The following is a 57,671-nucleotide window of genomic DNA, read 5'->3' on the forward strand; positions in this document are numbered from 1 at the left end:
TTTCAGCTTGCTTACAACGTGTTATATAAAAACAAATATAGTAGTTTATATATTATAATTTCGGGATAACAAAACTTCTGTATTGTTTTTTTGCGATTTTGTTATCGACTTAACTACAGTGTCTAACGGACTACTAATTTGCATTAAATCTCTATGAGCAACATGTGTATAGATCATCGTCGTTTCTGGTTTAGCATGTCCTAGTAACATTTGAATATGACGTAAATCTACACCATTTTCCATTAAATGTGTAGCATAACTATGACGCAATACATGAGGTGTAACTTGTTTTTTTATACCCGCATAACCACAACTTTTCTTTAAAAATTGACGTATGCTCGTCGCTGAATACGGCCCTCCATTACGTCCTTCAATAACAAAAACCTGAGGCTTGTAAGTGTTTAAATAATTAAAAATTAATGGCTTTAAAACTTCACTCATTACAACACTTCTGTCTTTTCGGCCTTTACCTTGATTTACACGCAACAAATTCCTGTCAAAATCTAAAGCATTGATTTTTAAATTTAAAAGTTCCCCAATTCTTAGTCCACATGAATATAACAGGCCAATAATCGCTCTGTGTTTTAGGTTTTTGGTGACTTGAATAAGATCTATAATCTCTTCTTTAGATAAAACAACAGGTAGCTTCTTGCTTTTTTTCGGACGATTTAAATCTTCAGCGTCTAATTCCGGTAAATCACAAAAAGAAATAAAATATTTTAAGGCACTAACACATTGCCTGTGACTACTAATACTAAAATTTTCACCAGCCAAAACTATTTCAAAAAAATGATCAATGTCCTTTTTCTGTATAGACTCTATTTCTTTTGGCTTGTAGTAATCCATAAATCGCAATACAAAATAACCGTATGTACGAACTGTGCTTTGACTTAAGCGTTTGCCTTTTAAAAAACCAGTATAGCCCTTTAATAATTCTTTAAAATTCAAAGGTAGGCTAGCAAACATTTCTGCCATACTATGGCTTGGCTTAATTTTTTTTACAGGTGTATAAGTGTTTTCTTTTGGTTTTCTAAACTCATCATAGTCTACGTAATAGCCATGGCTTCTAAAATAACTAAATAATGTATAAATTGTGTTCTTAGAATATAAAACGTAAAACGTCTTATGCGTCTGTGACCATTTTACACCTTCTACAGCCTTTACAATTGCTTTTGTTTCTTTATTATATTCAAAACCAATAGCAACCTGGTTATCATTGTTATGATGCAGCTTTGATAATATAATCTTCATGATGTTAGGTGTTTACAGAAGTTTTGCGTTCTTGTAAATTACATTAAAATCATGAAATATTAAAGATATATATGTAAGAAACTACAAATTGTAGCGATATAACCGGCAAACGATATAAAAATGATTTTAGATTTAGATGCTACTCAGCACTTTCCTCCATAGTATGATACACATTCTGAACATCATCATCTTCTTCTAGCTTTTCTAAAAGTTTCTCAACATCTTCTGCTTGTTCTGGTGTTAACTTTTTAGTAACCTGCGGAATACGTTCAAATCCAGATGAAATGATTTCTATATTATTCTCTTCTAAGTAAGCCTGTATTTTACCAAAACTTTCAAATGGTGCATAAACCATAACACTTGTGTGTTCAACACCATTTTCATCTTCGTCTGTATCTTCAAAAATCTCTTCAACTCCAGAATCAATCAATTCTAATTCTAGCTCTTCTAAGTCTAAATCGTCTCCTTTAATTTTAAAATTACAGGTATGATCAAACATAAAAACTACCGAACCAGAAGTCCCTAAACTACCATCTGTCTTATTAAAATAAGAACGAACATTAGCTACTGTACGTGTATTATTATCTGTAGCAGTTTCTATAAGTACTGCAATACCGTGTTGTGCATAACCTTCAAAAAGAACTTCTTTGTAATCTCCTTGACTTTTATCCGAAGCGCGTTTTATAGCACGTTCTACGTTGTCCTTAGGCATATTTACAGCCTTTGCATTCTGTATTACAGCTCTAAGACGTGAATTACTATCGGGATCCGGACCTCCTTCTTTAACAGCCATTACAATATCTTTACCAATACGTGTAAAGGCTTTGCTCATAGCTGACCAGCGTTTCATTTTCCTTGCTTTTCTAAATTCGAAAGCTCTTCCCATCTTATAATATATTTTTAGTTCCTGTAGAACAGGAATCTGTTAACGATTATGTTTTATGTAATGTGTAACAATAACACTGAAATTATATGTAGTGCCATTTTTACAATAGCAAATCTAAGAAAATATTGAAATTGTTTGAAAAGGAATGAAACTAATTATAAAAAAATATAAAATTCAAGGTGAAAAACTTCTAAAACAAGACATAGGAAGCCTAATTACTCTGAAATTTCTATTTTTCAACCATCAACCATCAACCATCAACTATCAATCAAGAATAACTAGTCCTCAACCTCGACAATAGTTTCAATCGCTTCAGCTAATTCAAAATCTTTCAAAGTAACTCCTTTAGCACTATGTGTTGAAATAGAAATTTTTAAAATATTGTAAGAGTTACTCCAATTAGGATGATGATTCAATGCTTCGCACTCAAAAGCTATTCTGCTCATTGCGCTAAAGCAATCTTTAAAATTATCGAATTCAAATTCTGAATGAATGGCGTTATCATAATAATCCCAATCCGGAAATTGTAATAATTTTTTTTCTATAGTATCCTTGTCTAGTTTCATGTTATTGTTTTGATGTGTTTAAATTAAAAAAAATATGAATTACAATAAACTTAAAAAAGAGATTCTTTATTAAGGATTATAAACGACAACTACATCTTTATTTTGAAAGCTCTTCTAAAACCATTTCGCTAGTAATCTGTAGATGTTTAGGTAACTTATTAAACTTTGGTAGTACGGCTAAATAACGATCTTCATTAGTTGTAAATACTTGTTTAATAACTACTTTTTTGTCAGAAAGAATATCGATTATAGATTTTATAAACTCATCATGATGCACCAAATCTGTACTGCCCAAATGAAAAATACCAAATTTATTTCTGTTAATGATATAATGAATTTGTTGGGTAAGTTTTTTGTCAAGTGTCACGTTCATTATTAAATTCGGAAAAACTTCAACAGTTTCACCTGCTATAATAGCTTCTTTTAATTCTTGTATTCTAGGCGAACCGTTACCAAATACCATTGGAAGTCTAATTATAGCAATTTGCTTTTTAGGCAAGCGTAATAGTAAGTTTTCAATTTTTATTTTGAAGTGACCATAAACACTATGACTTAAGGTTTTGTCTAATTCGTAACTAGGATATTGGCTGTAAGCATCAAATACATTTGCAGACGACAAAAAGATGAATTTACAGCCAGTATCAACTATGTAATCAGCAATATGCTGATGCGCAATTACTTGTGCGTTAAAATTACCACGAAGTGCAGATATGATAATGGTAGGTTGACAAGCTTCTAAAATGTCATAAACATCATCTTCTTCTACATTATACTGAAAGAATTGTTTATTGTTTTCAAATTCTTTCTTTGGAATACGATACGTTCCGTAAGTCCTAAAATAAGGTCCTAATTCTTTATAAATAGCATTGCCAATATAACCACTAGCACCAAGTATAAGTATACGATGTTTTTGAGAATCTAAATGTTTCTTCGTCATTAATCAATCTACACGCTTAGAAATTTAGCCTTTATAAAAAGGAGCCTTTACAACGGTTGCTGGAATGGCCTTTTTGCGTACTTGAATAAATATCTTACTATCTACTTTAGAAAACACAGTAGGAACATAACCCATACCAATACCAATACCTAAACTAGGACTCATTGTACCAGAAGTAACAACACCAATTGTTTTTCCGCTACCATCTACAATATCGTAACCATGACGCGGAATACCACGTTCATCGAGTTTAAAAGCCACTAATTTACGTTCTGGAGTGTGTTCTTTTTCGGCTTTTAAAGCTTCGCTATTAGTAAAGTCTTTGTTGAATTTACAAACCCAACCTAAACCAGCTTCAATTGGAGACGTGGTATCGTCAATGTCATTACCGTATAAACAGTAACCCATTTCCAAACGCAACGTATCTCTTGCCGCTAAACCAATTGGCTTAATGCCAAAATCTGCTCCTGCTTCAAATACCTTATCCCAAATTTGTTTGACTTCTGAATTTTTACAGTAAATCTCAAATCCCCCACTACCAGTATAACCTGTAGCTGAAATGATCACATTTTCAATGCCTGCAAAATCGCCAACAACAAAATTGTAGAATTTAATAGCAGATAAATCATGACTCGTTAAAGATTGCATCGCTTCAACAGCCTTTGGACCTTGAATCGCTAATAACGAATAATCTTCGCTTAAATCGCGCATCTCAGCACCAACATCATTTTTAGAGGAAATCCAATTCCAATCCTTTTCAATATTACTCGCATTAACAACTAATAAATACGTTTCTTCTTTTAATTTGTATATGATTAAATCATCTACAACACCACCATCATCATTTGGTAAACAGCTGTATTGTGCTTTTCCTATTTCTAATTTAGAAGCATCGTTACTCGATACTTTTTGAATCAATTCTAAAGCATGTGGCCCTTCAATTAAAAACTCACCCATATGAGAGACATCAAACACACCAACCGATGTCCTAACCGTTTCGTGTTCTATATTTACACCTTCGTATTGAACCGGCATGTTATAGCCAGCAAAAGGAACCATTTTAGCACCAAGTGCTTCGTGAGTAGAGGATAAAGCAGTATCTTTCATTGTGAATTGTTTTAATTTTAGATGTGCAAAACTACATAAATTTTACGAAGAATTTCATAATTTGATGCTAAGGAAATTGCGAATCCTTTAAAGAAATCAGTCTCAAGATTTAAGGCCGGAATTATAGCGCAAATTCTAAAAATCCATAATCCAATCGTCAATTGCTTTATTGTCAGCGTCATGTAATACCGATATATCACCAGTTGATTCAAAAACCACCGCTTTAACTTCTGATAGTTGAATCACATTCGCTTCACGCAATTTGGCCTTTACATCAGATTCGGTCACTTTACATTTTTTTAAATTGTCTTTAATAAGTTTGCCGTTTTGCATTAATAAGGTCGGTTTATTATCCACTAAATTTCTAATGGGTTTCCAATGTCTTGCAGCAGCAACGACCATTTGTAAACTATAAATAAGCACTAAACCAATAATACCATACTGAAGCGAAACAGATTTCGAAACAATAACCGTTGCCAATATGGAACCAATAGAAACCGTCATGGCAAAATCGAAACTAGACATTTTTGAAAAACTGCGTTTGCCACTAATGCGTGTTAAAATCACTAAAGCGATGTAAATACCAATAGCGGTCAATACTATCGCCAAAAGTCCGTCTGTAGAAAATTTAAACCAATCATTCATATCCTTAGTATTTTAAGATTATATAATCCTCAATATGTCAAGAATTATAGTGATGTTTTAACTCATTTCAAGTTTAAATTACTCTGAAAGCATTTTCACTAAATGGGTTAATTCTTTTCCGAATCGCAGTAATCGTTTTGGAAGCAATATTGGATATTAGTGGAAATTAATTCTAAATACAATTAATATGAAAGCGACTTATAGAAATGCGATTGAAGCCTGTCAGAAATGTATAGTGGATTGTAGAATATGCCTAACCGAAATGGCAGGAAAAGAAAGTATGAACGATTGCCCAAAATGTTGCATACAATGTGCAGATGCTTGTGGTGCTTTACTTAAAATGATGACTTCAGATAGTGCATACGTTAAGCAATATGCCTTATTATGTGCTGAAATTTGTGAGTACTGTGCAGATCATTGCGAAGAACACAAACACGAACATTGTAAAGAATGTGCTAAATCGTGTAGAGCATGTGCTGAAACTTGTAGAAAAATAGCAGCATAATTATAGAATCAATAATTGAAATTAAAAAATGGCCATACTAGGAAACATTATAAAAGGAGTGATTGAATTGAAGGATACGTTTACGTCTGAAGTGATTCATGAAGAAGCTCAAGAACAAGTGCTCAAAGAACTGCTTGAAACAGCTAAGAGTACCCAATTCGGAAAGTTCTACGATTTTGAAAGCATTCTTGAAACTTCTAATTTACAACAAAGTTTTGCGAAGTATGTGCCGTATTTTGATTACAATAAAATAAAAGAAAAGTGGTGGCACAAATATCACGAAGGAGAAAGTAACGTCACGTGGCCAGGAAAGCCATCTTACTTTGCATTGAGTTCTGGTACCACAGGAAAAACAAGTAAACGCATTCCGGTAACAGATGCCATGATTGATGCCATTAGAAATGCTGGAATCAAACAGGTGTTTGCTTTAAAGAATTTTGATTTACCTGCGGATTTTTTCGAAAAGGAAATTATGATGCTCGGCAGCTCTACAGATTTGGAAGAAAACAACGATCATCTCGAAGGTGAAATTAGTGGTATTAGTGCGAGTAATATTCCGTCTTGGTTTAGAGGTTATTACAAACCTGGTGAAGAAATTTCGCAAATTGAAGATTGGGACGAGCGTGTGCAGCGCATTGCAGAACGTGCTAAAGATTGGGATATTGGTGCGTTAAGTGGTATTCCATCGTGGATAGAGTTGATGCTTCAAAACGTAATAGACTATCACAATCTTAATAACATTCATGAGATTTGGCCTAATCTGCAAGTTTATACTTCTGGAGGTGTAGCTTTCGCACCTTATGAGAAAAGTTTTAATGCCTTATTAGGAAAACCAATCACAGTTATCGATACTTATTTAGCGTCCGAAGGGTATATAGCAACTCAAGTACGACCAGAAACCGATGCCATGCAACTCAATACCGATAATGGTATTTATTTTGAATTTGTGCCGTTTAAACCCGAATATATCAACGAAGATAGTTCGTTAACAGATGAAGCACCAGCTTTAACTTTAGATCAAGTTGAATTGAATCAAGATTACGTATTAATCATTAGTACCGTTAGTGGAGCGTGGAGATATCTTATTGGTGATACCATTGAATTCACTAATATTGAACGTGCCGAAATTAAAATTACAGGACGTACAAAATTCTTCTTAAATACTGTAGGTTCGCAATTGTCCGTGAACAAAATGGATGCCGCGATGCGCGAATTAGAATCACAATTTAATACCACCATCACGGAATATACTATTTGTGCCAAACGTGGAGACGATGATGAATTTTATCACTATTGGTATTTAGGTTCGGACGTAAAAGGTGTTGATAATTCTACCATTGCAGAGGCCTTAGACGAAAGTTTAAAATCCGCCAATAAGAATTACAAAGTGGCTAGAAGTAAAGCGCTAAAAGGTGTGAAAGTAAAAGTGATTTCACCAAATCGTTTTTATGACTGGAACGAAAGAAACAAAAAGAAAGGAGGCCAAGTAAAAATGGAACGCGTTATGGGTGAGGACAAATTTGCAGATTGGGAAGCTTTTATTAATGAATCGTAAATCGTTATTAATAAGAAATTAAATTATTCTTATATAGAATTGTCCCCTTGAGGGGACTTTAGGGGTGTTTTCATACAGCTATAGATATAACATTGGTCCCATTAATTTAAGTCTAAATAAAATGTATTTTGATTTTAAAACTACCAAGCGAAGCTTTTTAATACTGCAAATTATACCCGAGTATTCATATATGTTTTAAGTTCAACTTTATTTTTTTCTCATAACTCTTAATTCTAATTAGCATCCCGTTCCTCAACCAAATGCATAATCTCTTCAGGCGATAAATAATACTTCTTAATCCGATCTTTATACGATTGGGTGATATCCGCATTATTCAATATAAAATCTTTCGTTTTTAAAATGTAATCTTCCATACCATGTGCAACAGCAAATGAATCTGCGGCACGTTCGGCTTCAACAATATGATTTTGCGAAAACAAATACTTTAGTCCAAACCAAATAAGATTGAGCTTATTGCGATTTTGATAATCCATAATATGACCCAATTCATGACCAATCCACCCAATAAAAATGTCATTGGGAATATGACGTGTTAAAAATTCCTTATCTGCAATCTTGAATTTTTCACTAATCAGAATTACATAATGTCGATTTTTTCTACTCTTAAAGAAACTGCCAAATGTAGGTCTGGCTTGCATGGTCGATTTCTTAATGTTTTTCTTAAACCGAAATTCTATTTTGGTGTCCTTCAGTTGTGGATAATATGCTAAAGCTTTATTTACAGTCGTTTTTATATCTTCAGGTATCTTGTGCTGTGCACTCATAGTGTGGTTTAGGCTTAGAATAATGATGATTATGAAATGTTTCATATGCTAGAAAAGTAAGGTTTAAACCTGATGACGTTTATATGATACCATCAAAATATTAACCCATTTGAATTCCTAATAACTAACATCTTGAAATAAACATTAATTTTTAGATTACTACAAATAGAAGCAATCATAAGCTACTATATGTAGTATTTTTGTAACTAAGATTTTAACTTAAGATTTAGGAGGAAAATATTTGTCTTTTCAACGTACCCAAGAAAAATTAAAAATACTAGCAGATGCAGCAAAGTATGACGTATCGTGTTCGTCTAGCGGAAGTAAACGCGCTAACACCAATAAAGGATTAGGAGATGCTACAGGCATGGGAATTTGTCATTCCTATACCGAGGATGGTCGCTGTGTATCTTTATTAAAAATTCTATTAACTAACCATTGTATTTTTGATTGTGCGTATTGCGTTACCCGAAAAAGTAATGATGTAAAACGAGCCGCTTTTAAAGTGCAAGAAGTGGTGGATTTAACCATTAATTTTTACCGCAGAAATTATATTGAAGGGCTTTTTCTCAGTTCGGGTATTTTTAAAAGTGCCGATTATACCATGGAACGTTTGGTTGCTGTCGCGAAGAAATTACGATTGGAAGAAAATTTTAATGGCTATATTCATTTAAAATCGATTCCTGGAGCGTCGGATGAATTAATGCGCGAAGCTGGACTCTACGCAGATCGGTTAAGCGTTAATATTGAAATCCCGACCGAAGCCGGACTTAAAAAATTAGCACCAGATAAAAAGCGTGAAGATTTTATAAAGCCGATGGTGAAGGTAAAAAATGAAATCATCCAATATAATGCCGAAAAGAAAATCATTAAAAGCACACCAAAATTTGCGCCTGCTGGTCAGAGCACACAAATGATTATTGGAGCGAGTGGTGAGAATGATTTTCAGATTATGCAAACCTCAAATCACTTTTACAAAAGCTATAATTTAAAGCGTGTGTATTATTCAGGTTATGTGCCTATTAGTTACGATAATCGTTTGCCACAAATAGGAAGTGCTGTGCCTATGCTTCGTGAAAATAGATTGTATCAAACCGATTGGCTCATGCGTTTTTACGGTTTTGATGTCAGTGAAATTTTAAACGAACAACATCAAAATTTAGATTTAGATGTAGATCCTAAATTAAGTTGGGCGTTACGAAATCTCCATGAATTTCCTGTTGATGTGAACACGGCCGACCAGCGTATGTTAGCCAGAATTCCTGGTTTAGGAATGAAATCGGTGTTTAAAATTATAAATGCCAGACGCTTTAGAAAATTGAATTGGGAACATCTAAAAAAAATAGGAGTTGCATTAAATAGGGCACAATACTTTATGGTGTGTGATAGCAATCAGTTTGAAAAACGGGATTTAACCTCAGAAAAGATCAAAGGTTTAATCCTTCAGAATTCAACGAGTAAATATCAGAAAATGTTGAGTAATCAATTAAGCTTATTCGGATAAATGCAAGCAAAAAATCTTATATATGACGGCACTTTTGATGGTTTTTTATCTGCTGTTTTCTATGTGTTTGAACACAAATTAAAAATGGTAAGCATTCAAAATAAATTTTCGGTGCAGCAAGGTTTGTTTTCAGAGAATGAATCAATTCTTACTGATGAAGTTAAGGCGAATCGTGTGTGGAAAGGTATCAAATCGAAGTTGTCATCTCACGGAAGTTACCAATTGTATTATGCTTTTTTAAGTGAAGCCATAGGAGTAGAGGACTTACTTTTAGATTATATACAGTATGCGTTTTCGCAACAAAAGAAAGTGGATAAAGATTATTCGCATCCTTCCATTTTAAAAATAGCCCAAATCGCAAAATCTGTAGGACGAGAAAAACATCGTATGGAAGCTTTTGTACGTTTTCGGTTAACTAATGATGACATCTATTTCGCTAGTATAGAACCCGATTTTAATGTGTTGCCTTTAATTGAAAAGCATTTTAAAAGACGTTATGCCGATCAAAAATGGGTGATTTATGATATCAAACGTGGTTATGGATTATTCTACGATTTGGAAACCGTTGAACTTATAAATATGGATTTTCCTGAGAATTTTAACTTTACTAAAACCGACGATGCCTTTTTTGCGACTCAAGAATTTGAGTTTCAAAAGCTATGGCAAGATTATTTTAAAGCGACCAATATTGCCTCTCGAAAAAACATGAAACTTCATATTAGACATGTGCCAAAACGGTATTGGAAGTATTTAAGTGAGAAGCAACCTAATTAATGTTTAGTCGCTTCACGTAAGCTTTTGCCCAATCTTCAATACGTGGTCCAAAACATTCTAAAATAGCATCCACACCAATCACGCTACCTTTGGCCAAACGACCTAAAACGGCAATAGGCACATCGTGTTTAGCTTCAGGTGTAATGACATAACCATCAGCAGTTGTTTCGATGCCTAATTTTGAATGAATAGGTTGTATCAAATCATTTTGAAGTAAATCTTTAATTAAAGGAGTGTTGACTTCAAGTAATTTAGGAGCGTCCAAAACACTATTAATCATTACAGAACAGGTGATGGTTTTATTATTAGAATTTGTTAAAGTCCAGCCTTCCGCTGTTAAGTCTATATCAGGATCAGTAACAAAGTCTAATGTCAATATTTCGGCATCAACCAAAGCTAGAACTTGCTGCATACTTTCAATCGGTGGTCCGTAAGAATAACGTTTACTACGTTCGTCTAAAGCAATCACTTTTTCAATACTATCATTAGTCACTTTAGCATGCGAAAAAGCTTTGTATAAAGTGGGTTGACAATGACGCCAAACTTGTCCGATGCAGTAATCGAGAGAAACAGGAATGGTGCCTAAAGCCATTTCAATATAATTCTGAATCAGTTGATACGTTGAACTATTAGAATCTTGAATTAATGGATGGTTATAATGGTCGTCATTTAGCCAATTTAAGATTATGGCTTCTAATTCGGAAGAACTTAAGCCATGTATTAGGCTTTTATCTTTTAAGTCTAAATAGACACGCGATGTAATTTTAGCAATAGGATGCGTTAAAAAATCTATGGTATCTGTTTCAGTGGTTTGGTGTGAAACGGCTTCGATTTCAGATTTAAAACTATATAATTCTTCTTTCGTAGGTTGGTACCACGAATCAATCTTTTCGTTTAAAGGCTTCGGAACTAATGGTAAGCCGTCTAATGAAAACGGAATTAGTTTTAAATCTTGTGACTTGCTCTTATAGTAAATGGTTTCAAAAGTGTCGTTATTTATCACTTTAAAATTCCCAAAATCATTAATGGTAAGATAACGCATTACGTCAATCATAGCTAGGCCAAAACCTCTAATGCCTATATTAATTGTTTCTTGATTTTTTACTGTTTTAAGATGATGCATAGGGTAGGACTCTTTAAAAAGAGAGAGGGATTGATGTGTTGCCACATAAGATTGCCACTGTTTTAATTGATTGGATAGTTCTGTAGATTGGTGACCAATAGTTAAAAGTACATCGTCACAGATCCAAGAGTTATTGTTACTTGTAATTTCAAGTTGATTGTCTTTTAAATTGATATTTTCAATTTCTAGTTTATTAAAATTGAAGGAGTTTAAATTGCACAAGGCATTTTCTATAGTTTTGTACCGTTCATTAAGGTATTTTCCTAGTTTGTTACGTGGTGGAAATGCATCTGGTTTATGGCAAGGTTGTGTAAAATTGCACCATTCATGATACGAAGGGAAAGCTTCAATAACTCTATTAGCATAACTGATTTTAGGACGTTTCTCAATGCCTACTAGCGCGCGTTCAGTAATATTAATCCAATTAGAATCGGGCTGTCTCGTATCCCAAACGTTTCCAGCTCCAGAAGCATTGTTAGCATCAAAAATTTGAATATTAACTTGCGTATAAATTTTACTTAGTGCTAAGAGAAGATTCTCTAAGGCATAGAGACCTCGTGGTCCCATTCCTATAATTGCAATTTGCTTCATAGTAATAAAAATAATGAAAAAACCACCTCGTTAAAGGTGGTTCTGAATTTATTTATTTATCAAGTTTTAGAATTGATATCTAATGCCCAATCCGATATCAAAATCGAGATCGTCATTAAAGTCTCCAAATCCAAGTTCTGGTCTAAAATCTAAGGATAGTAATAATGGGATATCAAAGCTGTATTCAATACCAACATCACCCGCTAAAAACACGAAACTATCATTGTAATCCTTACCAGGAGTATCAACGCTATAGTTTCCAAATCCTCCACCGCCACCTGCATACCAATTAAAATTGCCATCTAGTTGCCAAACCCATTGGTATAAACCAGCTATTTTAAAGCCATCATAGTCTTTTCCGTTTCTCCAACCTAAATCGGCTTCCAGTCTGTTATTGCCACCTAAAGCACGTTGGTAGGTTATTTCGGTACCAAAACCATCACTATCTCCAAACCTTAGTCCAATGGCATTTTTTGAAATGTTCTGAGCGTCAGAAAAACTTATAAACCCAATAGTTAATACACTTAATAAAATTAATTTCTTCATAATAATTTATAATCTTAAATTCATAGTTTTAGCAATCTTAAAATTGCTTTTCATCATAACGCCAAAATTATGCCAAAATTGAATGATTAGTCTTATTTTTAAGACAAAATTATAACTCATACCAATCGATTGTTAGCGCTTATGCAAAAAGAAAACCTTATACAACTTAAAACCCTAAAATCTAAATTAGAAGGTGAGTTGTATTTTAATGATTTAATGCGAAAACTCTACGCTACTGATGCTTCTGTGTATAGAAAATTGCCTTTAGCTGTAGCTTTACCTAAAAATACTCAAGACATAAAATCTTTAATTGATTTTGCTAAGTCTAACAATACTTCTTTAATACCAAGAACAGCAGGAACATCGCTAGCCGGACAATGTGTTGGCGAAGGTATAGTAGTAGATGTCTCTAAATATTTTACACGAATTTTAGATATAAATGAAAAAGCTAAAACCGTAACCGTTCAACCGGGAGTGGTAAGAGATGAACTTAATAATTATTTGAAACCGTTTGGCTTATTTTTTGGTCCTAACACATCAACTTCTAATCGCTGTATGATTGGTGGAATGGTTGGGAACAATTCATCAGGAACGACCTCTATTCAATATGGTGTGACACGAGATAAAGTTCTAAGTTTAAAAACCATCATAAGCGATGGGAGCGAGGTTGAATTTTCCAGTTTAACTTTTGAAGAATTTCAACAAAAATTAAAATTAGAGAATCTTGAAGGCACTATTTATAATACCATTTATAAAGAATTAAAATCAGAAAACGTTCAAAGGCAAATACAAGATAATTTTCCAAAGCCAAGCATACATAGAAGAAATACAGGTTATGCCATTGATGAATTGATTAAATCGGAAGTGTTTTCTGATTCAAATTCAGGTTTTAATATGTGTCAACTTTTAGCAGGAAGTGAAGGCACCTTAGCATTTACAACAGAAATCACCTTGCAGTTAGATGACTTGCCGCCAACGGAAAGCGCTATTATTGCTTTGCATTTTAAAAGTATAGCTAAATGCCTAAATGCTGTGGAAACTGTGATGCAACACAATTTGCATACCTGTGAGATGATGGATGATTCCATTTTAAATCTTACAAAACACAATAAAACACAACAAGAAAACAGACAATTTATAGAAGGAAATCCTGCTGCTATATTAATGTGTGAGCTCAAAGCAAATTTAAATGAAGAGCTTCAATCACAAATAAACGTATTCTTAGAAACGGTAAAAAACTTGAATTTAAGTTATGCTAATCCTGTTTTAAAAGGTGATGATATCAATAAGGCTGTAGAATTACGAAAAGCCGGTTTAGGCTTGCTAGGTAATATTATTGGTGATAAAAAAGCTGTGGCTTGTATTGAAGATACGGCTGTAGCGCTTCCAGATTTAGACCGCTACATTTCAGAGTTTACGGCTTTAATGAAAACATACAACCAAAATGCGGTATACTATGCACATGCAGGAGCAGGAGAGTTACATTTAAGACCAATTTTAGATTTAAAACAGGCTGAAGATGTTGTACTATTTAGAAAAATAACAACAGACGTTGCGCAATTAGTAAAGAAATATAAAGGCTCAATGTCTGGTGAACATGGTGATGGTATTGTGAGAGCAGAATTTATTCCTATGATGATTGGTGAGGCTAATTATAAAATTTTAAAGCATATTAAATCAGCTTTCGATCCGCATAATATTTTTAATCCAGGAAAGATTGTAGATGCCTATCCTATGGATAAAAGTTTTAGGTATGAGGTGGATAGAAAAGAACCTCAGATTGAAACCTTACTTGATTTTTCTGCTTCTAAAGGTATTTTACGTGAAGCCGAAAAATGTAATGGTTCTGGTGACTGTAGAAAATTACCTGAATTTGGAGGTGTTATGTGCCCAAGTTATAGAGCTACTAGAAACGAAAAAGATACAACCAGAGGACGTGCTAATGCGCTCCGAGAATTCTTAACTAATTCTGAAAAAGCAAACCGATTTGATTATAAAGAATTAAAAGACGTTTTTGATTTATGTTTGAGTTGTAAAGCATGCGCAAGTGAGTGTCCAAGTAGTGTAGATGTAGCGAGTTTAAAAGCCGAATTTCAATACCAATATCAGAAGGCAAATGGTGTGCCTTTTAGAACAAAATTGTTTGCTTACAATAATAAAATAAATGGCTTTGTAAGTCGTGTTCCAAAGCTTACTAATTTTATGTTTTCTAATGATTTTACAAGTGCAATTATAAAATCTATTGGAGGTATTGCTAAAGAACGAAGCTTGCCTTTAATTTCTAGTAAAAGTTTAGATAAGAAATTTTATAGTGTTAAAAATAAGATAGTTAAAAATGGTTATATAAAAGAAGTCATCTTGTTTAATGATGAGTTTACCAATCATTTAGATACAGAGATTGGTATGGATGCTATGGAGCTATTAAGCCGCTTAAATTATAAAGTGACCATCATTTCACATTCGGAATCTGGTCGTGCAATGTTGTCTAAAGGTTTACTAAAAGATGCCAAAAGAGTAGCGAATGAAAATGTTTCAAAATTCAAACATTTAATCACTAAAAACACTCCATTATTAGGTATAGAACCGTCTGCTATTTTAACCTTTAAAGATGAATATTTAAGATTAGCAGACGACAAAGAATCTGCTAAATTAATTGCGAAACACACGTTTTTGATTGAAGAATTTATTCAACAAGAAATGGCATTGGGACGTATAAAATCATCGCAGTTTACACAAGAGGTAAAAACCATTAAATTTCATGGACATTGTCATCAAAAGGCATTGGCAAATCAGAAGTCGAGCTTTAGTATTTTAAATCTGCCTAAGAATTATAAAGTAACAATTATTCCAAGTGGTTGCTGTGGTATGGCAGGAAGTTTTGGTTACGAAAAAGAGCATTACGAAGTAAGTATGCAAATAGGAGAGCAGGTTTTATTTCCTGCGGTTAGAAAAGCTTCAGCAGACACAGAAATATCTGCAAACGGAACAAGTTGTAGACATCAAATAAAAGACGGTACAGGTAGAGTGGCTAAACATCCTATTTCTATTTTAAAAGAAGCTTTACTCTAACTACCAGTTACAATAATGCTAATTAAAGTTATTATTTTGTCTTGTGCTTTTTAGGTTGTTCTACAATTGTAATTGCAGCTATTAAGTCTTTGACGTCCATATCTTTTATATCTTCATCTGCAAAGAAAGGAGACAGTCTATCATTGTTGTAGTTGTAAATTTTCCAACGTTTAAATTGGTATTCTAAAGCAGTGAAGTTTTCAACCCAATCACCAGAATTTAGATAAGTGGTTTTACCAAATTTATTACCTTTTAATATCATTTTTGGTTGGTGAATATGCCCGCATATAACATAGTCATAACCATTTTCAATAGCTAAGTCTGTAGCTACTTTTTCAAAATCACTAATATATTTTACAGCACCTTTTACACTGTTTTTAATTTTTTTAGATAAAGAATAGCGTTCTTTTCCTAGCTTATCTAAACACCAGTTTGTAAGCCTGTTAATAAGGATTAGTAAGTCATAACCCCAGCCACCAAGCTTAGCCAACCATTTGGCATTCTGAATGGAAATATCAAACACATCGCCATGAAAAAACCAAGCTTTTTTTCCATCTAAATCTAGTACTAGTTTATTTACAATTGAAATATTACCTATTTCCGTATCTGTAAACTTGCGAAGCATTTCATCATGATTACCTGTAATGTAAATCACTTCAGTGCCATTTGCGGCAAAATCCATAATCTTTTTAATAACACTAAGATGAGATTTTGGAAAGTAACTTTTCTTAAACTGCCAAATATCAATAATATCACCATTAAGAATAAGTTTCTTAGGTTCTATGCTATTTAAATAAGTTAAAAGTTGTTTGGCATGGCAGCCAAAAGTGCCTAAATGTACATCTGAGATTACTGCTATTTCAACTTTTCGTTTTATTTTCAAAATTTCTAAATCTATACCACAAAGAACTTTAATATTTTTAATAATCAGATTATCGTATAATTAACTAACTATAAGCAAATTGTTATTAAAATATTACCTTAATATTACGAAGTAGGAAGCCCTAGCTTTTTTTGCGACTAAAACATGAAATACGACATGGTATTTTCATTTTCATAATAATACAATTACATTAGCGTAAAATAAATTGAAATGGCAGGAAATTCCTTCGGAAAATTATTTAAACTAACTACTTTTGGAGAGTCGCATGGTGTAGCTATTGGTGGCATTATAGATGGCTGTCCCTCAGGAATAAAACTTAATCTTGAAGCAATTCAAAATGAATTGAACCGAAGAAAACCAGGGCAATCTAAAATAGTTACTCAACGTAAAGAGCCTGATACTGTAGAGTTTTATTCCGGTATTTTTGAAGGTAAAACGACAGGAACTCCAATTGGTTTTGTAATTCATAATACGAATCAGAAATCTAAAGATTATTCTCATATTAAAGATGTGTATCGTCCTAGTCATGCAGATTACACCTATGATAAAAAATACGGTGTAAGAGATTATAGAGGTGGTGGACGAAGTTCTGCACGTGAAACAGCGTCTAGAGTTGTTGCTGGAGCTATTGCAAAACAAATGTTAGCCTCAATTAGTATTAATGCTTTTACATCTTCAGTAGGTGATATTTTTATAGATAAACCATATCAAGATTTAGATTTTAGTAAAATAGAATCTAATGTCATTCGCTGTCCTGATGAAGCTACAGCTGAAAAAATGATAGCTAGAGTTGAAGTTATTAAAAAACAAGGTGATACCATTGGTGGGACCATAACATGTGTTTTGCAAAATGTACCCATTGGATTAGGAGAACCTGTGTTTGATAAATTGCATGCCGAATTAGGAAAAGCGATGTTATCTATAAATGCTGTAAAAGGTTTTGAATATGGTAGTGGTTTCTGTGGTGCAAAAATGAAAGGTAGTGAGCATAACGACTTGTTTAACGAAGATGGAACTACAAAAAGTAATTTATCTGGAGGCATACAAGGAGGCATTTCTAACGGTATGGATATTTACTTTAGAGTGGCTTTTAAACCCGTGGCTACAGTGATTCAAAAACAAGATGCCTTAAACAGTTCTGGAGAAATTGTAGAAATGCAAGGCAAAGGCAGACACGATCCTTGTGTGGTGCCTAGAGCAGTGCCTATTGTTGAAGCAATGGCTGCTTTGGTTTTGGCAGATTATGTCTTACTAGATAGAGTTAGTAGATTGTAATTTTAAAAATAGTATTTCCTTCCGGAAAATGAATAACAGACTAATAAACTTATGAAAAAACTAGCATTACATTGGAAAATTATAATAGGAATGGTTCTCGGTATCATTTGGGCTTTGGTTTCAAGCACAATGGGATGGAGTCAATTTACCATCGATTGGATAGATCCGTTTGGAACTATCTTTATTAATTTACTAAAGCTAATAGCAGTTCCGTTAGTCTTGTTTTCTATAATTAGTGGAGTTGCTAATATTGGAGACCCAAAAAGCTTAGGTAGAATGGGAGGTAAGACTTTAGGGATTTATTTATTAACTACAGTCATGGCTATTTCATTGGGATTAGTATTGGTTAATGTTATTAAACCAGGCGAACTTATTGATGAACAAAGCCGAATAGATAATCGTATTAGTTATGAGATTTGGGCAGATAGTGAAGGACATCAAATAAAAGATGGCATAAATTATCTACAAGACCCTGCTTTTTTTGAACGTGCTCAGGAAATTTCAGAATTATCTAAAAGTGAATTAAAAGAAGCAGCTGTTGCAGATAAAATGGAAACAGTTAAAAGTCGTAAAGAAACAACGCCATTGCAACCATTAATAGATATTGTACCGAGTAATTTTTTCCATTCTCTATCTAATAATGGGTTAATGTTACAAATTATCTTTTTTGCGATTTTCTTTGGTGTTTGTTTGTTGTTTATTCCTTCAGAAAAATCATTACCTGTATTAAATTTAGTAAATGGAATTAATGAGGTTTTTCTAAAAATGGTTGATATTGTTATGCAAGGTGCTCCATTTTTTGTGTTTGCTTTACTTGCAGGTGTGGTAAGTAAAATGGCTGGTGACGATATTGGTAAAGTGGTAGAAATTTTTAAAGGTTTGAGTTGGTACTCATTAACCGTTTTATTAGGCTTGCTTTTAATGATATTTGTAATTTATCCATTGATTTTGAAGTTTTTTGTAAAACAGATTCCATATAAAGGCTTTTTTAAATCTATGAGTCCTGCACAAACTTTAGCATTTTCAACATCAAGTAGTGCAGCTACACTTCCTGTAACTATGGAATGTGTAGAAGAGAATTTAGGAGTAGATAATAAAATAAGCAGTTTTGTGCTTCCCATAGGAGCTACAGTTAATATGGACGGCACAAGTATGTATCAAGCGGTAGCAGTAATCTTTTTAGCGCAAATGCATATGATAGATTTAACGCTAGGTCAGCAAGTTACAGTAGTATTAACTGCCACTTTAGCTTCTGTTGGCTCTGCAGCTGTACCAAGTGCTGGTTTAGTAATGTTAATTATTGTATTGAGTTCTGTGGGATTAAATCCAGCTTGGATCGCTATTATTTTTCCAGTAGATAGAATATTAGATATGTTTAGAACCGTTGTAAACGTCACAGGAGATGCAACAGTTTGTTCTATTATTGCTGATGGTGAAAATATGTTAGATTATCATGGTGAAAAAAATCCAACAGAAACTTTTGATTTAGATTCTTAAATTTAAGAAGACTCAATTAATTTTTATAACTTTATTGAGAAGATAAAACCTATTGCAAATGAACATTTGTTTTATAATGTACCCATGGGATGAGATCGACCCAGAAAACGACACAAGTTTAGCTTTAATCAAGGAATGTGCTAAACGTGGTCATGGTGTTGCCATGTGTACACCTGCAAACTTAACCATTAGAGATAGTGTAACAAATGCATTTTGTAATGTTATCGGTAGAATGGAAAAAGTCCCATCTACATTAAAATCGTTTTATAACAAAGCGAAATTAAGAGAGGAAATGCTGCCTTTAGCAGGTTTTGATGCTATTTTCTTTAGAGCAAATCCACCTTTAGATCCTATAATGCTTAATTTTTTAGACTCAGTAAAAGATGATGTGTTTATTGTGAATTCGTTAGAAGGTATGCGAGAAGCCAATAATAAACTTTATACAGCTGCTTTTGGAGATGCACACAGTAACATTATTCCCAATACACATGTTTCTAAAAACAAAAAGTATTTAATTCAGCAGATTAAAGAGTCTAAGGCAGACAAAATGATACTAAAACCATTGAATGGCTTTGGAGGTTCTGGTGTGATTCTAATTGAAAAATCGGCTATGAATAATATTAATTCGCTGTTAGATTTTTATATTTCTAGTGGAGAAGGTACCTCTAATTATGTGATTCTTCAAGATTATATAGAAGGAGCAGACCAAGGTGATGTTAGAATTTTATTATTAAATGGAGAACCAGTTGGAGCTATGAAACGTATTCCTGGTTCAGAAGATCATCGTTCAAATGTTTCGGCAGGTGGAAGTATTGCAAAGCATTCTTTAACCAAAGCAGAAAAAGCATTATGTAAACAAATAGGTCCAAAATTAGTAAAGGACGGTTTGTATTTTGTTGGTATCGATGTTATTGGCGGGAAACTCGTAGAGGTTAATGTAATGTCGCCAGGCGGCATCACTTATATAAATAAAGTATATAAAAGCAAGACTAGAGTTGAAGAAAAGGTCATTGACTTTTTAGAAAGCAAAGTCTTAGATCAATTGCAAGCGTTTGATAGGCGAACTAGACTGCGTAAAACGGTTGATGAAGCGTGAAATTTATAAAATGAAAATAAGTCAAATTTCAAATTTAGTTTCAGTAGAGTGGCTTCAAGAAAATAGCAATGCCAGTAACCTCGTTATTTTAGATGCTACAATTAATAAGCGTATTGATGCCACAGCCTTAAGAATTCCTAAAGCTAGATTTTTTGACATTAAACAAAAGTTTAGCGATACTTCAGCACCATTTCCAAGTACATTACCTTCATTACAACAATTTGAAGCTGAAGCTCAAACTTTAGGAGTAAATAAAGATGCTTACATTGTCGTTTACGATGATAAAGGTATTTATTCTAGTGCAAGAGCTTGGTGGCTATTCAAAGTTTTTGGTTTTAAAAATGTTGCTGTTTTAGACGGAGGATTACCCGAATGGAACAAAAATGAATTTCCTGTTGAAAAGTATACCAATGAAACTTATATCAAAGGGAATTTTAAAGCTCATTTAAATTTAGACTTAATGACTAACTTTAAAGGTATTAATCAATTTTCACAAGACTCTAATACATTAATTTTGGACGCACGCTCACAAGAGCGTTTTAAATGCCAAGTAGACGAACCCAGAATTGGATTACGACGTGGTACCATTCCCAATTCAAAAAACCTACCTTACACAATGTTATTAAATGGTTATAAGTTGAAGCCTCAAAGTGAGCTTTTAGCAATCTTTAATAATTTAGTCACTCATAAAACAAATGTGGTGTTTAGTTGTGGTTCAGGCATTACGGCTTGTATTTTAGCACTTGCAGCGACACTATGTAATTTTAATAACCTCATTGTCTATGATGGTTCATGGACAGAATATGGAACACTAACCAATTAATAATGAAAACAATCGACTGGACAAGAGATGAACTTGTAGCTTATATTTTATTATTTGCTGCTAATTCAGATTTTAAAGAAAGTGAAGAAGAACGCCATTTAATTATCTCTAAAGTAGATCTGCAAACCTTTCAAGATATTCATGATGAATTTGATAGAGACAACGACTATCAAGGCATACAAAAAATTATGACAAGCTTAGAGCAGCATAATTATGACAAGGATGATATTGATATTTTAATGGAAGATATTAAAGTGCTATTTTTCTCTGATGGTGATTTTGACATTACAGAACAAAACATGCTAAAGTGCCTTAATAGACTGTTTAAAACATTGTAATGAAAAGGCTTTCTGTAGATTCAATTATCGCAAAGATAAAAGCAGAGGAAACCTTTTGTGCTGTTTCTGAAGATTATGCATTTACATTAAAAATTGATTCTTATGTACCTTATGCTTGTGCAGCTGTGCATGATGGACATCAGTTTAGAAAAGACCTTTGGAATAACTGTTTACATACCGAATACGAACGTTGGTACGAAGAAGATCCTGAAACTAAAAAGATGGTTATTTCGCATCCTATTGTTTTAGCAGGTTGCGATTCTCGTTTTGAGTATGATTTAAACCGAACACCCGAAGAAGCTGTTTTTGAAACGGCTTGGGGAAAACAACTTTGGAAACAACCTTTAGCAGCAGCAGAAAAAGACAAAAGTTTAAACAAACATTCAAATTTTTATAAAGTTGTAAAGGCTTTAATTTCAAAATTAGAAGAAAAATTTGGAGTATGTGTTGTTTACGACATGCACAGTTATAATTGGCAACGTTGGGATAGGGAAGTGCCAACATGGAATTTAGGGACTTCTAATATAGATAACCATCGTTTTGGTAAAGAAGTTGAACGCTGGAGAGCTTATTTGGCTTCTATAGAATTACCACACAATATTAAGCAAACTGCTAAGGTTAATGATACGTTTCAAGGCAATGGTTATTTTCTAAAATATATTACTAATAACTTTAAGAATACTTTAGTTTTGGCAACCGAAATAGCAAAGGTGTACTGCGACGAATATCAGCAGGTTAATTACCCTGAAGTTGTTGCTGCTGTAGCGCAACAGTTACAAACACTTTTACCTAAACATGCTAACGAATTCTATAATACGTTTAAACACTAATGTCTCAGAAAAAAACTACTGAAGCTTTTCAAGATTTATTTGATATTGATTCTAATCTTAATCGTTTAGTTAGAAATATTGAACTCCTCAACTATATTAATCCACTTAACACGGTATCTGAGAAGAAAAAATTCTACTCTTCAAAATTTAATTATGAGCCTCAGTTTAAGTACCCTAAAATAAAATTTAACGGTTATAAACTGCATCGTTTGTTCTTTTCACAACGTTTAGAACGCATAGAAGATGATGATATTAGACAATTGTACGAAGATATTATCTACGAATATTCAGGCTTAATAGAATGTATTGAAACTATTGGACAAGGCCGAAAATTTTATTTTAATAGTTTAAAAAGCTTTGGAACTCCTACCGAAAAGGATATAGAGAATGCTAAATTTATTTTGCGTTTTGACGATTCGGAATTTGATGAGCAAATGCTTGCTAAATATAGTGCAAGTGAAGCCAAAGATTATTTTGATGAATTTTCTAAACGTTACGATTTTAAGTACAACATTAAGATTTCTAATCATCTTTCTGCTGCTGCAATGGTACTGAATAATACACAGACTTTGGTATTGCGTAAAAGTCATAAGTACAGTGAAAATCAGCTTAAAGTACTAGCAAATCATGAGATTGGAGTACATTTAGTAACAACTTTTAATGGCTTATCGCATCCTTTAAAAGTGTTTTCTAATGGTTTTCCTAATAATGTAGAAACACAAGAAGGTTTGGCTGTGTATGCTGAATTTATGAGTGGCTGTCTTACTATTGAACGGTTAAAAAAATTAGCATTTAGAGTCATTGCTGTTGATAGTTTAAATAAAGGCTACGCCTTTTCGGATACGTTTCACCTATTGCATAATCAGCATAAATTAAATAGAGATAAAGCATTTGGCATTACTTTACGTGTGCATAGAGGTGGAGGATTTACTAAAGATCACCTGTATTTATCTGGTTTACGAAACGTCTATAAATATGCTCAAAATGGTAACGACTTAGGGGTGTTATTAACAGGGAAAGTGAGTCAGGATTACATACCAACCATTAAAAAGATGCAGCGGCTTGATTTGGCTTTGGCACCAAAATATTATACAGATGCTTATGTGGCAAATGATAATAAGAATCCAAATTTAGATTTTATATTGAAGAGTTTAAAGTAATAAAATTTACTGCAAATAATTGTTTGCTGGAAGAATTTCAATACAGTTTGAAGGTTGCATAGCCTCTAATTTATAATCTCCAATCCTTACTCTTACCAATCGCAACGTTGGAAAACCAACTTTTGCTGTCATTTTACGAACTTGTCTAAATTTACCTTCGATTAAAGTAATGGAGAGCCATGATGTTGGTCCATGACGTTCGTCTCTAACAAAACGCGGAACAATGTGCGAAATATCATTTAATACTTGAGCATTGCATGTTTTTGTTTTATACGCTTTACCTTCAACAGAAATCTCTATTCCTTTTTGAAGTTCTAAGATAGCTTCTGGTGTAACTAAACCGTCAACCATTACGTGGTATTCTTTTTCAATTTTAGAACTGGTTATATAATTGCTAAACTTTCCGTCTGTAGTTAAAAGCAATAAGCCTTCAGATTTTTCGTCTAAACGTCCAACAGCCATAACCTTGTCTGTAAAATCATACAACTCATTTAAAAGTTTTTTGTTTCGCCTTTTAGTTTGATGATTAACAAATTGACTTAAATAGCCGTAAGGTTTGTATATTTTAAAATAATGATGTGTGATAATGGTTTAGGTTTTTGAGTTGCGTTTTACAACTATAATGATTAAGACAATTAAAAGTATAACTATTATTGGTAAGATTAGAAATAGAAATAAATTTTTTATAAAACTTGTGGCGAGTTCTGACGAGTTAATATTCTTTTTACCATTAGCATAGGAAGCAACATAGCTTTTTGGAATATATATGTAATACGATAGCTTACTTTCTAATGTTTTAATATCTCTATAATATTGGGCGTAATTTTCAGGCGACACATAATCATTTTGATTTTTGTAGTAAGACATTAAATTTAATTCTCTAGAAGAAGGGTTGTAGCTTCCTTCAAATTCATAATAAAAATCTTTAGAATAAATGTTGTAATCTATTGGTGATATATTCCAAGCTTCGGGTAGTTTTACATTTATAGTATGACGTTTAGCTGCTGGGTAATATAAAGCTAACTCCTTGGTTTTGCTTTGTTCTGTTGGTAATACTAAAATATCACTTATTGTTGTTGGAGTAAAGGTTACACCAATATTATCATCATCAGCTAAGACCTCTTCCCAAATATCTTCTAGTTTATAGTGCTCATAAATAGTTATTTCGTTGTTAAGGCTATCATCTTTGATTATTGGATCTTTAATAACCTTAACGTTTTCGTAATAATTAGAGTAATAAGCTTTAAAGTCTTTTTTTATACTAGAGGTGCTACTGTTTTTGTAATAATTACGCATCTTATCAGCTTCATACTCATTGTAAATAGTTTTTACCTTTAATGTTGCTCCTTTGCCAACAGCTTCAAGATAAAACTCATCGTAAACCTCAATAAGATTATTACTAAAGCTATGAATCTTTTCTAAATCATTAGTTTCCTCACTGATAACTAGACCATATTCATAATTTGGAAAGTATATGTTATCATAGCGTCCTTTTTGATTTGTAATTGTTGGATCGTAATAAATTTCACGTCCCGATTTATCAATAACTTTGACCACCACATGATCAAAAACCTTTGGGCTAGGGAGAATTTTAGGTAGATTTTTGCCAAATGTTGTACTTACTAACATAGGATAAGCTTCTATATTCATTGCCCTTAGCATTGTTACCATTAATAAGGTTTTATCTTTGCAATCACCAAAACGTTGATTAAAAACTTTATTAGGTGAAAAAGGCTTATAGCTGCCAATACCATCTTCTAAGCCTAAGTATCTTATTTCGTTTTGTACAAATTCTAAAGTAGCAATAATCTGCTCGTGTTCCATTGCCTTATTGGATAGTATAGCATCAATTTTAGCCTTTAATTCTGTAGATATTTTATCGTTGACATTGTAAATGTCTATTCCCCAATCAATGACATTTTTCCAGTTCTGATAATTAGAAACAATTAAATATTGATGTTCTATTAGCCAAATTGGAGCTTGATTATCAAAATTAACACTATTTACCTTTTCAGAAAACCAGAGATAATCTTTAAGCCCATTTGAGGTGGTATAACGAGGTTTTAAATCAGAGTTAAATAATTTGTACTCTAAATCTGTATTAGATAGTAGCCTTAAGCTTGAAGTATTTATATAAACATAATCGTTTAATGAAAAAATGCCAGAAAAATTTCCGTTATGTATAGGGTTAAAGCCTGATATGGTATAACTATAGTCTAAAATATCATCTTTTCTAATGTCAGAAAGATTAATCATTGCTGTTAATCTGCCATCATAAATATAACTCTCAGAACTAGATTCTCGTCTAATAACCTGAAAGTTATTGATATCTAGCTTATTTATAACGTCTCCATTTCTAATAACATCAATATTATGAAACGTAATAGTTTGATAAGTTGGATCATAAATTTCTGCAATTTCTGCAACGTCTTGAATGCCTAAATTATCTGTAATTTTCTTTACAACTCTATTATAATGTTTTTGTTTGGGCACATGTATTTGTTCCTCTGATAATAGAACCACATAACCGTAATCTATCTCATCTGAGGCAATATCTATTGTTGTAGTATAATTTTGTTTTAAAACCCAATTAGGAGTATCAGAAGTTTTTATTTGGGCAATTACAGTGAATGAAATAAACGTAAAAATTAGACATGCTAAAAATTTAAAGGAAGCCATTGAAAAGAAATTTATAAGTAGAATAGTTTAATAAACTAGTAATATACAGAAAGTAAAGTGAATATTTTACCACCATGTAATAAAACATTTTTGAAGCTCATTTTTACTTTTTATCCAGCATAATGGAGAGCGTTTATTTTTAATATGAATTTGAATATCATGTTTAGCATCTTCAAACTCTAACCAATTTACAGTTGGTTTAGGTAAACATAGCCATTCTAGTTTTTGGGGAATGTAAAATTGAAAGTCTTTTAATTTGGTAATGTTTTCAATATTTAAATACCAACCAGTAATACATTCTGAATTTAAAGGAGCGATATTAATCTCTTGATGTTTGTAAGGCAAAAATAGTTGTGCTTTAAAACAAACCTTTTGTGTAATAGAATTGATTAGAAAAGGATAATGCTTTAATGCATCTTTTGTTTTAGGATGATAGAGTAGTGGTAACTGTTTTTCTTTTAACTTATTTAGCTTATAAACAAGAGCATCGCTTTGGTTAGGACCTACCCAATTGGAAAGTGAGTTAACATTGTTTTTTTTAGAATCGTATAAATAGAATTTATAAATTATTTCAAGATGAATAGGTTTTTTAGCCTGTAAAAACAATAGGTCTAATTCTCCAATAGTAATTTTATTATTCTTGATTTGTAAGTTCTCTTCGAGAATAGTTATATCAGCTTGATGCTTTAGCTGAAATGCTACAAAATGTTCTACCCATTTACCCAAACGTATCTTTTTAGCTTCGGACTCTTGTGTAAATTGAGTTTCTGTAGCTTCTGGACAAAATTGTTCAAAGTTATAGACTTCAGAAGCCTTCCATAGGCATGGTGTGTGCTGAAAGCCTTTAAATAATTCTTGAAAATTTATACTGCTGTCCAATACGTAGTTTTATGGGTCATAAAAAAATAAAGCGCACTTAAAAAATAAGTACGCTCTATAAAAATAACTTTTATTTATTAAGTACGCTTAATTAATTATTAATTTTTGAGTACGTTTTTTATTAGCGTTAGAAATAAGCTTTATAATATAAATTCCTGTAGTTAGATGATCTACGTCTATAGATTGTGTCGTAATACTGCTATCTAAGGTATTATTCATTAATACTCTTCCGTTAAGATCATATAATGCAAAGCGTGTTTGTGTTTGCAATTGTCCTTCAATAACTATTGCTTTTTCATTTGGCTTTTTATAAATACTTAAACGGTCTAAATTTTGTTGCTCTAAGCTAAGTGCATTTGCTTCTAATCTTAAATAAAAACGACCAAAACCAGATATATCACTCAAAGCAGTAAAAGTATAATCGTGATCAGACAATACCGTAAATGTATTGGTTAGTGTGTCTTCTAAATAAACTTCAGTTGCATTAGGAAGTGTAGACTCAGACAATGACACTGTGATTTCTTGTCCTTGTAAGGCGCTAATACCTAAAGCAATAGTATTATTATTAATGTCGTTAGTTTCTAAAGCTTGAATAGCCATAAATGCCCCCGTATTATCTTCAACTAATTTAGAATAGATTGAAAACTCTGGAGCAACATCTTGAAATAAAGCGGCATCATAACCAGGGTCTAAACCTAATGTTGCGTTTTCATTAAAGTAAATAGCTGTATTAAACGTGTCTAATGCGTTATTATTTATTTGAATTTTAATATAGCCGCCATTTGACGAGCCTGTTGCATTACGTCCTAAAATAAAATCATCTGTAGCACCTGTTGTTCGCATTGCAGGTGTAAATGATATGGTTTCGTTACTTGACTTACTTTTTACAAAGAAACCTTGACCTGGAGCAATTAATTGCCCTGAGTTTAAATGATTTAAAATAGTCCATCCATTGGAAGCATCTCCATCAAAACCATATATAGCTTGATAGGCTCCAGAATCTAACTTTGTTTTGTTAAGATCAAAGAATGTTATAAAATCTATATAAGAAGGGTAAGGGTTTCCTATTAAATTCCAACCGTTATAAGAGCCTGCAGATTCTGTAATTGGTATTGTAAAACCAGTTGTTTCTACTTCACCAGTAAAAGTCACTGTAGTGCCGCTTATGCCATCTTCAGAAGCGTCCCTTGCTGCTCTATAACCTACACCTTTATCTAAGGTTGTAGCAGCATTAGCTGTAGTTGAATAAATTTCATAAGATCCAGCCGGTTCATTAAATGGTCCAAATAGTTTCTGAATTGTATTGTTTGGGTTCTCATAAATATTAGGATTTGCAGATGCAAAATCTCCGAAATTTTGACCTGTAAAAGGAGATGATATTAAATCATTACCTGTAGAGCCATTACTAAAGGCATTTATATGGCGTTTGTAAGAGACGTTACCTGTACTAGATCCTTCTATTATTAAACTTGAATATTTAGTAGAAATAGATTCTAAAATTAAATTTCCATTGTTAACCAAATCTCCTTTTATGGTTAAACTAGCTCCTTCCTTAATAATTACCGTAGCACCACTTTGTATTTCTAAGTCATTAACCTCAACGTTTTGGTCTGCGTCAATAACATAAGTGCCATCTGCAATAATAGTATGTTTAGTTCCTGAATATTCATCAGGGCCATCACTATAGATCCAAGATCCATCGCAATATAATATAGTATTAGCAGGTATGGTTACACCACAACTGTTGCCAGGTGATAAATATTGAATTAATGTGGCTTTAGTTGTTGTTGCACTGTCGTTGTTACTATTCGCAACACCTCCTCTTCCTCTTAAGTGAATACTTACTAAATCGTTAATACCATCACTATATACTTGTACTCTTAAGGCATCTGCTTCTATAGGATTAAAAGTTGGACCTCCCCATTCAAAAATTCCGTCATCTATCCAACCTCCTTGACCTTGAGAAAGTGTCGTCCAAACTCCATCTTTCCTATAACTTATAATCCACATAGAATCTTCTTGATCTTGGTTAGAATAAGAACCTCCAAATGTTATGTAATTCATGTATTTTACATTTGGCCAATTTACTTGCCATTTAAAACCTTCATCTGCAGTAGGCTTTCCTAAATTCTCATTAAAACTAACTCCATATTCATTATATGCTGTTTTAGTTTTATAATCATCAGTAACTGGATCATATAATATATCGCCAGGTACACCTCTACCATTAGCAGCGGAGCCATACACTACAGCTTCTGGAAGTAATGCTAAGTTTGAATTATCATCAGGGCCATTATCCGGAATACCATCTAAGCTACAACGACTTGGTGCTTCAAAAGCTCTTTCTGCGGTATAATTACATGCTTCTTCTGTAAAATTAGCGATTATATCTACATCCAATCCATCTGCTGCTAAACCTGTAAGTGTTACAGTTTGTGGACTTGTACCAATAGGGAATGATTGCCCATTTACCATTAAAGAACCTGATGCAGGTGGGGAAACATATTCTATAATCAAATCTTGAGAATACGTATCATTAATATCATTACATATAGTTTGAGTACCAACAGTTACATTTGTAATTGGACAATTTGCATTATAAAAGACAACCAATTTAGGAGAATTGTTTACCGATCCATTTCTAGATTCTGCGACACGTCTACCTGAACCAGAAACAATAAAAGTCACTGCATTTCCTACTTCCCAGCCTGGTTGAGTTATAATTTCTGTAATAATTGACTGAAGATAAGGTGAGCGTTGTTTATAGCCATTTTGTCCACTATAATCCCAAGCTTCAACATTACTCCAGGATTCTGAACTAGTGGTTAATGATCTTGATGAAATATTATAATTACTTGATGAAAAACCATTACTATCATCTGATAATTCTCCATGGAAAACTAAATTCGTCGTATCCGAAGTTGCCTCATCAGCTTGAAATTGTACATATGCACGATGAATTGTTGCTCCTTTCGGAATATTTATATTATTAAACCTAAGACCAATAATTTGGTCATAATTAGTTGCGTTATCAGTATCAGTAACAAATTCTAAATCACTACTAGTATAGCTTACAACTCCTGTTGAAATAAATTCTTCTGCGTCATCTCCTGAGGCAATAATAGAGTAGGTTTCGTTTGTTGTAGTTAATTCATCAACTCCAACACAATTACAATTACCATCTTCTTCGTCATTAATTGTAGTGGCATCATTGTCATCACAGACAACACCTCTCGGAGGGCAATTAACATCTGGTGCATTAGATATTGTTACCACAGCACCTGTTGAAGGTGAAAAAACATTTAAGTTGGCTGGTAGTGTAAATGGATCTGTGTTAGAAACTGATCCAACCGAACTAGCATTACTTACGTCAATTGTTCTTAATTCTATTTTAAGGGCATCTACAAATACGAGTTTAAACTGATTAAATGATCCAGAGCTTCTAGTCCATGTTTTAACGTCATCAGCTGGTCTTAATGGAGCTCCCCAACAGCCTTCGCCAGTGTATACTGTACCATTAATTTGTTCAATCACAAAACCTTCATCATTTCCAGAATTATCTGAAGGTTTAACAGGCCAAGTTGTTTTAGCAACATGAGAATCGCAATCAACTACTAAACGGACACCTTCATCATAAAAAAGTTGAGCCCAAGCATCATACTGGTTATTGTTTTCTCCTTTCCAAGCAGCATGAGGACGCATGGGTTTATGATACTGAGCCATTTTCCATTTCAAGTTAGGAGAAGCTGTAGATAGGTCATTTTCTAACCATGTTTTTTGATCACCTAAAACTGAAATTTCGGAATTTAAGGTGTAAGCTTTTATTAAATCATTACCAAATGTTACAGAATAATAAGAATCAGCATTAGGCGTATCAAATAATTTATAAATAGTTTCAGAATCTGTTTCGTGATTTCCTCTAGCAGGTATAATTGGAAACATTCTTCCATCACTTGCTATAGTTAATTGCCAATCGTCAAACCATTCTTGCCATTCTCCGGAACTATTTGAATCGGTCATGTCTCCTGCAAAAAATATACCGTGTGGTTTTAGTTTAGAAACTAAGAGATTGGCATTTTGCCTTGGTGTCCTGTTATTTCTAGAATCACCACCTGCAATAAAAGACAAACGGCTTAAGTCATTAGGTGCGGTTCTGAACCAAAAACGTTGACTTGTACTATTACTATCTTTAATAACAAAATAATAGTTGGTGTTTGGAGTTAAGCCTGTAAGTCTTGCAAAGCGATTATCCATACCTTTGAAAGAAACGGTTCTATCAATGGTTTTTGTATAGGCGTATAATGTATGATCTGTACCGTGATCTACAGTATCATAATAAACAACAGGTGAAGTACCATCTATTTGATTCCAGCCTATAGTAATCGTAGTGGATGGATCATCCATTATCATGATACGATACTTATCATTGTTAGCAAAACCTAAAGAAATACTTAATAAAAGTAGTAAGTAGGTTAAATGTGTTTTATATTTCATGCTACTTGTCTTTTATGGTTTGTTTTATTCATTTCAATTAAAAGAACTATTAAGGGGATAATTCCATGTGCCAATCTATAAATTGTTAGATAGGCAGAACCATGAATTGAACTTGATATAAAATCTATATTAAAACCAGATACTATTCTGGCAAATGCTGTTGCAAAGCCCCAAATTATCATATACCATAATGCATATTTAGATAATTTTGGCACAAATACTAATAGGGCACATAACACATCTAAAAAACCAACAATAAATAGAAATAGCGTGGCCTGTGTTTCATTAACACCTAAGATAATAATCGTCATGTCTATAAAATGTCCAGGACGATATGGTATACCCATTGCCATAAACCCATGAGGAATAAAAGTAAATGCTATAGCAATTTTTAATCCATTGATTAATTTTTTGTTATTTGAGTCTATTTTAATATTACGCCACAGTAAAAATGGTGCAGATAATTGAATGCTCGTTTCAAAAAGTTGTAGAAAATCATAATTTTTATCCTTGACCATACAAATTCCAAGTAAGAATAATAAAAAGAAACCTAGACCTATAATGAAACGCTTTAGTTTTAACCATTTTATTTGATGCCAAAGTAAACTGACCAAAGCGGCAATTAAGAAGATTAAACTATTAAATTTAGTGAATCCTTCTATCCAATTATTTACAGTTTTACTTGTTGCATAATCATACCAAGAATAATTAAAAATACCTTCTACAATAGGCGTTAATAGACTTTCATCCCAAAGTATAGCTCGGTAGGGACCACCAAAAAAAAACAATTGATATGCTCTACCTATAAAAACGGTAAAAGCACATAGCTTAACGAGCGATATTAATTTGAATTTATTCATTTAGAGCGCTTAAAATTAATCATTTTCTTACCAAAGATATTTTATAATCGATTAATTGAATATATATCCTTTGAATTGGATATTATTAATCAACTAATGCTTGTAAAATCATATAAATAGCACAAAGTATGATTGAAAATTATAGAAAGTTTTCTAATATTTAGAGTCATAAAATCTAATAAAGTCACTGTTAGATTTGTTAAAGTTTAGATGTTTTTACATACTATCTGTTCTTTAAAGACTTTATTGAATTTTTTGAAGACTAGAAGTAGCGTTTTTTAACGATAAGGATATAAGTAGAAATAAGTGTATAAGTACTGCAATCAAAATAACTTTCATGTTATTCCAATTGCAGTTAATTGTTTTATTTATTGGTTTTTAAAGTTTGTCACTTCTTGCAATTGTTTTAATTTATTTTGTCCTGTTCAAAGCATTGTAGTATTGGTTTGTAATGCATAACGTTAATTACCTTATCACAGTTTATCTATAATAACTTTGACTAGTTCCTCTTGTACAAGCACAATTACTTATGCCTTGTAAAAAGTCTAACCCAATAGTAACCATATGAGTCCCTGTATTAAATCCAGACAAATCGTTTAATGTTAATTGATATGAGTAAGCAAAAAAGAATTTGTTAAATGTAATTCCGCCCATTGGTCCTAAATTTAAGGGTTTAAAAAATTGATCATTTAAAAAACGGTAAGACCCTCCTACAAAATAGTAATCTCCTTTACGATTGAATTTTCTGTATTTAAAATTGACATCTGTACTAGAGCGTTTATCGCTATCAAACATTTGATAAAAAACTGAAGGCTCAAACTCTACATCTTTATTTTGTTTACTTTTTATAACAAGTCCAGTGTATAACTGATAATTTAATAACTGAATTGGCTCTACACCTTCATAATTATCAATATCTTTTTTCATGATGTTATTAGCATTCAAACTCACATAAAATGCCTTCCATCGGTATAAAATACCAGCATCAAAGTTATTGTTTGTAATCCCTCTGTCATCGGTGATTGCTGGGTCTAATATTGGAATATCATAGGTGGTATTAAAATCTTCAATAGCAACTCTAAAATTATTTATGTTATAAGATAACCCAAAAGACAAATATTGTTTAGACTTATAATCTAAAGTTAAATGATGAGCAAAAGAAAACTTAACACCTTTTTGAATTGTATTTCCGTTTCTATCATTATAGGCAGATACACCAACTCCTGAACGGTTACCAATTCTAAAATCGGCATAGATAGATTGATTATCTGGTGCATTTTTTATACCAACCCATTGTGTTAGTCCATTAGCCCTTATTTTTAGATTATCTCCAATACCTGCATATGTAGGTGAAATCACAAAGTCGTTATCTGCTAAGTATTGCGTAAATACAGGTAAATTTAATTCTTGACCATAACTATTAGCGAAGACCAAAAAAAGAATATATAGTGTAATTTTTTTCATAATGTTATCTCTTTAAATGTTCTTGGCTGTTATCTATATAGTGTAAAATGTCCTACAAATTCTTTATTATGCGTGGTGTCATTTGTTCTAACAACAAACCAATAATCTCCCATTGGCAAATCTCTACCATTATATTTTCCATCCCAAACTTCTCCAACTCTGTAAGTCGCGACTTTACGTCCATATCTATCAAAAATATCGAAGGTTAGGTTAGGGTAGTTTTGTGTACAACCAGGTGCCCAAGTATCGTAAGAGTTGTCTCCGTTTGGTGTAAACCAGTTTGGAATACAAATATCTTCGAACTCTAACTCAATTTGTGCGGTTGCATAACAACCTGCGCTGTCTGTGACTGTAACAGTGTATATTCCAGATTCATAAATGATATAAGAATTTATATCACCATAATCTTCACCATTCAAAGTAAATTGATAGTCTCCTTCACCTCCAGAGGCAGTTGCAATAAATTCGTTAAGTTCTTCTCCTTCTGCTAAGGTTAATGTAATAGGATCAGTTGCTTCAATATCGAAGAATTCTGTAGATTGTATACAACCATTCGTGTGTCTAACTTCTATAATATGATCTGTTCCTACAGGTACATTATAAAAGATGTTACTTTCTTGATAAGTACCACCATTTAATGAGTAATCTAATTGAGAAAGGTCTTCTATAGAAGCATCAACCGTAACGGTAACAGCGTTTACTTGTGTATTATTTTCACAAATGTTTTCAATTAAAATTTCCGGTAAAATACTAACTGATTCTGGAAATGTAATATTCCATTCAGATTCACATCCTTCGGCATCTCTTACAAATACAATATGATCTCCACCAACTAAGTTTGTAAAATCAAATTCCGTTTGTACTGCACTACCTGTAGTGTAAACACCGTTATAATTATCTAAACTCACACTATAAGGAAGTGTACCTCCTGAAATGGCAATACTAAATTCTCCATCTTCATATCCGGTACAAACTTCAGGGAAGAATGAATCCGCAACGATACTTAATATAACTGGATTTGGTTCTGTTATAGTAAAATCGAAAGTTAAGTAACAACCTAATTGATCTTGTACAATAACGTTATAATCTCCAGGCGCTAAATTCTCGAAGGTATTAGTTTCAAAAAATTGATTGAGTTGTGGTGAAATAGCATATTTAATAATTCCAGTTCCACCAGAAGCGGTGATTTCAACAGAACCATTATTATTTCCTGCACAGCTTACATTGTTAACTACAATACTAGCATCAAGTGGTGCATCTGGTTCTGTGATGCTAATAGGAGCAGAAGTTGCATTACAATCTCCACTCTCTACAAGAACAACATAATCACCTGCATAAAGTTCTGTAAAAAAGCCAGGACTATTTTCTGTAGCAATTACCGGATTGCCTAAATTATCTTGAAGCGTATAGGTGTAATTTCCTAATCCACCTACTGCTGTAGCTATAATTGTTCCGTTATTATCACCAGCACAATTAATAGTTGGGTTAGTAGACTCTAAGGTAACTTCTAATGTTGGTAATGGATCTACGATGATTTCATTAGATACGTTAGTAACACAGCCATTGGCATCTCTTACATAATAAGCATACGTACCATCAGGAACTGAGAATGTTGTCGATGTTGCAAATGTCCCTATAATAGGTGTAAACGAAGGGTTTTCGCTATAGGAATATAAACCTGTTCCACCAGTTGCACTTAATGTTAATGTAGATTCTGTTAAACATGTTTGTGTTGTTGTTCTTATCAAACTAGCTTCAATTGGTGCAGGCTCAGTAATCACAATATTAACAGATGTAAATTCACAATCATAACCATCAGTAATTCTAACAAAATAGGTTCCAGGCCCTAAGTTTTCAAATACATTAGAGGTTTGCGGACCAGAAACACTAGGTGTTGGTAAAACGGTATTTAATGTATAAGTATAATTTGTGCCTTGTCCGCCAGTAACATTACTAATAGTAATACTCGCATCTTGATCTCCAAAACAAGATAATACTGTTGTACTTGGAGTAAATGTTGCAGTAATTGGATCAGGTGTTTCTAAAGTTATAGTTTCAGAAACAATACAACCACCAGCATCTCTAACATTTACGATGTAAGTTCCAGCAGATAATCCACTAAATGAACCATTGTTAGAATAAGCTACAGTTGCAGCTCCTGTTAGTTCATATTCATAATCTCCCCAACCACCGGTAGCAATAGCTGTTATGGTACCTTCATTATCATTACATGTTACATTTGAAGTTTCAGAAACGCTTAATGTCATCGCTTCTAAAGGAGACGCAATAATGACACTAGATGTTGCAGAACAGAACGGGATATCTGTTTCAGTAATAACCACTGAAAATGTTCCTGCTTCCATTCCTGTTACTATTTCAGGATTGGTAGATGTGTTTGCATTTACAATTCCTGTTACAGAAGTACCCAGACTATCAAAGACCTCATAAGTATATGCTCCGGTGTAATTAGCTATATTAATTTCAAATGAGCCAGAGTTATCTCCAAAACAAGTAATAGCATTTGGAGTCAGACTAAGTGTAGGAAGTATAGCTTCTGCAACTGAAATAGATACCTCTTCAGTACAAGATGTTACAGTGTCTGTAATTGTAATTGTATACATTCCTGAAGGGACTCCAGAAAACACATCTCCCGCAAAACTAATTGAAGCAGGATTAGGTGAAATGCTATAGGTATAAGATCCAGATCCACCTATAGTGGTCATGGTAATTTCACCATCATCATCATTACATGTTGGTAAAGCTGTTACCTCTGGTATAATAGTAATAGGTGCAACTACGTCTACTGAAACTGTGTTACCACAGCCATTAACATCATTAATTGTTATAGTATGTGTACCTGAATATAAATTTGAAAGTGTAAATGGAAATGTTTGTGTTTGAAATGCGCCACCATCAATACTCACACTGTAAGGAGGTGTACCTACAGTATCTAATGTTACGTCAATTTCATAAGCACCTTCCGCTACTGTGCATTGATTATTTAAAGTTGCAGAAATAGTAGGTGTAGGATCTGTGTCTATGACTAAAACAGGACTCGTAACGATACAGTTATAAGCATCTTTTACATGAACGTAATAACTTCCGGCAGCATTATTAAATGTACTTGAACTATTCCATGCTGCGTCTGCAACAAGTGGAGGAGTAGCAGTCGTTGTAATCTGATATTGATAAGGAGGTGTTCCGTTTGAAGCTATAGCGCTTATGACACCAGAATTAGGTTCACAATTCGCATTCTGATCAACTGAAGCTGCTAATTCTAATAGAAATGCAGATTCGGTAATATTAAATGGAGCCGTTACAATACCACAACCAGCGTTAGGTCCTGATGTTTCACGGATTGAAACAAAGTAATTTCCGAATGGGAGCGGACCAAATTCTAATATATTTAACGAACCATTTGCTGGTAATGCAGCAGAACCACTGATTCCAGTTGTTGTTAAACTTAAAGAGTCAAAGATTTCATAGGTGATAGAGACAGGACTTCCATAAGAACTGTTTACAGTAAATGAAACGTTACCATCAGCACTTCCAGTACATGTAATATTGTTAGAACTAACCGCTGTAGCTGTTAGTGTAGAGTTTGTAGGAATTGGAATTGTTGCTGGCTCATAATAACTACAGAATGTAGAGGCATCATAAACTATAAATGTATATACCACGCCAGGTATTAAATCTGTAAATGTCGCAGATTCACTACCAGGAGTATCTTCACTTAACCATGTTCCAGCAGGATATACAGTACTAGGACCTTCATAAATACTGAAGAAAAATGGTCCAGCACTTGTAAGAGATGATCCAATACTAACTTCAGCTTCTCCACCTGTAGCACAATCAAATGATGGTAAAATATTAATGTCTAAATCTGTTGGAGGTGATGCTACTAATACATCTTGAACTAAAATAGAACAACCATTAGCGTCAACCACATTAATTTGATAAAGTCCAAAATCAACCACATCAAAACTAACTGATGTTGATCCTGTAGTGTTTAATTCAGAATTTGAATAACCATTAGTACCCGTAACAAAATAATTGTATGGAGGTATTCCGCCTGTAACTGAGTTTACAATTACTGATCCTTGAGAAATTCCACCAGAACCACATGTAATATCAACAGCATCATAATCTATAGTTATAGCATCTGGTTCGTTAATGACTACAGTTTCAGTTGCTGTACACATTTTTGAATCTGTAACAGTTACAGTATATGTTCCTGCAGGCAAGCTAGAGGTTTGTGTACCGTAATCGTTTCCTGCACTATCACTTACATTAATTACAAATGGCGGGGTTCCTACAGTTGTATCAATAGTAACATCAATAGCTCCGTTAGTGTCTCCATGGCATAAAATCTCTTGTGTTTGCACTACTAAACTTAGGGCTGGTAATGATACAGGAGTAACAGTAATTACTGAGGACTCAGCTGTACAACCATTTGCATCTGTAATTTGAAGTTGATAGGTTCCAGCAGTTGCAGCGCTGTATGTAAATGGTGTTCCAGTTGTGCCTAAATCGGTATAAGCAGCTCCGTTTATAGATACAGCATATGTGTAAGGTGCTGCCCCAGTAACAGTTCCTGTTAATATAGCATCTGGCGAAGCAGCACAATCTAAATCCTTTGTTAACACCACAGATAATGTTGGAGATGGAGTAGGAACAATGGTATATGATTCACTATACACACAATCATTTTCATCTTTTACTTGAAAAGTATAAGTTCCTGGTTCTAAACCTGAAAAATCAGTAGAGGTTTGGTAAGCTGTCACTGCAGAAGCAGGTGCTGTAATTTGATATTCTAATATGCCTACACCACCAGTTGTTCCTGTAATAGAAATGGTAGCCGTATTAGATGGACATGATACAGGACTATTACTAAACGTTAAATCGGTTGGTGGATTTAATTCTTCTACTGTAATTTCATCCATTGCAGATGCACATCCCGTAACATCCATTACAATAACAGTATACGTTCCTGCAGTTAAATTACTGAAATTAGCATTATTTTGAAATGTTACACCATCAATACTATAAGTGTATGGTGCTTGTCCACCTGTAACTCCTGTAACCGTAATGGTTCCATTTGAAAGACAAGTGTAAGGCGCCGATAAATCTACAGTACCAGTAATAGCTGCTGCAGAATCAATAGAAACGGTTTGTGGACTCGATTCACAAACATCAGTACCAGAAGTGTATTCTACAACAACATCATAATTCCCGATAGATAATCCTGTAAATACATTTGAATTAACGAATGTAGCTCCACCATCAATACTATAAGCAATACTACTGCCATTAGCATTACTAACATTGATTGTTATTGCACCAGTACCATCAGAACCAGCACATGCAATATCTGTCGTATCTACAGTAAAATCTGGTCCAGACATAGCCTCTACGCTTATAGTCACATCTGTACTACAGTTATTAGAATCTGTAACAACTATGTTATAAACTCCTGCAGAACTTACAGGTATTTGTGGTGTCGATTGAAATTCAGTAGCACCATTTACAAAGTAATAATAAGGAGGTGTTCCACCTACAGGATAAACGGTTAGCTCACCATCAGAACAATTTAAAGGACTAGTTAAAGCCACTGTAGCTGTTAATATAGGTGGTTCAATAATAGTGATATCTTCAGTAAATAAACAACCGTTTTCAGATTCGATAGTTGCAGTATAAGTTCCAGGGTTTAAATTTTGGAATGTATAAGTATTGTCAATAATAGGCCCAACAGTATTTACAATTGTAGCACCTTGAGAAAGCGTAAATAAGTATTGTGGATCTACATCATTTGCAGATAAATGCACACTTCCTTTATCATCATGACAAAGCGGTTGTGTAACTGTTGTAGAGCCTGTAAATTCACGATCTCTAATTTGAACTTCAGGAACTGTAAATACACATGGGTTTGTTGAAACGCCTATTTGTCTTACATAAACTGTGTAAGTTCCAGGAGTGTCTACAGAAAATACATTACTTGTTTGAAAGTTTGTTCCATCTATACTGTATTCATAACCTGAAGGCACATTATTTACGGTAATGCTTCCGTTTGTATTACAAATAATATCAGATGATACCACTGTAGGGTTTAATATATTTTCGTAAACATTGAAATAGAACTGAACAAAACAGCCACCAGGATAATTAATAGTAATTCGATATTGTCCGGCTGTATCAACTACAAATCCAGATTCACTAGGTATTGCATTCCATGTACACGCTGGGTTTTCATTGGCACAGTCAGAATCTGAAACGGCATCACAGCTTGTCTCATCAAGTACTTCCCAAATAATAGAGGTAGAATCGGATACGTTAGTTTGAATAATTCTTGTGTCATCTGCACCACATAAGAATATATTAGGTAATAATTTCCCGTCATTAGGACAAACTACAACTTCATCAGCGTAAGGAATAGCAGGGTTTGTTGTGTTAGCTCCAAAAAGTTGCACATTAAATTCCTGTACAATTGACTGACATGGAGCAATTGCTGTATTGTAAGAGTAATAAGTACCAGATTCGGTAACTGTAATATTTTGTGACGTTCCAATAACAGGAACTCCTGTAGGACTTGTAGACCATGAATAAGAATCGTATCCATTTGCTGCAGTTAACTCTAAACTGTCTCCACAAAGAATTTCGCTATACTCAAAAGTACAATCTAAATCAGCTAAAAAGTTAGTAGCTTGTGGTGTAATTAAACAGCCTGTATTACTACTTAAACTCGGGTCGTCTGTAATAGTAAAATCAGGGTTTATAGTTCCTTGATATGTTGCAAAAGCCTGATTATTAATGATGTTTGAACAAGCATCTTCTAACTGACCACAATCATCAACAACTTGTACTTCAATACGGATTTCATAAACAGGATCGTTTTCTTCAACAAGAGAATCGTCAATATCTAAAACAAGTTCTCTTGTTGTAGGATCATAGCTGTTAACTGTAACACCTGGAGGTAATACTAAATCTGTTGGATGATTATAAATAATATTTACAGGAAGTACATCTCTAATTGTAAAGTTTGTTGCATCATCATTTCCTGTATTTTGAAAACCGATGACATAATTTAAAGACGAACCTAAGCCAACAAGTTGTCCGCCTATATCATTACCTAAATCGTCCTCAACAACTTTTGTTAACACGATGTTTGGAGCGATAATTTCAATTGCAAATGCACTAAAATAATAGTAGTAAATATCTAAATTACTCCCCAAGCTAATATTAGCAGAGGTCGCATTATTAGCAATAAGAGAATTTCCAGGATTTGGAATATTAATAATACCAGCATCAAAACCTAATGTATTAGAGCTATTAGGTATTCTATTGGTAAACAATTCGGAGGTATTAGTAACAGGATTAATATCTGAAACAGAACTATTGAAAAAGTTATTTCCAGGTCGTATTGTATTTCCAGCATTATTTGTAACACTGATTGTACTTCCATTAAGTTTTAAATAATCTCCTCTATAACTTCTATCTCCTTCGATAGTACTAAAGGCAAATTTTGCACGAACAGGACCTGTTGGTATGGTATTAAAACCACTTACAGGAAATGTTTCGTTAATAGAACTTGTAATCTTAGTAAATCCATCAAAAGAGGTAATATACTTACTAGGTAAAAGAGGGTCTTCATAAACAACAAACAAAGACCAACCTGCAGAAAGGCCTTCTGAATTTGGTTTTGGACCTACTAAAGTAGAAATATTTGCAACAGAATATGTGCCTTCTGGATCTGGCAAAGCTGTTAGCATATCTGTAACATCGTGATAATAGGCATATGTGTTTGATTGGTTATTGTTAGGTGCATTTTGATAGTAGATTTCTGTACCTGTAATATCTACATAAGAACCACCAGGAACTTTGAATTTTACATCAGAAATTGGTTCATCTCCATCAACTACTGCACTCCAATATAAACCTGCATAAACTATAACATAACAGCTATCGTCACTTGGTACATCTAAATTGGCACTACTGGAGTTAAAAGTACTAGGATCTCCATCAATATCTACATATACCGCAGCATTTACTCCGTCGTTGGTAGAGTTTCCGTTATAAGGATTTGAAACATGTAATCCCACATTACTGTTTCCTATTAAAAGGATATCTCCTTTAATGGCTTGATCATATCGCGGCGAGAATGGCACAAGATTTTGAGCAAACATTTGCTGTCCCAAAATGAGGAATAAAGCAATTATAGCTATTCTAGAAAAAGTAGGTTTTTTCATGATGTTTTAGTTTTTGTCTTCACTTTTTCCTCGGGGCAAAGGCGAAAGCAAAGAGAGGCTTAACTCTTATTAATTTTCAATTTTAACTATTGACATTTTTCCATTATACGGTCTATTTCCTTTTGTTTTTAAGGCTTCATTAGCATCGCTTATGTTATCAAACTTGTTATAGAATATGTAATATTTACTGGTACTAACATCGTGGAAAAAATCGACATCAGATCTGCCAGAAGCTACTACGTTAGTCACAAACTTATTTCTTTGTTTTGTGTCACTATGTACAGCGATGATTAAATAATATCCGCTTTCAACATTATCAATATTTTTTAAAATTTTAATACTATTACCAAGGTCTTCACCAAAGTCAAAATCTTCAGCTTTTAAAGGTGTATCACTTAGTTTAGTTGTTTCTTTAATGTTTTTTAACATTGCTCTATCTTGGCTATATCTATCTTCTTCATTATTAAAAGCAGCACGTTTGATACGTCTTCTTTTTTCAAACTCTGTAGCAACTCTGATCGCTTCTAATTTTGTATCTAGTTTTGTTTTTACTTCCTTAGCTTTTAATTGTTCTGCTTTTAATCTTTTAATTTCCTTTTTGTAGAATAGGGTAACTTCGTCTAACGCAAAAGCGCCATTTTCAACACGTTCTTCATAAAGCTTGTTTAATGCATCTATTTTTTCACTTCTTGTTTGAATTACATTTTCTAAGTCTGATTTAATAGCATTAAGTGCATTATTTTCTGCAGTAACACTTTTAAAAGGTTTAGGCTTTACTGTAATACCCTGATCGCTTAAGTCATTTTCTTCTTTTAAATCTTTAAGATCTTGGTCTTTAATAGCAACAATATCATCAAACTGTTTTAATAATTCATTTTGAATATCTTTAGAATTTTCAGTTGACTTTGCTATAGTTTGCATAGACTTAGCAAGAGTGTCTGTTGGATTTGAAATCGCATCATCTTTAGCCTGTTCGTCAGCTTCCTCTTGAGCTTTTCGTTCTGCCAATAGCTTGGCTTGTGCAGCAGCTTCTTCTTGAGCCTTTTGTTCTGCCAATAGCTTGGCTTGTGCAGCAGCTTCCTCTTGAGCTTTTTGTTCTGCCAATAGCTTCGCTTGTGCAGCAGCTTCCTCTTGAGCCTTTTGTTCTGCTAATAGTTTCGCTTTTGCAGCAGCTTCTTCTTGAGCCTTTTGTTCTGCCAATAGCTTCGCTTGTGCAGCAGCTTCCTCTTGAGCCTTTTGTTCTGTCAATAGTTTTGCTTGTGCAGCAGCTTCCTCTTGAGCTTTTTGTTCTGCCAATAGTTTTGCTTGTGCAGCAGCTTCTTCTTGAGCCTTTTGTTCTGCTTTTTTATCAGCTTCAATTTTATCAAGTTCAGCTTGAATTTCTACTAATTCTTTAGCTTTTTGTTCTTCTTCCGCTTTAGCTTTTGCCTTTTGTTCTGCAATTAATTTTGCTTGAGCATCAGATTCCGTTTTTGTTGTAGTTTTGCTAGTTGTTTTACGACTTGCTACTCTTGAATTGTTAGTTTTTGATATACGTCGTTTTTTCTTTCTGCCCGAAAGAATACCGCTCACTTCATCTTCGCGACTATAATCATAATAATTATTGTTTTTAAATCTATACGCCAATGTGATTTCGTGTGAAGAACCAAATGTATTTAAGTCTCCAATGGCTTTCTCGTAATTATATTCAATAGCTATCTGTGTTGTAATATTAAGTCCAACACCACCTGAAACACCATTAAGCGTGTTATAACCCGCTTGTGCCCAAATTCCTTTAGGAACTGTTACCATAGCAATAGCTGAAAGAATAGTTTTTTCTTTTTGAAATTCAGATCGTAATAATCCTGAAAATTTACTTTCATCAAAAAAACCTCTGCTATCCATATAGCCAGTATACATTATATGAGCTTGAATACCTTGCTGTGGGTTATCTTCTATAAGTTCTGAAGATTCAAAATTGTATAATGCTAAATTATTAATGGACAGTCCAAAATCTAAAAATTCTGTTCCATAATTAATACCTGGATTAATTGTTAGTAGGAAATTCTCTGGCACATTTTGTAATGAAGGGTCTTCAAAATTAGTAACGACATTTGCCGTGTTAACACCGCTTTTATAAGCTCCAACATTAATACCAAAAGTAAGATTGCTATCTTGACCTAATCTTGCATTATATGCAAAATTCAAAATACCACCAAAGGTGGTTAGTACTCCATAATTTTGTTGAAACAGTCCTAATCCTGCACCTATATTTTCTCCAAAGCGTCCAGAATAACTCGCTAAATAGGTGAGTGGTGCGTTTTCAAATTGTATCCATTCTCTTTTATTATAGATACTAATATATTTTGTTTGTTCTCTAACAAAACTAAATGTTGGATTTATGGTATACCTATTAAACGTTAAAGAATTCCGTGTGGGAATAGCAAGCGAAACTACTCCGTCATCTTCTTGAGAGTAGAATGTCTGTACAGAACAGATACATAATATAAAAAGTAAAAAATGTGCTTTCATATTATTTCACTACGGTTATAGTTCCTTTTTTTGTGTTGTTATCAGCAGTTGTAATGATGTAATAAAACACCTGATTAATACTTGTTAAGTTTAAATTATTTTCTGGCCAATTATTTTGGTAATCATTGGTTTTTAATACTATTTCACCACGATTGGTCATTATAACAACTTCGGTATTTGTTCCACTTACATAAGCAGTTGGTATAACCCAAGTGTCATTTATTAAATCGCCATTAGGGCTAATAACATTTGGTATTTTTTCAACATCAGGAAAAAGGTCTAGAGCTTCTTCAATTGTAAATGTGTATTCTACTGAAGCTTCACAACCTGTAGTTTCTGAGATCACAACTTTATAATCGCCAAATTCAGTAGCCTCAAAAGAGGCTTCAGTTGCGCTTGCTATAATTGTATTGTTTAAATACCAAGTGTATATAGGGTTTTGAGCTGTTGTAGTCACATTAACCAATAACGATTCTCCTGAAAGCATTTCATTATATTCTGAGACGTCAATTGAACTTTCAAATAGTTCACTTACCAACTCTATAGTACCTGAAGCGGAACAATCTCCTAAATCTACTTGAACTGAAAATGTACCAGACTCATTAGTTTGGTACATTTGACCTGTAGCACCTGGAATAAGGTTGCCATTTTTAAACCATTGATATGTATTTCCGCCAATTGTACTTAAGGTTGTAAAACCTTGTTCTGGACAATATGGATTTCCTAAACTAGAAGCAATAGTTGCATTAGCTTCACCAGAAATAGCTTCACTAATAGTTACACGATTAGAAAATGAATCTGATGTACAACTGCCATAATTTGTTTTTACGAAATAAGTACCATTCTCACTTACAGATAGTGTTGGTCCATCTGCGACATAAGCATATGTTGTAGGACCTGTTTCTTTGTACCAAGAAAAAGTTAGGTTTGGATAAAGTAATGGAGAATCGTTTGTTTCACTTCCAGGATTATCTATAGTTAATAAATAGCTACCGCCTGTACAAAAAGCTCCAGTTGAAACTAAATTATTAATTGTAAATGGTGAGTCTTGTATTTTATAATAAGCCGCAAAAGGCATTGATTTAGAGCTTGTTGCTACAGGTGCACTACTTTTAATACGAATACGATAATTTTCGCCAGCAGTTGTGTTTGGTATTGAAAACTCTAAAGTTGCAGGTGAGGTGGTTACTGATCCTGCTTCAGAAGTATACACTATTGTTGGATCTGAAAAATCACCATCAGCATCAGACATTTCAATAGTAAATTGATTAGAAGCACTTAATGCAGATTCAGGTGAAAAAACAAATGTAGTATTATAAGTGTTAAATGATGCACTTGCGCATGCTTGACTAAAACCTAAGTTTGGCGTACCAATTACTACTTGCGCAGTAGCCTGTTTTGACATTAAAACAGTACATAGGCAAATTCCAAATAAGAATTGTGTTAGGTAAGTAGGTTTAAGCATCGGGTTGGGGTGTAATTTTTTAATCTATAAGCTATTTGGGTTTTATCAGTATAGTAACATATTTAAACAATCATTTGCATATATGTTATATTATTGGGCGTTTGAAATTATTTTATTCATCATCTTCTTCTTTTTCATCGTCAAACAAATCATTTGAAGCTATAATTTTGTTAATTCTTAATCTAAAATCTGGAGCTCTACTATTATCTGAGTCAATAAAGGTTTCAGAATCTGGTCCTTTAGAGTACACATTGTCAAAAGCTCGACTTCCATACCAACTCTCTAAATCATCATTGTTAATGTGATCTTTTCTATAAATATTTCCTTTACAATTGTTGAAATATGAACGCGTGAATTGAATCTTTTCTAAATTTTCATTGTTGATTTCTATTCTGTCATCTAAGATAACAGCTGGTTTAAATCCCGAAATCACACTTTTATGAATATTAAACGATACATCCGGCCCAATATAAATTGCTTCTTGTACTAAGCCTACTTTAATATCTGATTTTAAATCATTACTTACATTAACTAACGTAAGGTTTTCAGCATTTACAAAGGTTTCCTTTTTAGAGGTGTCTGCTTTTTCTTTTATATCGTAAGAACTGATATACATACAACGTGAACCATCTGGACTAGAGATGTAAGGTGATCTTACCGCTAAAGCATTTTTTATAGTACTTTGTGTACCTTGGTTAAAGTTGTAATCGTTTTTATTAGATCTAAAAGAAACCGTTTTTGTTAGGTTTACTTCTCCACCTAAAATGTTAAATGAATTGCCTTCGCAATAACTAACCATTACATTTTTAATATTAGTTTCTGATCCAACACCTGCAAGTGTTAATCCGCTAAAATTTCCAAAATCCTTTGTTTTTTTTCCAGCGTATTCAATTCTAGTATAGTTTAGCACACCAGAGTTGCTCTCTGTGTTATCGCCACCATAACTAATACTTTCGGTTGAAGAAGGATTTAAGCCATAATTAAGTGACGCTACTTTTCCAAAGGTGTTAATAGGAGCATCACCAAGAATAAAAATACCTCCCCAATCTCCTGGTTTTTTATCTGATCTGTTAGATGTAAATACAATTGGGTCTGTAGATTTTCCTTCGGCTATAAGTTTAGAACCATTGCTAATAATTAATGATCCTTTGGTTTTATAGTCACCAAGTATTACTGTACCAGGTTCTATAACTAAAGTTGTACTATCTGTAACAAAAACATCACCTAGCAAAAGATAGGTATTCCTTTTTGTTAATGTTGTGTTTTCCGAAATGTTGCCAGACAGTATTTGTGTAGGTTCTTCATAGTTGGCTTTATTAGGCTGAAAGTCTGTCCATGAATCTAGCCAATTGTTATAGCCAGTAATTCCTTTTTCCTGTTGGGCAAATAAATTACCTAACACTAAAAGAAAGACAAGTGTAGTAAAAGTAATTTTTTTCATAGTAGGTTAATTTTAAGTTTAGATTAAGGGCTTTTAAACTTTATATCATCAAACATATAAACAATACCTATGAAACACAAATAATATCGATGAAATACATAATATTATACATATAACAATATTTTTCTTACAAAAAACAACACTTTGTCGAATAAATTTATAGGTTTATAAGGAATGTGTCATAAAAACAGTAATAAAAAAACCTTGACAGATAATACGGTCAAGGTTTTAAAACACATTAAATAAATAAAAAAACTAATTAGTCCTTTTTAAAATCGTCATAGGTATGTAATGCTTTTAATGTAGATTCATAAAAAAGAATTGCCGCTATTAAATCCTTCGTGTCTGAATAGGGTAATATTTTTTTTTGAAATTCCATAGTACTATCAAAATAAGACGTAGAGGCTTCAATGTTTTCTTCTAATGCTCTTTTATTATCTTTTGTATCAGGAATACCTAATGTTTCCATTGTAACACCCGGTTTAGTTGCGAATGCAATGTTTGGAAGTATATTTACAATAACTTCTATTCGTTCTATATAAAGAACAAGTAAATCTCCCTTTTTCATCTTTTTTAAGTCATCTCGACTGTGGTATTTGGAGATATTTACTTTACCACTAATAATACTCTGAGATTCCTCTTTTTTTTGAGCAAAACCAAAGGTAATCATTAGAAAAAAAATCGCACAAAATAAAGTAGATTTGGTATTCATATTCACGCTTTTAAATTAATCTTAGTGCAACAAATCTATGCAATTAATTAAAAAAAGCAACTATATTTCTATGTTTTTTACAAAATTTCATATCGATTAAATAGCTATTTTTATAGTTAAACTGCTTAATTACTTGACAAAACGCACATAATACCGACAAAATACATTGTTGTTTTTTAACGAGATAATTGCCTAAAAATGAATGATTTTCAGGCCCAAAATGAAATATAATTTAAAAATCGCATTTTTTTTAGGCTTAAAAAGCTAATATTTTGATATCGATAAAATGCATCAAAACATTTTCTTAAGCAGAAAAATACTGTAACAATTACCTTCTTTTATCGAATTGTAATTCTTAGTATTTCATCGGAAATATTTGTCGGCATTTTCGGTTCGTCGTATAAATAATACATTGATAAGATTTTTAACGATTTACCAACTAAAAGCTTCAATTTTAGGTAATCTTAACTCATTATCTTATGAAAAATCGAATGTTCTTATATTGCTTTATCTGCTTTTTTAGCGCTAATTGCATTATTTCAGCTCAAGATTCTAATAATCAACTACCATTATATGATTATACAGACCTTAATTTTAAGAATGTAGATACTATTCCTGATTATGAATCTAAAACGAATAAACTTAAAGTCTCAGGTATTATTTATAAAAATGATGGAGTAACACCTGCAAAAGATGTTATTCTTTATGTAGAGCAACCAGACGAAAATGGTGATTTTGATTTAAGAGAAACTAAAGAAAAACGTTATGTTAACCATAGGGGATGGATAAAAACGGATGCAGATGGTCGTTATACATTTTATACGTTTGTTCCAGGAAACGATAGAAGATTTAATCAAATGCAACAATTATTTCCAATTGTAAAAGAACCATCTAAAGATGCTTATGTGGTAGAGACCTTTCTTTTTGATGAAGATCCGATGCTAACAAAAATGTGTAGAAAACGTATGGCAAAAAAAGGAGATTTATCTAGAATTTTAAAATTAAAAAAAGAAAATGGTATTTTAGTTGCTCAGCGTAATATCATTTTAAAATCAGACACAGAAGCTACAAAATAGTAATCTTAACATAATAGCTTATTTAAGCGTTCTAAATAACATATTTAGGACGCTTTTTTGTGTTCTATCTTTTATCGTATTTAAAGGCAATCAAAACATTTAGATCTCTAGTCTATAATTTTATATCTCTTTAAGAAGATTGCATACCTTCATCTTTCTTTATAGTTTTAAACCTTAATGATATTTAAATAAACAGATCTAATGAGTAAACAAACCTTTCATTTAGGGCTTTCTTTAGCAGGCGCAGTATCTGCAGGTGCTTATACTGCTGGTTTTGTAGATTACCTCTTGGAGGCTCTTTCGGAATGGGAATTAGCAAAGCAGGCACAAAAAAATAATCCAAATAGTAACATTCCTAACCATAATGTGGTTATTGATGCTATTGGAGGTGCTTCGGCAGGTGGAATGGTTGGAATGATAGCAACTTTAGCATTATATGCAGGCAATTGGAAACCTGTAAAAAAAGTGTCCAACAAAAAAACAGGTAATATCCTTTATGATAGTTGGGTGTTTTTAGATGATGATTTAGATCTTTATAATGAAAAGGGGAGTGGTAAAGCTACTTTTGAAAAAATGTTGGACACTTCTGATATTAACCCAGAAACTGGCACACCATCACTCTTAAACTCTAGTCCTATAGATAATATTGCAGAACGTGTTTTTAACGAATTGCCCACTGACGCTAGTTTAAAAAACTTACCAGAATTTATTGCTAAAGATTTAAGGTTACTAATTACACTAACAAGTCTTAGACCTCTGGATTATAAAGTAAAATTAAGTAGAATTAAATCTAAATTTTTAGACGAAACGCCTTCTCACCGTGTTAGCAGTCATGATGTTTTAGCGCATTTTAAACTGAATTATGATGCAGAAAAAGATAAAAACCATTATTTACCTTTTCATCCACATTCATTAGAGTCAAGAGATTTTTTAAAAAAAATAACAAAAGCAACTGGTGCATTTCCTATTGGTTTAAAACCACGTTATTTTGATAATGAATTTGCTACAGCATATTTAAATAACAGTTTAAAAGTTAGAAAATCCTTAATCGATGATAATTTGGACGTTCTAATAGATGAAGAAACGTCATCAAATTTTCAATTTACAGCTATTGATGGAGGTACAATAAATAACGAACCTTTTGATGAAGTTTTACGTCATCTTATTAAAAAACATGGAGAACCTAATATAGACAACCCTAAATTTGGAACAGTTTTAATTGATCCATTCCCTAGTTTTTTCGATTCCAAAAAAACAGATACAGTCAATTATAAAATCTCAAGTGTTTTAGGAATATTAGGAGCTTTAGTGCCAACTATTCTTAACCAAGCACGTTATAAACAGACAGATACTTATGGTGTGGGCTTGTTTAAGTTGATGTCATTTCCTAGAAAGTTAAAACCAGGAAAAATGGAAATTAGAGAACATCCTCCATTAGCTACAGGCGCTTTAGAAGGTTTTGGTGGATTTTTAGATATTAAATTTAGACAACATGATTTTTTTCTCGGTAGAGATAATGCGCGTAATTTCCTAAGAGGAATTCTTTTTTTAGAATGCGATAAAAACAATCCTAACAATTTGTTCTATGGCGTTAGTGATACTGCAATTGAAGAATTTAGAAAGAAAGTGAAACAAAAAGATGGGAGCGAAAAAATTTATATGCCTATTATTCCTGATGTGAGTAAAATTAAAGGCGATACTAACCCAACAAGCTATGAGGTTGAAGACTTTCCTCAATTTAATGCCAAAGCCTTTAAAGCTTTAGAAAAACCAATTAAAAACAGAGTTAAAGCCATTTTAAAAGCCGAATTAAAAGGACGTATTAAACGTTGGTGGTTGCGTCCAATTGTAAGTGTTTTTAGAGGTGTTATTGCTGGTAAAATTACGAAATGGATTATAGAACAAGTGGAAACTGATTTTAAAAACGGAAAAATGTATAATTAGTGATAAACTTTGTCAATTAATAATTATTTTTTTTAGATATTAAAACTATATATTCATGATATGAAACTCTTCAACAAACAACGCTTCCAATTTATAGAACGTAAACGCTTAAAGTCATACTTAACTTACGCTTTTGGTGAAATTATTTTAGTGGTTGTAGGTATTTTAATTGCAGTAAGTATTAATAGCTATTTCAATAAAAAAAATCTAGATGACTCTAATCAAGAATTAAAATCTCAAGTCATTGTTCAGCTAGAAAAAGATATAAAACACATAGAAGAATTTGAACAAAAATTAAACACACTTAATCAAGCTTATTTAAAAGTATTAGATAGACCACATGATGCTTCAAAGCTTAATTCTGGTAGTGTTGTTGCTACTTTACTGTTAAATATCAAAGTATTATCACTTGGTAATTCTGCTACAAACCTGATTGACAATGCGCAACTTAACAATAGTAAAGATGCCAAGAATATGCTTAATCTTAGTAGCTCTTATAAGCTGTATTTAAAGAGTATAGATGATACTGAAGCTATTATATTTAAAGCTATATCAGACAATTTAAAAGCTATAGAACACAGTGAAGATTGGTATGTTGAATTTATCACGGATTTTAATTGTACTCCTGAGTGCTTTACGTTTTTAACAACAAGCAAAGAACACAAAGCTCGTATGGCATCTCTACGTTTTTTATATGTTAATGTTTATAATAACATTCTTAATAATTTTAAAACGGACTTAAAGAGGTATTTAAAAACACTGAAAAGTTAAGTTTTTAGATCGTTCTTATTTATGCCATTCCCAAGAACAGTATTCTTACCTTTGTCAAAATTATTTTTTTATGTCAAAGTATTTTTCCGATTTAGGAATTAATGAACAGCTACAAAAAGGACTAGCTGATTTACACATTTCTAATCCTACAGATATTCAAAACAAAACCATCCCTGTTATATTACAGAAAGTGGATGATGTAGTAGCTTTAGCTAAAACAGGAACAGGAAAAACAGCCGCCTTTGGCTTGCCATTATTACAGTTAATTGATGTAAAAAAAAACGAAATACAAGCTGTTATCTTAGCACCAACTCGAGAACTTGGTCAACAAATTAGCGCCAATTTAAATGCATTTGCTAAACACATTCCTGAGATGTCTATTGCCACAGTTTGTGGTGGTATTCCTATTAAACCTCAAATAGAACGTTTACAAAGTACCACACATATTGTTGTAGCAACACCTGGTCGTTTGGCCGATTTGGTAAAACGAAACGCTGTTGATATTTCAAAGATTTTATACTTTGTTTTGGATGAAGCAGATGAAATGGTTAGTGCTTTAAAAGAGGGATTAGACGCTATTATTAAAGAAGTTCCTAAAAAGAGACGTACATTATTATTTACTGCTACTATGCCAGGAACCATAAAACAATTGGTTAAAAATTACATGTCAAAACATGTCGTGCATATTGAAGCAGATATGGTAACTGTTGGACATCAAGGTATAGATCATCAGTTTGTGGTGGTTGAACCTATTGAAAAATTAGATGTTCTTCTTCATTTTTTAAATTCTAAAGCAGGTCAACGCGGTATTATTTTCTGTAAAACCAAAGCTGCGGTTAATAAACTCGCTAAGAATTTAGCAATTAATAAATTTTCGTCTGGTGCTATTCACGGTAGTTTAACCCAAGGTATTCGCGATCGCATTATGGGACAATTTAGAGAAGCTCATATCGATATTTTAGTGGCAACAGATTTGGCTGCACGTGGTTTAGATATTAAAGACGTGGCTTATGTAATAAATTATCATTTACCAGATACTTACGATGCTTACGTTCATAGATCAGGACGAACAGCAAGAGCAGGAGCAAAGGGCTTAGCTTTAACTATTCTACAGCAAGAAGAAGTCATTGATATTGCCGATTTTGAAAATGAATTAGGTATTCATTTTTCTGAATTAAAAAAAGCGAATACACAAAGTATTGAAGAAACTAAAGCGGTGTTATGGGCCAGAAAGATATTTAAGACCAAACCAAACAGAGCTATTTCTGAAACGCTAAGAAAAGACGTTCGTACTATTTTTCATCATTTAACCAAAGAAGAGTTAATAGAGAAAGTATTAGCTCACCAATTAGCAGAAACAACTTTAGCTGCCACAAAACCCGAGGCTAATAAAAAGAAAAAAAAGAAGCACTAACTTCAGAAAGCGTTATTAATTATTAATCACTGGTTCTAGAGTTTCCCAAACGGTATTAGCCACTATTTTATGACCTTCAATAGTAGGATGAATGCCATCAGCTTGATTTAACTTAGCAATGCCACCTACATCCTTCAGTATAAAAGGAATAAACTTTAAATCATTCTTAGATGCCAAATCTGCAAAGATTTGTCTAAATTCTGTAGTATAATCCTGTCCCATATTGGGTGGTAATTCCATCCCTGCAAGGATGATAGTTGTTTCTGCATTTTTTTCTTTTACAGCATCTATAATAGATTGAAGATTGGCACGTGTTTCAGAAAGTGCGACACCTCGCAAGCCGTCGTTAGCCCCTAATTCTAATAGGAAAATATCAATGTTTTGATTTAAAATCCAGTTGATACGACTTTTTCCACCAGCAGTAGTTTCTCCACTTACTCCCGAATTAACAACGGTATAATTCAAGTCTAAAGCATCTATTTTTTGTTGTAAGATGGCAGGATAAGCATCATTAATATCGTCTAATCCATAACCTGCAGTAATACTATCTCCAAAACAGAGAATGGTTTTAGATTTGGTTTCACTAATCACAGTATCTTCTGTTTTTGATAGAGGTTGCGTTTCCGTTTTATCTTTTGTAGCGGTATTATTACCACAACCAAGGAATAGCACACTTACCATAAAATAACAAAATTTTATGAGTTTAGAGCCGTTTAGGATTGGTGAAATTAAATACAAATGATTATTTTGAGCCTTCGACATAAGTGTCCTAAAAATTTAAAAGTTAATATGCCAAAGATATTAAAGATTACTGGTCTAGGAAAGACATATTCTAGTGGTAACAAACAATTAACGGTCTTAAATAACATTTCTTTCGATGTTGAAAAAGGACAAACCTTCTCAATTATTGGCCCTTCAGGAAGTGGAAAAACAACCTTACTAGGTCTATGTGCTGGACTGGATGACCCCAATGCTGGAACTGTAGAGTTATGTGGACATGATTTAAGTCAATTAAATGAAGACGAACGCGCGCAATTGCGAAATAAAGAAGTAGGCTTTATATTTCAAAATTTTCAGTTGTTACCAACACTTACAGCACTTGAAAATGTAAGCGTACCTTTAGAATTACAAGGAGATAAAGATGCGGTAAAAAAAAGTAAGTCATTATTAGAAAAAGTAGGATTAGCAAATCGTTTTCATCATTATCCATCACAGCTTTCGGGAGGCGAACAACAACGAGTGGCTTTAGCAAGAGCTTTTGCAAACTCTCCTTCCATTTTGTTTGCAGATGAACCAACAGGAAATTTAGACGAAGAAACAGGAGAAAAGGTTATAAAATTGTTGTTTGATTTGAATAAAGAAGCAGGAACGACTTTAGTAATTATTTCTCACGATTTAGAATTAGCAAATCGTACACAACAAATTCTACGATTAAAAGGTGGACAAATACTAACAAATCAAGCAACGACAACACTTTGAGTATATCTAAACTAAACACGGCTTGGCTTTTTAAAATGGCTTGGCGAGATGCTAAGGCAAGTAGAGTGCGATTGCTATTATTTATGGCATCTATTATTTTAGGTATTGCAGCTGTAGTATCTATTCAGTTATTTAGTACCAATCTTAAAGACAACATTCAGCGACAATCCAAAGCCTTGATGGGAGCGGATTATATTATAGATACGAGACAAGTTCCTACGGAACGAGCCCAAACAATTATAGACTCTTTAAAACCTGATGCTTCTGAAGTTAACTTTATGTCCATGGTTGCTTTTCCTAAAAATGGAGGGACAAAATTGGTTAAAGTACGTGGCTTAGAAGGAGACTTCCCGTTTTATGGTACAATTGAGACACAACCTGCTTTAGCTGCAGCAACTTATCAAGAAACAGGAGGAGCTTTAGTTGATGCTACTTTATTACTTCAATTTAATATTAAACCTGGAGATTCTATAAAAGTAGGTCATATAACACTTCCTATTATAGGTGCATTAAAAGCTATTCCAGGAAGCACGGCTATTTCAACTTCGGTAGCACCACCAATTATAATTCCTTATCGCTTTATTAAAGATACAGAATTATTACAATTTGGTAGTCGTAAAGAATACCAATACTTCTACAAAGCTTCAGACACACTTGATTTAGAGGTTTTTGAAGCTAAAATGAATCCTATGCTAAAAGCCGAAAGTGCAGATTTAGATACACATACAAGTACTAGTGAACGCTTAGGTAGACGTTATGATAATGTGAGCAAGTTTTTAAATTTAGCTGCTTTTATAGCTTTATTATTAGGGTGTATTGGTATTGCTAGCTCTGTTCATATTTATATAAAAGAGAAATTAAAAGCGATTGCGGTTTTAAAATGTATGGGAGCTTCTAGATTACAGAGCTTTCTTATTTTCCTGATTCAAATTTCTGGAATTGGAATTATTGGTGGCTTAATTGGCGCTCTAGTTGGCGTAGGAGTACAAGAGTTATTTCCTTTGCTTTTAAAAGACTTCCTTCCGTTTGCTGTTACCATAAGTATTTCTGCTCAGCCTATTGTAATGGGTGTTTTTCTCGGACTTTTTATGTCAGTATTATTTGCTTTATTACCGTTATTAAGAACTTGGTATGTGTCTCCTTTAGAGGTACTACGCGTAAACGAACAAGCCTCACAAGAGCCTAAAAAAGTAAGGTTTACTGTCTTCCTAATTATATTGAGCTTTCTGTTTTTGTTTTCATATTGGTTGCTTCAAGATGTGGCTTATGCCTTAGGTTTTGTTATCGCAACGCTCATCACTTTTGCTGTCTTAGCTGGTGTTGCTTTGTTGTGCATTAAATTAATTCGGAAGTATTTTCCTAAACGTTGGGGTTTTACAGCACGCCAGAGTTTGCTAAACTTATTTAGACCCAACAATCAAACGGTTATTTTAGTAGTTGCTATTGGATTAGGTACATTCTTAATTAGTACTTTATATTTTACTAAAGATATCTTATTGTCAAAAACCGAAGTGGGACAAACGGCAGGTAGTGCTAATCTCATTATTTTAGATGTACAAAGTGAACAGCGTGATGCTTTAAAACAAACAATTACGTCTCAAGGTTTACCTATTGTAGATAATATTCCATTGGTAACAATGCGTATGCATCGCATTAAAGATCAGTTGGTAAATGACATGAAAAAAGATACCACAAAACAAGTTCGTGGTTGGATTCTAAATCACGAATTTAGAACAACTTACCGCGATTCACTTATAGCTTCAGAAGAACTATTAGAAGGTGTGTGGACATCAGAATTAAAGCCGGGAGAACCAATCGTTATTTCTATTTCAGATAATCTTGCTAAAGATGCTAAAGTTGGTGTTGGTGATGCTATTGTTTTTAATGTGCAAGGAGTGCTTATGGAAACAAGAATTGGTAGTATTAGAAAGGTAGATTGGGGAAAAATACAACTCAACTTTTCTATTGTATTTCCAAAAGGAGTCCTAGAGAAAGCTCCACAGTTTAATGTTATTTCTACTTCTGCACCAAATGAAGTGGCTTCTGCAAACTTACAACGCGATTTGGTTCAAAAATTTCCTAACGTATCTATTCTAGATTTACGACAAGTTATTACTATTATTGAAGATATCCTAGATAAGGTGTCATGGATTATTAATTTTATGGCCTTCTTTAGTATTCTCACAGGAATTATAGTCCTTATTGGCTCTGTAAGAACTAGTAAATACCAACGTATTAAAGAAAGTGTATTACTAAGAACACTTGGCGCTAAGAATTCTCAGATATTAAGAATTTCAGCTTTTGAATACGTGTTTTTAGGACTTTTAGGCAGTTTAGTTGGTATTTTATTAGCTTTAGTCAGTAGCTTATTTTTAGCTCTATTTGTATTTAAAGAACCGTTTACCCCTTCATTAATTCCATTTTTAGTCTTTTTACCAGGTATTACTATACTGGTATTAGGAATTGGACTGAGTAATATTCAAACCGTACTTA

The 57,671-nt window shown here is 33.0% G+C and carries 40 protein-coding genes (1 of these 40 running past the window's edge); 18 read left to right on the forward strand and 22 right to left on the reverse strand.

Features of this window, described 5'->3' with window-relative positions; all coding sequences use genetic code 11:
* Positions 1-45: 45 nt before the first annotated feature.
* The 6 genes from xerA to KO504_RS06645 all read right to left on the reverse strand — a co-directional run bounded on the left by xerA (position 46) and on the right by KO504_RS06645 (position 5,392).
* Complete coding sequence (xerA, locus tag KO504_RS06620) at positions 46-1,251, reverse strand: site-specific tyrosine recombinase/integron integrase (protein ID WP_215925550.1); 1,206 nt, start codon at positions 1,249-1,251, stop codon at positions 46-48.
* 139 nt (positions 1,252-1,390) lie between these two features.
* Positions 1,391-2,137 carry a YebC/PmpR family DNA-binding transcriptional regulator gene (locus tag KO504_RS06625; RefSeq protein WP_215925551.1) on the reverse strand — a complete coding sequence of 249 codons (747 nt, stop codon included), beginning with the start codon at positions 2,135-2,137 and terminating at the stop codon, positions 1,391-1,393.
* 278 nt (positions 2,138-2,415) lie between these two features.
* Complete coding sequence (locus tag KO504_RS06630; RefSeq protein ID WP_215925552.1) at positions 2,416-2,703, reverse strand: 4a-hydroxytetrahydrobiopterin dehydratase; 288 nt, start codon at positions 2,701-2,703, stop codon at positions 2,416-2,418.
* Between the two features lie 97 nt (positions 2,704-2,800).
* A complete protein-coding gene (locus KO504_RS06635; protein WP_215925553.1) occupies positions 2,801-3,640 on the reverse strand; it encodes a sugar nucleotide-binding protein in 840 nt (279 codons plus the stop codon).
* Between the two features lie 24 nt (positions 3,641-3,664).
* Positions 3,665-4,747 (reverse strand): glycine cleavage system aminomethyltransferase GcvT, encoded by a 1,083-nt coding sequence (gene gcvT / locus KO504_RS06640; protein ID WP_215925554.1) that lies wholly within the window; start codon positions 4,745-4,747, stop codon positions 3,665-3,667.
* A 135-nt stretch (positions 4,748-4,882) separates the two neighbouring features.
* Positions 4,883-5,392, reverse strand: a complete 510-nt coding sequence (locus tag KO504_RS06645) for a DUF421 domain-containing protein (protein ID WP_215925555.1) — start codon at positions 5,390-5,392, stop codon at positions 4,883-4,885.
* A gap of 187 nt (positions 5,393-5,579) precedes the next feature.
* On the opposite strand from KO504_RS06645, the gene KO504_RS06650 reads away from it, so the two are divergent.
* Positions 5,580-5,897 (forward strand): four-helix bundle copper-binding protein, encoded by a 318-nt coding sequence (locus KO504_RS06650; RefSeq protein ID WP_215925556.1) that lies wholly within the window; start codon positions 5,580-5,582, stop codon positions 5,895-5,897.
* Positions 5,898-5,925: 28 nt separating this feature from the next.
* Positions 5,926-7,452 (forward strand): GH3 family domain-containing protein, encoded by a 1,527-nt coding sequence (locus KO504_RS06655; RefSeq protein ID WP_215925557.1) that lies wholly within the window; start codon positions 5,926-5,928, stop codon positions 7,450-7,452.
* Positions 7,453-7,685: 233 nt separating this feature from the next.
* Here KO504_RS06655 and KO504_RS06660 read toward each other — a convergent pair whose 3' ends face one another.
* On the reverse strand, positions 7,686-8,282 hold the full coding sequence (locus tag KO504_RS06660; RefSeq protein WP_252723632.1) for a hypothetical protein: 597 nt from the start codon (positions 8,280-8,282) through the stop codon (positions 7,686-7,688).
* Between the two features lie 196 nt (positions 8,283-8,478).
* On the opposite strand from KO504_RS06660, the gene KO504_RS06665 reads away from it, so the two are divergent.
* On the forward strand, positions 8,479-9,741 hold the full coding sequence (locus KO504_RS06665; protein ID WP_215925558.1) for a putative DNA modification/repair radical SAM protein: 1,263 nt from the start codon (positions 8,479-8,481) through the stop codon (positions 9,739-9,741).
* Entirely contained in the window at positions 9,742-10,515 is a 774-nt protein-coding gene (locus KO504_RS06670) for a TIGR03915 family putative DNA repair protein (protein ID WP_215925559.1), read from the forward strand.
* On the opposite strand, the gene KO504_RS06675 is transcribed toward KO504_RS06670, so the two are convergent.
* Both KO504_RS06675 and KO504_RS06680 read right to left on the reverse strand, forming a co-directional pair.
* Positions 10,508-12,229 carry an FAD/NAD(P)-binding protein gene (locus KO504_RS06675; RefSeq protein WP_215925560.1) on the reverse strand — a complete coding sequence of 574 codons (1,722 nt, stop codon included), beginning with the start codon at positions 12,227-12,229 and terminating at the stop codon, positions 10,508-10,510. The genes KO504_RS06670 and KO504_RS06675 overlap by 8 nt on opposite strands.
* Before the next feature lie 66 nt (positions 12,230-12,295).
* On the reverse strand, positions 12,296-12,775 hold the full coding sequence (locus KO504_RS06680) for a hypothetical protein (protein ID WP_215925561.1): 480 nt from the start codon (positions 12,773-12,775) through the stop codon (positions 12,296-12,298).
* A 141-nt stretch (positions 12,776-12,916) separates the two neighbouring features.
* Between KO504_RS06680 and KO504_RS06685 the strand changes: the two genes are divergently transcribed.
* Entirely contained in the window at positions 12,917-15,844 is a 2,928-nt protein-coding gene (locus KO504_RS06685) for an FAD-binding and (Fe-S)-binding domain-containing protein (protein ID WP_215925562.1), read from the forward strand.
* Positions 15,845-15,875: 31 nt separating this feature from the next.
* On the opposite strand, the gene KO504_RS06690 is transcribed toward KO504_RS06685, so the two are convergent.
* Positions 15,876-16,727, reverse strand: coding sequence for a UDP-2,3-diacylglucosamine diphosphatase (locus KO504_RS06690; protein ID WP_215925563.1), 852 nt, complete (start codon positions 16,725-16,727; stop codon positions 15,876-15,878).
* 210 nt (positions 16,728-16,937) lie between these two features.
* Between KO504_RS06690 and aroC the strand changes: the two genes are divergently transcribed.
* Genes aroC through KO504_RS06725 form a run of 7 tightly spaced genes read left to right on the forward strand, consistent with a single transcriptional unit; the run spans position 16,938 to position 23,746 of the window.
* Complete coding sequence (aroC, locus tag KO504_RS06695) at positions 16,938-18,002, forward strand: chorismate synthase (protein WP_215925564.1); 1,065 nt, start codon at positions 16,938-16,940, stop codon at positions 18,000-18,002.
* A 51-nt stretch (positions 18,003-18,053) separates the two neighbouring features.
* A complete protein-coding gene (locus KO504_RS06700) occupies positions 18,054-19,499 on the forward strand; it encodes a dicarboxylate/amino acid:cation symporter (RefSeq protein ID WP_215925565.1) in 1,446 nt (481 codons plus the stop codon).
* A 58-nt stretch (positions 19,500-19,557) separates the two neighbouring features.
* Positions 19,558-20,595 carry a glutathione synthase gene (gene gshB / locus KO504_RS06705; RefSeq protein WP_215925566.1) on the forward strand — a complete coding sequence of 346 codons (1,038 nt, stop codon included), beginning with the start codon at positions 19,558-19,560 and terminating at the stop codon, positions 20,593-20,595.
* Positions 20,596-20,605: 10 nt separating this feature from the next.
* A complete protein-coding gene (locus KO504_RS06710) occupies positions 20,606-21,418 on the forward strand; it encodes a sulfurtransferase (RefSeq protein WP_215925567.1) in 813 nt (270 codons plus the stop codon).
* A 2-nt stretch (positions 21,419-21,420) separates the two neighbouring features.
* Complete coding sequence (locus tag KO504_RS06715) at positions 21,421-21,756, forward strand: hypothetical protein (protein WP_215925568.1); 336 nt, start codon at positions 21,421-21,423, stop codon at positions 21,754-21,756.
* Positions 21,756-22,586: an N-formylglutamate amidohydrolase gene (locus tag KO504_RS06720; protein WP_215925569.1), complete on the forward strand. Its 831-nt coding sequence runs from the start codon at positions 21,756-21,758 to the stop codon at positions 22,584-22,586. Before KO504_RS06715 ends, KO504_RS06720 begins: the two co-directional genes overlap by 1 nt.
* Positions 22,586-23,746 carry a flavohemoglobin expression-modulating QEGLA motif protein gene (locus tag KO504_RS06725; protein ID WP_215925570.1) on the forward strand — a complete coding sequence of 387 codons (1,161 nt, stop codon included), beginning with the start codon at positions 22,586-22,588 and terminating at the stop codon, positions 23,744-23,746. The genes KO504_RS06720 and KO504_RS06725 overlap by 1 nt, the downstream gene beginning before the upstream one ends.
* A 6-nt stretch (positions 23,747-23,752) precedes the next feature.
* Here the strand turns inward: KO504_RS06725 and KO504_RS06730 are convergent, their stop codons facing one another.
* The 11 genes from KO504_RS06730 to KO504_RS06780 form a co-directional block, all read right to left on the reverse strand.
* Positions 23,753-24,331: a pseudouridine synthase gene (locus KO504_RS06730; RefSeq protein ID WP_215926052.1), complete on the reverse strand. Its 579-nt coding sequence runs from the start codon at positions 24,329-24,331 to the stop codon at positions 23,753-23,755.
* Positions 24,332-24,337: 6 nt separating this feature from the next.
* Positions 24,338-26,425: a DUF3857 domain-containing transglutaminase family protein gene (locus KO504_RS06735; protein WP_215925571.1), complete on the reverse strand. Its 2,088-nt coding sequence runs from the start codon at positions 26,423-26,425 to the stop codon at positions 24,338-24,340.
* Between the two features lie 66 nt (positions 26,426-26,491).
* Entirely contained in the window at positions 26,492-27,304 is an 813-nt protein-coding gene (locus tag KO504_RS06740; protein WP_215925572.1) for a DUF1853 family protein, read from the reverse strand.
* Between the two features lie 87 nt (positions 27,305-27,391).
* Positions 27,392-31,798, reverse strand: coding sequence for a fibronectin type III domain-containing protein (locus tag KO504_RS06745; RefSeq protein WP_215925573.1), 4,407 nt, complete (start codon positions 31,796-31,798; stop codon positions 27,392-27,394).
* Positions 31,795-32,658, reverse strand: a complete 864-nt coding sequence (locus tag KO504_RS06750; protein ID WP_215925574.1) for a hypothetical protein — start codon at positions 32,656-32,658, stop codon at positions 31,795-31,797. Before KO504_RS06750 ends, KO504_RS06745 begins: the two co-directional genes overlap by 4 nt.
* A 480-nt stretch (positions 32,659-33,138) precedes the next feature.
* Entirely contained in the window at positions 33,139-34,122 is a 984-nt protein-coding gene (locus tag KO504_RS06755; RefSeq protein WP_215925575.1) for a PorP/SprF family type IX secretion system membrane protein, read from the reverse strand.
* 29 nt (positions 34,123-34,151) lie between these two features.
* Positions 34,152-42,365: a T9SS type B sorting domain-containing protein gene (locus tag KO504_RS06760; protein WP_215925576.1), complete on the reverse strand. Its 8,214-nt coding sequence runs from the start codon at positions 42,363-42,365 to the stop codon at positions 34,152-34,154.
* A gap of 69 nt (positions 42,366-42,434) precedes the next feature.
* Positions 42,435-44,876 (reverse strand): PorP/SprF family type IX secretion system membrane protein, encoded by a 2,442-nt coding sequence (locus KO504_RS06765; RefSeq protein WP_215925577.1) that lies wholly within the window; start codon positions 44,874-44,876, stop codon positions 42,435-42,437.
* Between the two features lies 1 nt (position 44,877).
* Positions 44,878-46,281, reverse strand: a complete 1,404-nt coding sequence (locus KO504_RS06770) for a gliding motility-associated C-terminal domain-containing protein (protein ID WP_252723633.1) — start codon at positions 46,279-46,281, stop codon at positions 44,878-44,880.
* Positions 46,282-46,453: 172 nt separating this feature from the next.
* Positions 46,454-47,782: a hypothetical protein gene (locus tag KO504_RS06775; protein WP_215925579.1), complete on the reverse strand. Its 1,329-nt coding sequence runs from the start codon at positions 47,780-47,782 to the stop codon at positions 46,454-46,456.
* A 259-nt stretch (positions 47,783-48,041) separates the two neighbouring features.
* On the reverse strand, positions 48,042-48,494 hold the full coding sequence (locus KO504_RS06780) for a hypothetical protein (protein WP_215925580.1): 453 nt from the start codon (positions 48,492-48,494) through the stop codon (positions 48,042-48,044).
* Positions 48,495-48,973: 479 nt separating this feature from the next.
* On the opposite strand from KO504_RS06780, the gene KO504_RS06785 reads away from it, so the two are divergent.
* From KO504_RS06785 to KO504_RS06800, 4 genes are all read left to right on the forward strand, one after another.
* Positions 48,974-49,570 (forward strand): hypothetical protein, encoded by a 597-nt coding sequence (locus KO504_RS06785; protein WP_215925581.1) that lies wholly within the window; start codon positions 48,974-48,976, stop codon positions 49,568-49,570.
* 201 nt (positions 49,571-49,771) lie between these two features.
* Positions 49,772-51,514 carry a patatin-like phospholipase family protein gene (locus KO504_RS06790; protein ID WP_215925582.1) on the forward strand — a complete coding sequence of 581 codons (1,743 nt, stop codon included), beginning with the start codon at positions 49,772-49,774 and terminating at the stop codon, positions 51,512-51,514.
* Between the two features lie 60 nt (positions 51,515-51,574).
* Entirely contained in the window at positions 51,575-52,285 is a 711-nt protein-coding gene (locus tag KO504_RS06795; RefSeq protein ID WP_215925583.1) for a hypothetical protein, read from the forward strand.
* Between the two features lie 70 nt (positions 52,286-52,355).
* The gene (locus KO504_RS06800; protein WP_215925584.1) at positions 52,356-53,699 is read left to right on the forward strand and encodes a DEAD/DEAH box helicase; all 1,344 of its coding nucleotides are present in this window, start codon (positions 52,356-52,358) and stop codon (positions 53,697-53,699) included.
* Positions 53,700-53,714: 15 nt separating this feature from the next.
* On the opposite strand, the gene KO504_RS06805 is transcribed toward KO504_RS06800, so the two are convergent.
* Positions 53,715-54,461, reverse strand: a complete 747-nt coding sequence (locus KO504_RS06805) for an arylesterase (RefSeq protein WP_215925585.1) — start codon at positions 54,459-54,461, stop codon at positions 53,715-53,717.
* 27 nt (positions 54,462-54,488) lie between these two features.
* Here KO504_RS06805 and KO504_RS06810 point away from each other — a divergent pair, with 27 nt between their 5' ends.
* Positions 54,489-55,178: an ABC transporter ATP-binding protein gene (locus tag KO504_RS06810; RefSeq protein WP_215925586.1), complete on the forward strand. Its 690-nt coding sequence runs from the start codon at positions 54,489-54,491 to the stop codon at positions 55,176-55,178.
* Positions 55,179-55,213: 35 nt separating this feature from the next.
* On the forward strand, positions 55,214-57,671 hold the 5' portion of the coding sequence (locus KO504_RS06815) for an ABC transporter permease (RefSeq protein ID WP_215926054.1). Its footprint extends 38 nt past the window's final position; the window shows 2,458 of its 2,496 coding nt (coding positions 1-2,458); it begins with the start codon at positions 55,214-55,216; the stop codon falls past the right edge of the window.

Source organism: Winogradskyella psychrotolerans (assembly GCF_018860565.1).
GTDB classification, from domain to species: Bacteria; Bacteroidota; Bacteroidia; order Flavobacteriales; family Flavobacteriaceae; genus Winogradskyella; species Winogradskyella damuponensis.

Excerpts from the sequence above, each read along its gene's own strand:
- xerA (WP_215925550.1), bottom strand. The coding sequence starts at position 1,251 with ATGAAGATTATATTATCAAAGCTGCATCATAACAATGATAACCAGGTT.
- KO504_RS06625 (WP_215925551.1), bottom strand. The coding sequence starts at position 2,137 with ATGGGAAGAGCTTTCGAATTTAGAAAAGCAAGGAAAATGAAACGCTGG.
- KO504_RS06630 (WP_215925552.1), bottom strand. The coding sequence starts at position 2,703 with ATGAAACTAGACAAGGATACTATAGAAAAAAAATTATTACAATTTCCG.
- KO504_RS06635 (WP_215925553.1), bottom strand. The coding sequence starts at position 3,640 with ATGACGAAGAAACATTTAGATTCTCAAAAACATCGTATACTTATACTT.
- gcvT (WP_215925554.1), bottom strand. The coding sequence starts at position 4,747 with ATGAAAGATACTGCTTTATCCTCTACTCACGAAGCACTTGGTGCTAAA.
- KO504_RS06645 (WP_215925555.1), bottom strand. The coding sequence starts at position 5,392 with ATGAATGATTGGTTTAAATTTTCTACAGACGGACTTTTGGCGATAGTA.
- KO504_RS06650 (WP_215925556.1), top strand. The coding sequence starts at position 5,580 with ATGAAAGCGACTTATAGAAATGCGATTGAAGCCTGTCAGAAATGTATA.
- KO504_RS06655 (WP_215925557.1), top strand. The coding sequence starts at position 5,926 with ATGGCCATACTAGGAAACATTATAAAAGGAGTGATTGAATTGAAGGAT.
- KO504_RS06660 (WP_252723632.1), bottom strand. The coding sequence starts at position 8,282 with ATGAAACATTTCATAATCATCATTATTCTAAGCCTAAACCACACTATG.
- KO504_RS06670 (WP_215925559.1), top strand. The coding sequence starts at position 9,742 with ATGCAAGCAAAAAATCTTATATATGACGGCACTTTTGATGGTTTTTTA.
- KO504_RS06675 (WP_215925560.1), bottom strand. The coding sequence starts at position 12,229 with ATGAAGCAAATTGCAATTATAGGAATGGGACCACGAGGTCTCTATGCC.
- KO504_RS06680 (WP_215925561.1), bottom strand. The coding sequence starts at position 12,775 with ATGAAGAAATTAATTTTATTAAGTGTATTAACTATTGGGTTTATAAGT.
- KO504_RS06685 (WP_215925562.1), top strand. The coding sequence starts at position 12,917 with ATGCAAAAAGAAAACCTTATACAACTTAAAACCCTAAAATCTAAATTA.
- aroC (WP_215925564.1), top strand. The coding sequence starts at position 16,938 with ATGGCAGGAAATTCCTTCGGAAAATTATTTAAACTAACTACTTTTGGA.
- KO504_RS06700 (WP_215925565.1), top strand. The coding sequence starts at position 18,054 with ATGAAAAAACTAGCATTACATTGGAAAATTATAATAGGAATGGTTCTC.
- gshB (WP_215925566.1), top strand. The coding sequence starts at position 19,558 with ATGAACATTTGTTTTATAATGTACCCATGGGATGAGATCGACCCAGAA.
- KO504_RS06710 (WP_215925567.1), top strand. The coding sequence starts at position 20,606 with ATGAAAATAAGTCAAATTTCAAATTTAGTTTCAGTAGAGTGGCTTCAA.
- KO504_RS06715 (WP_215925568.1), top strand. The coding sequence starts at position 21,421 with ATGAAAACAATCGACTGGACAAGAGATGAACTTGTAGCTTATATTTTA.
- KO504_RS06720 (WP_215925569.1), top strand. The coding sequence starts at position 21,756 with ATGAAAAGGCTTTCTGTAGATTCAATTATCGCAAAGATAAAAGCAGAG.
- KO504_RS06725 (WP_215925570.1), top strand. The coding sequence starts at position 22,586 with ATGTCTCAGAAAAAAACTACTGAAGCTTTTCAAGATTTATTTGATATT.
- KO504_RS06735 (WP_215925571.1), bottom strand. The coding sequence starts at position 26,425 with ATGGCTTCCTTTAAATTTTTAGCATGTCTAATTTTTACGTTTATTTCA.
- KO504_RS06745 (WP_215925573.1), bottom strand. The coding sequence starts at position 31,798 with ATGAAATATAAAACACATTTAACCTACTTACTACTTTTATTAAGTATT.
- KO504_RS06750 (WP_215925574.1), bottom strand. The coding sequence starts at position 32,658 with ATGAATAAATTCAAATTAATATCGCTCGTTAAGCTATGTGCTTTTACC.
- KO504_RS06755 (WP_215925575.1), bottom strand. The coding sequence starts at position 34,122 with ATGAAAAAAATTACACTATATATTCTTTTTTTGGTCTTCGCTAATAGT.
- KO504_RS06760 (WP_215925576.1), bottom strand. The coding sequence starts at position 42,365 with ATGAAAAAACCTACTTTTTCTAGAATAGCTATAATTGCTTTATTCCTC.
- KO504_RS06765 (WP_215925577.1), bottom strand. The coding sequence starts at position 44,876 with ATGAAAGCACATTTTTTACTTTTTATATTATGTATCTGTTCTGTACAG.
- KO504_RS06770 (WP_252723633.1), bottom strand. The coding sequence starts at position 46,281 with ATGTCAAAACAGGCTACTGCGCAAGTAGTAATTGGTACGCCAAACTTA.
- KO504_RS06775 (WP_215925579.1), bottom strand. The coding sequence starts at position 47,782 with ATGAAAAAAATTACTTTTACTACACTTGTCTTTCTTTTAGTGTTAGGT.
- KO504_RS06780 (WP_215925580.1), bottom strand. The coding sequence starts at position 48,494 with ATGAATACCAAATCTACTTTATTTTGTGCGATTTTTTTTCTAATGATT.
- KO504_RS06785 (WP_215925581.1), top strand. The coding sequence starts at position 48,974 with ATGAAAAATCGAATGTTCTTATATTGCTTTATCTGCTTTTTTAGCGCT.
- KO504_RS06790 (WP_215925582.1), top strand. The coding sequence starts at position 49,772 with ATGAGTAAACAAACCTTTCATTTAGGGCTTTCTTTAGCAGGCGCAGTA.
- KO504_RS06795 (WP_215925583.1), top strand. The coding sequence starts at position 51,575 with ATGAAACTCTTCAACAAACAACGCTTCCAATTTATAGAACGTAAACGC.
- KO504_RS06800 (WP_215925584.1), top strand. The coding sequence starts at position 52,356 with ATGTCAAAGTATTTTTCCGATTTAGGAATTAATGAACAGCTACAAAAA.
- KO504_RS06805 (WP_215925585.1), bottom strand. The coding sequence starts at position 54,461 with ATGTCGAAGGCTCAAAATAATCATTTGTATTTAATTTCACCAATCCTA.
- KO504_RS06810 (WP_215925586.1), top strand. The coding sequence starts at position 54,489 with ATGCCAAAGATATTAAAGATTACTGGTCTAGGAAAGACATATTCTAGT.